This is a genomic window from Rhizobium sp. M10 (genome assembly GCF_002531955.1).
GTDB classification, from domain to species: domain Bacteria; phylum Pseudomonadota; class Alphaproteobacteria; order Rhizobiales; family Rhizobiaceae; genus Rhizobium; species Rhizobium etli_C.
Window position 1 is genome coordinate 677,808 of the sequence record NZ_NWTA01000002.1, and the last position, 45,266, is coordinate 723,073.

Genomic DNA, 45,266 nt, shown 5'->3' on the forward strand with positions numbered 1-45,266 from the left:
TGCCATGGCCGAGAGCTTCGTGCAGCGGCTCAACCGGCGGGCGCTCGACATGGACGGGACATGCACCGGCGAACATGGAATCGGGCAGGGAAAGATGGCCTTTCTGGAGCAGGAGCTGGGAGGGACGGTGGATCTGATGCGACAGGTGAAGCAGGCGCTCGATCCGGACGGCATCTTCAATCCCGGCAAGATTTTCCATCACGGCTGAAAACGGAATATTCTCATGAACTTGGGCCTTGCCCCCTGCATGAATAGCGCTAGTGTCGGCAATAGAATCCCGAATGGAGAATCCTTGCATTGGTAGGCCGGTTCCTCGTCTTTCTGGGGGGAGTGATCGTCGTAGCGCTGTTTGTGGCGCTGCTTGCGCCGCTGTTCATCGACTGGACGGATTTCCGCAAGAACTTCGAGGATCAGGCAAGCCGCATCATCGGCAAGAAAGTCACCGTCCACGGCACGGTCGATGCCCGCCTGTTGCCGTTTCCGTCGGTCACGCTGCATGACGTGCGTGTCGGCCAGGAGGCCGACGGCACGCCGATCGTCAAGGTCGAACAGTTTTCCATGGATGCGGAGCTTGCGCCTTTCCTGTCTGGCGAGGCGCTGATCTTCGACATGCGCGTCGTCAATCCGAAGGTGCGCCTCAGATTGCTCAAAGACGGCACCCTCGACTGGATGCGCGGCAGCCGCGCCGAAATACCGGCGAAAACGGTCGTCCTCGAAAATGTGCATGTCAGCGGCGGCGAGGTGGAATTCATCGACGACCAGTCGGGCCGGGGCCGCCGCATCACCGGCCTGAATGCGGAGATGTCGGCCAAGTCGCTCGCCGGCCCCTGGCGCATCGAGGGCGACGCGGCTCTCGACGGCGAACACGGGAATTTCTCGATCTCGAGCAGCCAGCCGGACGAGAAGGGCGTGCTGCGCATGCGCACGAAGCTTTCCCCTGATAAGCACCCGGTCAGCATCGATCTTGACGGCGAGCTGAAGCTCGTCGATCGCAAGCCGAATTACCAGGGCCAGCTTTCAGCGGCGATCGAAAACCGCAACAGCGCCAAATCGGCCAACAAGAACGAGCAGCCGCCGCGGGTCAAGGGCCGCTTCGAACTCACCAACGAACGCATCCGCATTCCCGAATACCGGATGGAGATCGGCCCGACGGACGATCCCTATGTCATAACAGGCGAGGCGACGCTCGACACCGGCAACGCGCCGGAATTCCTGCTGACGGCCGACGGGCAGCAGATCGACGTCAACCGCATCGGCAATGAAGGCGCGGCCGGCAAGACGACGCGGGATCCCGCGGTTTCGGCGCGCCAGCGATTGAATTCGCTGATCGATATCGTTGCGCAGGTGCCGATCCCGCAAGTGCCGGGCAAAGCGAGCGTCAAGCTGCCGGCAATCGTCGCCGGCGACACGACGCTGCGCGACGTGCAACTGGAGCTGGAGCCGGCCGGCACCGGCTGGATGATCGATAGCGCCATCGGCACGCTGCCGGGGCGCACACTGGTGGAAGGCAAGGGCAAGCTCCTGCTTCAGGGCGAGCCCTCGTTCAACGGCCAGATCGTGTTGGCCTCGAACCAGCCGACGGGGCTTGCCTCCTGGCTGGCGGGCTCGGTCGATCCGGCCATCCGGCAATTGCGGCAGGCGGGTTTTTCCGCCAATGTCAGCCTCACTCATGAATTGCAGCGGTTCGAAAATCTCGAAATCGCCGTCGGCTCGGCGACACTGAAGGGCAGGCTGGAGCGGCAGGCGATCTCCGGCCAGACGCCGACCCTATCGGTGGCGCTGAACGGCGACACGCTCGATCTTGACGCGTTGCAGGCGCTGGCCGGGCTCGCGACAGGCCAGGATAGCGGCGACAATGTCCTCGATCACAAGATCGCCGCCCAGCTCAAGGCCGACAAGTTCACCGCCTTCGGTGTCGAAGCCGAGAATGTCGAAACCACCTTCACGATCGCCGACGGGGCGCTTGCGGTCGACCGGCTGTCGGTCAAGAATCTCGCGGGCGCCGAGCTGACGGCGACGGGCCGGGCGGAAGGCTCGCTGCTCGACTACAAGGGTGCAGGTGAGATCACCTTCAAATCGGCCGATCCCGGCGGTTTCTTCACCATGCTGCGCGAGCATCTGCCGCACCACCCGGTGCTCGACCGGTTGGTGCGCAATGCCGGCTGGTACGGCAATACGGCATTGCGCGGCGCGCTGACGCTCGGCGGCGACGAAGGCGATGCGCTGACGGTGACATTGGCCGGTGTGGCGAACGGCAGCCGCGTCAATCTCGACTATCGCATGTCCGATCTGCTGGCGCTGACCGGCAATGGCACGACGAGCCTCGAGGCGACGCTCGAAAACGCCGTGCCGTCCATCCTCTTCGGCCAGGCCGGGCTCGACCCGCTGCCGGTCGATGTCGGCGCCAACGGCCGCCTGACGCTCAAGGTGAAGGCATCGGGCAATGATCCCGCCGATGCGGCGCTGACCTTTGCCACCGACCGGACTTCGTTTACCGCCAACGGCAAGGTCGATGTCCGGCCGGAGAGTTTCATGAACGGTCAGATTGCGCTTTCGCTCGATAGCGCCGATATCGACCCCTATCTCATCATGAACGGCATCGCCCTGCCGCAGACCGGAACGGGATTGCCGTTCAGCCTGCAGGTCAATGCCGCCGTCGACAGCGACAAGATCGCCTTGTCCGATATCAAGGGGCATGCGGCCGACAACGCATTTTCAGGGGCACTGAACTTCGATCGGAAGGCCGCGAAGACGACGGCAAGCGGCGCGCTGACGCTGTCCAAAGCCGATGCCGGCTGGCTTGGCGAGGCTGTGTTCGGCCAGATCGTCGATCCCGCCAACGGTGCGCTGACGAAGGCCCCGCTGGGCTTGCCCGTCTTCAAGGATCTCGACGTCAAGGTGAAACTTTCGGCCAAGGAATTCTGGCCCGGCCTGCCGGAAACGGCGGTGTCCGATTTTACCAGCAACGTCGCCTACAAGGGCGACGAACTGCAGCTCAACGACATGGCCGGCAACTGGGACGGTGGCAAGCTCTCCGGCAACCTGCTTTTTACCAATGCCGACGGCACCGGCTTCCTGCAGACGAAGCTTGCGCTTGCCGATTCCGATCTTGCCGGCGTCGTCTGGCTGCGTGACGGTGCGCCGATCGCCAATGGTAAGTTCGGCCTGTCGCTGTCGATGGAGGCCTCGGGCAAGACGGTCGGCGAAATCGCCAGCTCGCTCAACGGTTCGGGTGAATTGCGGCTCGGCGATACCAGCATACGCGGGCTGAACCTTGCCATCCTTCCGCCGCTGCTTGCCGCGACCGACACGATGCAGGAACAGATCAATGCCGGCAAGGTGCACCCGATCGTCGAGACGCTGCTCAGCAACGGCGAGGCGAAGCTGCCGCCGCTCGGCATTCCTTTCAACATTGCCGACGGGACGCTGAGGGTGCAGAATGTCACCGTCGCCAACGATCTGGCCCGCGTCACCGCTGATGCGCAGATTGCGTTGCCGGAAGAGCGGATCAGCGCGACGGTCGGGATCGGCCTCAATCCCGGTACGGAAACGCTTCCCGGCGCCGAGCCGGCGCTCAGGCTGAATTTTTCCGGCCTGCTGCCGTCCCCCGGCAAGACGATGGATGTGACCGATATCACCAGCTACCTGTCGCTGCGCGCCTTCGAGCGCGAACGGCGGCGCGTCGAACGGCTGCAGGCGATCGTGCTCGAAAAGCAGCGGCTGCGTCGTGAGGCCGCGCTCTATCGCTTCAATGACGCCGAGCGCGTCAGGGCCGCCGAGATCGAGCGGCAACGGCAGGCGGAGGAAGAGCGGCTGCGCACACTGGCGCAGGCAGCGGCGGCGCAGAAGGCGGCCGCCGAGGCGGAGGCCGCGCGCGCGGCCGAGGCCAGGGACAAGGCCGATGCGCAGGCGAGGGCGGCTGCGGAAGCGGCGCGGCGCAACGGGCAGGCGCAGCCCGGTCCACTCAATTTCGATCAGGTGCCGGGCGTTCAGGCGCAATGACGGCGCGCGGGATCTGATTGACCTGAGGCGCTGCAGGTCTTCGTGTTAGCGAAATCGCCTTTATATCTGCGTCACGGCTGGCGGCCACCGCCGGCCTTCACCCAGGAAAGCACATGGAGCCGCAGCGCGGAGGACAGGTTGCTGTCCGGCTGGCGGTGGTCGTCGATCTCGGAAATCAGGGCGGCCAGCGACATCGAGCGGCCTGCCGCGATGGTCTTCAGTTCGGCCCAGAATTCATCTTCCAGCGAAAAACTGGTGCGATGGCCATGCAGTGTTGCCGAGTGCTTGCGGATCATGAAGGACGTCACATCGCAATCGGCTTCGAAGGTCGATTCAAGCAAATCGGGCAAGTGGCTGATCGCAGATTCGTTTTCGGCTTCTCAAGCTTTGCGTGAAGCCTCATGCGCCGTCGTCATCCGTCTCGATCCTGCCGTCGCGGTGCGCCTTGTCGGCCTTCTCGTTCAGGCTGCGGGTGAGCTGCTTTTCGGCCTTGGTGCGCCCGAAGGAAATACGGTTCTGCTCGGCCTGTTTCTCTTTCTCGGAGCGGGCCTGCTTCTTGCGGAACTGGCGCAGATTAATGATTTCGGCGCTCATGCGGTGGCTGAAATCCCTTAAGAAAAAGGGAGGCTGGGCCTCCCTTTGAAATCACTGCTTCTTGCGGAAGGAGTCGAGCGAGACGACGGAACCCGGTTTCTTCTCTTCGCCGTCGGCCGGTTTTGCGCCGGCGGTTTCGTCAGGCTTTCCTGCAGCATCGACCGGATAGGCGGTGATCTCGCCGGACGGCAGCTCCTCGCCATCGGCGAGCGGCACGTCGAATTCGAGCTCGAAATTGACGGAGGGATCGTAGAAACCGCGGATCGCATTGAACGGAATGACCAGCTTTTCCGGAACGTCGGAGAAGGAAAGGCCGATTTCGAAATGCGTCTCGGTGATCTTCAGGTCCCAGAACTGGTGCTGGATGACGATGGTCATCTGCTCTGGATATTTCGACTTCAGGTGCTGGGAAATGCGCACGCCGGCCGCACCCGTCAGAAAGGTGATGAAGAAGTGATGGTCGCCGGGCAGACGGCCCGTCGTTGCGACTTCCGCCAAAACCTTGCGGATGACGCCGCGAAGTGCATCCTGCGCCAGAATGTCGTAGCGGATATGATCCTGCCCCATGCTTTTCCTGTCTTTCGTCGGTTCGGAAGTCTTTTCACAAGGTTATATGCCACGTCCGGGCGCCTTGGGAAAGACCGGAGCCGAGTCACGTTTTTTCGGAGCATACATGATTTCGTCAGCAGGGAGAAGGTGAAGGCTTCTGTTGCCAGGTGCCTTCGGACCCCGCCTAGAGGTGCGAACCACTAGGACTTTGATTGAAGTGTCACACCGCGATTAAGCAGCGAGACGAGCTTCCGCATAGTTGTCGTTTGCAACTACAATTTTAGCCCGATAACGGCGGTACAATGCCGAGCAAAAAGTCGATCTTTACACCCTTGTCGATCCTGTTTCGCCCCCATCAAAAGCCGGCCTTCCTTGCCGCCGGTTTTTGGTGGAGGCGCCGGGTACCGCCCCCGGGTCCAATAGGTTTATTACACCGCTCATTTATTGCCATAGCCGGCCCGAAAGCCGGCAGGGCTGATATAGTGATTTCCTTCGCCCAAGGAAAGGGCAAACGTCACAAAAGCTTTATCTCCGGCAGCAGAAAGAACGGGAAAATGCCCGCCGGCGATTGGTTTCCTGAAGGCGAAGGCTTAAATTGGAGAAAACGGAATCAGCGCGACATGCAGCAATATCTCGATCTCCTGAAGCATGTGATGGAAAAAGGCTCCGACCGGGGCGACCGCACCGGCACCGGCACCCGCTCGATCTTCGGCTACCAGATGCGCTTCGACCTCGAAGAAGGATTTCCCGTCCTCACCACGAAGAAGCTGCATCTGCGCTCGATCATCCACGAGCTTTTGTGGTTCCTGAAGGGCGAAACGAATATCCGCTATCTCAAGGAGAACGGCGTCTCGATCTGGGATGAGTGGGCCGACGAGAACGGCGACCTCGGGCCGGTCTATGGCGCCCAATGGCGCTCCTGGCCGGCACCGGATGGCGGCCATATCGACCAGATCGCCAATCTCGTCAAAGGCATCGTCAACAATCCGAATTCGCGCCGCCACATCGTCTCGGCCTGGAATCCGGCGGAAGTGGACAATATGGCGCTGCCGCCCTGCCATTGTCTGTTCCAATTTTATGTCGCCGACGGCAAGCTTTCCTGCCAGCTCTACCAGCGCTCCGCCGACATCTTCCTCGGTGTGCCGTTCAACATCGCCTCCTATGCGCTTTTGACGATGATGGTGGCTGAGGTGACCGGGCTAAAACCCGGCGATTTCGTCCACACGCTCGGCGACGCCCATCTCTACCACAACCATTTCGACCAGGCGAAGCTGCAGTTGACGCGCCGGCCGAAGCCGCTGCCCTTCATGCGCATCAATCCTGAGGTGAAGGACATTTTCGGCTTCACCTTCGATGATTTCGAGCTGATCGGCTACGAGGCCGATGCCAGCATCAAGGCGCCGATCGCCGTCTGATAAAACAGTCAGCGTTTTATTTTCCTATTAGCTACATTCGACTTGAATGCGGTCCCCACGTAATATAACCAGACTGCATAAGTGGGCTGCAACCAAAGATTGCATTCAATGAGAATCAAAAGAAAACGGGTAAAAATGCCGTCAGCAACATCGATTGTTGCTCGCAGTTATCCGGACAATGTCATTGGCATTGAGAACCGATTGCCATGGCACCTTCGCACTGATCTCCAGATTTTTAAGAAAAGGACCTCTGGCCATGCCATTATAATGGGTCGGAAGACCTTTGAGTCACTTGGAAATCGGCCGCTGCCAAATCGAACAAATATCATACTGTCGCGCTCTGAAATTCTTTCCAATTCACCCGATATTAGGTGGGCTAGAGACGTTGAGACAGCTTTGCTATTTGCCGATGTAAGTTCAATAACAGCTGGAAAACTTGAGTTTTTTGTTATTGGCGGCGAGCAGATCTACAAGATTTTTGAACGTTATATAAATCAGGTTTTTCTGACTGAAGTCTTCTGCGGCCATATTAATGGGGACGCTAAGTTTGAGACGAATTTTGAGAAGGACACGGTCGGCTCAAAATCCGAATGGAAGCGGGGCGCTGAAGATGATTATCCTAAGAGTGAACATGATCAATTTCCATTTCGCATAACCCGTTACGAGAGGCGAAAGCCTGAACATAGGTTTAAGTCTAAAGAAGAGTTTATGGGGCGGGAGCCAGATTTCGATAAATACTTTGAGTTGTATGAAAGGAAAGTTGCGGATTCCGACCGGGAGGGAGTGCAGTACGAGTTCTTCCCGGTAGATACCGACATCAAATCTTGAACGCCGTCGTGCCTGAAAACGAACTATTTTCCAATTAAATTGACCAAGTTTCTCACGCTACGTTGAAAGCCGGTGCGGCGATACCTATAACGGTCACCAACGCATCCGCCGGTCAGCCCCCACGGTCCAGGATGCGGGGAAGACTTTAACGAACAACGAGGTTTTGATGCCCTGGAGCAATCAGAATGGCGGCGGCGGCCCTTGGGGCGGCGGCGGTAACAATCAGGGACCATGGGGTCAGGGGCCGAACCGACCACGCGGCAGCGGCGGCAAGGGCGGACCGCCCGATCTGGAAGATATTATCCGGCGCGGCCAGGATCAGCTGCGCAACATCGTTCCCGGCGGTTTCAACGGCGGCGTGGCGGTGATCGTTTTGGCGATCGTCGCCGTCTTCTGGCTGATCCAGTGCGTCTACACCGTCCAGCCGGACGAACGCGGCGTCGAGCTGCGCTTCGGCAAGCCGCGGGAAACGGTGTCGATGCCGGGTCTGCATTTCCATTTCTGGCCGATGGATACGGTCGAGATCGTCAAGGTCACCGAGCAGCTGCTGAATGTCGGCGGCACGCAGGGCAGCAGCAACACGGCCGGCGGGCTGATGCTGTCGGGCGATCAGAACATCCTCAATGTCCGGTTCAACGTTCTCTATCAGATCAGCGATGCGCGCGCCTATCTCTTCAACGTCGAAAGCCCGGCGCAGACGCTGCAGCAGGTTTCCGAAAGCGCGATGCGCGAAGTGGTCGGCCGCCGTCCGGCGCAGGATGCGTTCCGCGACCGGCGCCTGGAGATCGCCAGCGAAGTCGCCAATATCATCCAGGATACGATGTCGCGTTACAGTTCCGGCATTTCGATCAACAAGGTGACGATCGAGGACGTGGCGCCGCCGCGTGAAGTGGCCGATGCCTTCCAGGAAGTGCAGCGCGCCGACCAGGACAAGCAGCGCCTGGTGGAAGAAGCCAATCAGTACGCCAACCAGAAGCTCGGTCAGGCACGCGGTGATGGTGCCCGCATCCGCGAAGATGCAGCCGCCTACAAGGACCGCGTCGTCAAGGAAGCGGAGGGCGAAGCGCAGCGCTTCATCGCCATCGACGAACAATATTCGAAGGCGCCCGACGTCACCCGCAAGCGGTTGTTCCTGGAAACGATGGAACAGGTGCTGAAGAATTCCAGGAAGGTCATCATCGAAGAGAAGCAGGGGGTCGTACCCTATCTGCCGCTCAACGAGATCTCCAGACCGTCGCAGCAGGGAGGTTGAGCCATGACTTCGAACAGGCTTCCCGTCATTCTCGTCATCCTCGCAGTCGTGCTGGTCGGGCTTTATTCATCGGTTTACGTGGTCAATGCCCGTGAACAGGCGATTGTCGTACGCTTCGGTGAGATCCAGTCGGTCAAGACCGAGCCCGGCATCTATTTCAAGCTGCCGTTCAGCTTCATGGACGCGGACCGCGTTCAGCTCGTCGAAAAGCAGAAGCTGCGTCTCGACCTCGACAATATCCAGGTGCAGGTCAAGGGCGGTGCGACCTTCGACGTCGACGCCTTCGTGATCTATTCGATCAACGATGCCCGCCGCTTCCGCGAGACCGTCTCCGGCGATCGCGATGCGGCCGAAGCGCGGCTGCGCACCCGCCTCGATTCGGCATTGCGCCGCGTCTACGGTCTGCGGGAATTCGATGCCGCACTTTCCGACGAGCGCGTGTCGATGATGCTCGAGGTGCGCGACGATCTGCGTCCGGATGCCGAGCTTCTCGGACTGAACATCGAGGACGTGCGCATCCGCCGCACCGATCTGACGGCCGATGTGGCGCCGAACACCTATAACCGCATGCGCTCCGAGCGTCTGGCCGAGGCCGAACTCCTGCGCGCCCAGGGCACGGAAGACGGCCTGCGCCGCCGGGCGATCGCCGACCGCCAGGTGGTCGAGATCACCGCGGATGCCCAGCGCGATGCGGAAATCCTGCGCGGTCAGGGCGATGCCGAACGCAACCGCGTGTTCGCCGACGCCTTTTCCAGGAACCCCGCCTTCTTCGAGTTCTATCGTTCGATGGCGGCCTATTCCTCGGCGCTTTCCTCGCAGGACACGACGCTGGTGCTGTCGCCGAATTCGGAATTCTTCCGTTATTTCGACAACGCCGCCGGCGCTATGCAGCCGCAGACAACGCCAGGAGCGCCGGCTGCCGCCGTTCCCGGCGCGGCTGCGCCCGCAGCCCCCGCCCAGCCGGCGAACTGACGCCGCGCGCGCTATCGCACAAATGGAAGGGCCGGCCCGCGCCGGCCCTTTTTTCATGCGCTGATTGAGACAATCGGGTTTTTGCGAGGAGGTGTCAGATTGCACGGGGATTTCGCGAAAAGGTGATTTCGCCCTCCATCATTCCGCCTTATGCTGATGCTCAATGTGCGCATTTACCGCTTATGAGGAAGCTTGATGGCCCCCACGATTGGCTCGCCCTTCAGACGAACGCTCGCGCTTATGGCCGGCGCCGCAATTCTGGCGCAAGCCGGCATGAGCGGGATTGCTTTTGCGCAAACCACGCCTGAAACAGCAGCACCCGGGGTTGCCGCGCCTGTTCCGGCTGCTCCCGCGCCGACGTCACCCGCGGCACCGCAGCAGGTCCCGCCCCTTCAGGGCGTCGTGCCGAACAGCGGACCGGCTTCCGTCGCCGATCTCGCCGAGGGGTTGCTCGATGCGGTCGTCAACATCTCGACCTCTCAGAATGTGAAGGATGACGAGGGGGTCGGTCCGGCGCCGCGCGCCCCCGACGGATCGCCATTCCAGGAATTCTTCAACGACTTCTTCAACAAGCAGCAGGGCGGCAAAGGCCCCAACCACAATGTCAGCTCGCTCGGCTCCGGCTTCGTCATCGACCCGACCGGTTATATCGTCACCAACAATCACGTGATCGAGGGCGCCGACGACATCGAAGTCAATTTCGCCAATGGCTCGAAGCTCAAGGCGAAGCTGATCGGCACGGACACGAAGACCGATCTTTCGGTGCTGAAGGTCGAGCCGAAGACACCGCTGAAGGCGGTAAAATTCGGCGATTCCAGCGAGATGCGCATCGGCGATTGGGTGATGGCGATCGGCAATCCGTTCGGCTTCGGCGGCTCGGTGACGGTCGGCATCATTTCCGGGCGTGGCCGCAACATCAATGCCGGCCCGTACGACAATTTCATCCAGACGGATGCGGCGATCAACAAGGGCAATTCCGGCGGCCCGCTCTTCAACATGAAGGGCGAGGTGATCGGCATCAACACGGCAATCATCTCGCCGAGCGGCGGCTCGATCGGTATCGGCTTCTCCGTGCCATCTGAACTGGCTTCCGGCGTTGTCGAGCAGTTGCGCGAATATGGCGAGACGCGGCGCGGCTGGCTCGGCGTGCGCATTCAACCGGTGACCGACGATATCGCCGACAGCCTCGGCCTCGACACGGCCAAGGGTGCACTGGTCGCCGGCGTCATCAAGGGCGGCCCCGTCGACGACGGCTCCATCAAGGCGGGCGACGTGATTCTGAAATTCGACGGCAAGACGGTCAATGAAATGCGCGATCTGCCGCGTGTCGTGGCGGAAAGCACGGTCGGCAAGGAAGTCGATGTCGTGGTGCTGCGCGACGGCAAGGAGCAGACCGTCAAGGTGAAGCTTGGCCGCCTCGAAGACAGCGATCAGGCGGCATCCGGCGGCGCGGCCCCTGATGGCTCGCAGGACGGCGTGATCACCCCTGATCCCGACGAGAACGACGACATGGACCAGCCGGATACCGGCGATCAGGTCCAGCCCGTCCCGGGCGCGCCGGCGCCGGACCAGCACCAGGGCCAGGGATCGCCGGATGCGGCAACACCCAAGAACGTGCTCGGATTGTCGCTGTCGCTGTTGAGCCCCGAGACACGCACGGCTTTCGGCATTGCCGAGAGCGTCGACGGCGTCGTGGTGACGGAGGTGGCGCCCGGTTCCGCCTCGGCCGAAAAGGGGCTGAAGCCAGGGGACGTGATCGTCGAGGTGGCGCAGGAATTCATGAAGTCGCCGGACGCAGTCGCGGCCAAGGTGAAATCGCTGAAACAGGAAGGCCGCCGCAACGCCCAGCTGATGATCGCATCGGCAAACGGTGATCTTCGGTTCGTGGCAGTGCCGATGGAGTAAAGGGTTAACGGCGGTGATGAACGAGCCGCCGAGGTCTCCCATTCTCCCTCATTCCTGTGCTCGTCACAGGAATCCAGCCACCGAGCGTCTGCGCGGTGAATGACTCCATACAACCTTGAAGAAAGTCTTCTGCGCCCAAGGACTTGGGCGCGCTGGATTCCTGTGACGAGCACAGGAATGAGGGGGAAGAGGGCGTGCCGTGTGGCACTCCCCTCTGTCTCCCGGGCATCTCCCCCACAAGGGGGAGATCGGATATGGCCTGCGCCTCCTACCTATCTGCCGTTTCACCGTGCTGGACCTTAATTGTTTGGGGAAGCCGGTGCACCCAGCCGATCTCCCCACCTGTGGGGGAGATGCCCGGCAGGGCAGAGGGGGCGGCCACGGCACACAGGTGAAGGCGCAGAGTGTGTGCCGTGTCGGCTTTAACCCATCACAAAATCCGTCTTCCGATAGCCCTGGATATAGAGCAGCGCGGTCAGGTCGGCGTGGTTGATGCGCATCTGCGCCTGGGCGGCGACCGTGGGTTTGGCGTGGAGGGCGACGCCGGAGCCGGCGAGCTGCAGCATGCCGAGATCGTTGGCGCCATCGCCGACGGCGATCGCCTCCTTCGGCGAAATGCCGAGACGTGCCGAAATTTCGTTCAACGCATCGACTTTGGCCTGCTTGCCGAGGATCGGTTCGGCGACGAAGCCGGAGAGGATGCCGCCATCGTCCAGCAAGGTGTTGGCGCGGTTCTCGTCGAAGCCGAGCGTGGCGGCGATGGGGCCTGTAAAGACGGTGAAGCCGCCGGAGACGAGGGCGGTGTAATGGCCTTTCGACTTCATGGTGGCGATCAGTTCCTGGCCGCCCGGGGTGAGCGTGATACGCCGGGCGATGACCTCGTCGACAACCGAGATCGGCAGGCCTTTCAGCAGAGCGACACGCTCACGCAACGCGGGCTCGAAGGCGATCTCGCCGTTCATGGCGCGGGCGGTGATGGCGGCGACCTTCTCCTTCAGGCCGACTTCGGCAGCGAGTTCGTCGATGCATTCCTGGCCGATCATCGTCGAATCCATGTCGGCGATCAGCAGCTTCTTGCGGCGGGTCTCCTGCTCCTGGATGACGAGGTCGATCGGCGCGCCAGCGATCACGGCGAGGATATTGGCCTCGGCCGCCTGCCCATCCGTACCGTCACGCAACGCGATGTCGCAGGCGACGCCGTCGGCCAGCCAGTAGAGACCGGAGGCCTCTACGGCCTCGGCCGCCTGTTCGGCGATAGCAGGGGTCAGGACAGGATTTGACGGATTGGCAACAAGCGTGGCAACGAGGGCCATGATGGAAAACCTTCTGAGCGTAGAGAACGCGATCCTGATAACCGGGCCGACCGCCAGCGGCAAGTCCGCGCTCGCCGTCGAATTGGCCAAGCGCTATGGCGGCGCGGTCGTCAATGCCGACAGCATGCAGGTCTACGACACCTTGCGGGTGCTGACCGCGCGCCCGTCGGAAGACGAGATGCAAGGGGTGCCGCATCATCTCTACGGCCACGTGCCGGCAGGGGCCGCCTATTCCACCGGCGCCTGGCTGCGCGACGTCTCGGCGCTGCTGCCGGCATTGAAAGCCGCCGGGCAACTGCCGGTCTTCGTCGGCGGCACCGGGCTCTATTTCAAGGCACTGACCGGTGGCCTTTCCGACATGCCCGCGATACCCGAGGCGCTTCGGGGGAAACTCAGGATGCGGCTGCTGGAGGAAGGGCCGGAGGGGCTCTATGCCGAACTTGACGCAATCGACCCTGCCATGTCGGCAAGCCTCAACCGCCAGGATGGGCAGCGCATCGTCCGGGCGCTGGAGGTGATCCAGGCGACGGGACGGTCGATCGCCGATTTTCAGGGGCGGTCCGGGCCAGTTCTGATCGACGCCGAGAAGGCACGAAAGATCGTCATGCTGCCGGACCGGGCGATACTGCATGCCCGCATCAACGGCCGTTTCGAAAAGATGCTGCAGCAGGGCGCTGAAGACGAGGTGAGGGCGCTGCTTGCCCTCGGCCTGCCCGCCGAGGCGCCTGTCATGAAGGCGATCGGGGTGTCGCAGATCGCGGCGATGCTGAAGGGGGAGATGAGGCGCGAGGAGGTGCTGGAGAAGGGGGCTGCGGCGACACGGCAATACGCCAAGCGGCAGATGACCTGGTTCCGCAATCAGATGGACGAGAGCTGGGAGCGGCTGGCCCTATAGTGCGCAAGTCCGGGCTTGCCCTTCAACTGCGGTTACGCGCTGCGCACCTGCAGCAGTTTGGCGAGTTCGCCCACCGCCGCCTGCAGTTGCTCCTGCGGAAAGCCGCCGAAACCCAGCATCAGGCCGGGGCGTCCCGGCTGCGCGCCATACATGGGGGAGATCGCCCGCACTGCGAGGCCGGCCGAAAGGGCGCGCGCCGCCAGCCGCACGTCGTCGGCTTCCTCAGGCAGCCATAGAAGGATGTGCATGCCCTGATCGCTCGGCTGAACATGACACCCTTTCGGCAGAACCCGCTCGAGCGCCGCGAGCAGAGCAGTGCGGCGTTCGGCATACAGACCCCGAATGCGCCTGATATGCGCCTCGAAATAGCCTTCCCTGATATAGGCGGCCAGAACGTGCTGTTCTGATATCGGCGAATGCCGGTCAAGAATGGCGCGTGCGCCGGCGAAGGCTTCTGCGAGGGGTGCTGGGGCGATGACGTAACCGAGACGCAACGACGGAAAGAGCACCTTGCTGAAAGTGCCGAGATAGATGACGCGCGACGGACGCAGCCCCTGCATGGAGGGAAAAGGGTGTCCGGCATAACGCAGTTCGCTGTCGTAGTCGTCCTCCACGATCCAGGCTCGGTTCTGGTCGGCCCAGGCGATCAGAGCGTTGCGCCGCGCCATGCTGAGCGGCATGCCGACCGGATATTGGTGTGAAGGCGTGACGAATGCGGCGCGCGCTTCCGGGCAGAGTTCGAGGCCGCGCTCCACATTCATCCCTTGTGCGTCGACCGGGATTCGATGCGTCCGAACGCCGAGATCGTCGAGCACTGCCGTCAGGCCGGGGTAAGCGGGATCCTCGGCCCATACCGGGTCGTCACGCGACAGAAGAACCCGGCCAGCCATGTAGAGGCCTTGCTGGGTGCCTGACGTAACGATGACCTGCTCGGGTTCGCAATGAACGGCCCGCGCGCGGCGGACGTGGTCGGCGATGGCGATGCGCAGCTCGAGCACACCCATCGGATCGTGGTAGCCCGAGGGTGCGGCCTGTCTTGAGGCGCGCATTCGATTGCCGACACGTCGCCAATTGTCGTCGGGCGCAATGCCGGACGCAGGCACCGCGATGGCGAAGGGAACGGGCGGGTGAGGGGTCAGCGCACGGGCGATCGATATCAGCCGGGCAGCTGGGGCAGGCAGGTCCATCGCCTCTGCGGACGCCGGCGCGGGCGGTGGCGGCGGAAGTGCCGGCGCCATGTCCGTCAGGGCGGCGGCAACACGGGTTCCCGCGCCCACTCTCGCCTCGAGATAACCTTCGGCGGTCAACTGGTCGAAGGCTTCGACGACGGTGCCGCGGGCGATCTTCAACGAGGCCGCAAGGCTGCGCGTCGAAGGAAGGCGCTCGCCAGGCCTCAGTTCGCCGCAGGCAATAGCGTGCCGCAGGGCCTGTGCAAGCCGGCGGCCGACATGGGCCGTTCTGTCGATCCCGTGGAGAGACGGAATTTCGATGGTGGCCCGCCGCTTCGACATTGCAAAATGGTCCATGAAGATTCTTGAAAATGGCGCTTCATGATGAACCAATTTCAGAAGAGAAGGAAGGCCTCAGCGATTTCTGGAAAGCGGACATGCAGGATCTTCTCGTCGTCTATATCGCCTATATCGTCGCAGCCGGAAGCCCGGGGCCAAGCAACATGGCGATCATGAATGTCGCGATGAGCCAGGGGCGCCGACCGGCCCTGGCGCTTGCCGCCGGCGTGATAACGATGTCGACATGCTGGGGACTGATTGCCGTCACCGGCATTTCGACCCTGCTGGTAGGCTATGCTCATGCCCTGTTATTCCTCAAGATCGCGGGCGGGCTTTACCTTCTCTGGCTCGCCTGGAGGGCGGCTCGCTCGGCCGCCGCCGCGGATGCGCCGGCAGGCGAGCCAGCCCGGCCGTCGACGGACTTCGGCGTACTCTACCGCCGTGGGATCCTGATGCATCTCGGAAACCCCAAAGCGGTTCTGGCCTGGGTCGCGATCATGTCGCTCGGCCTCAAACCGGGCGCTTCGCCCGAGATGGCGATGACGGCTTTCGGCGGCTGTGTGCTGCTCGGGATATCGATATTCGCCGGTTATGCCCTGCTGTTCTCGACAGCGCCGATGGTGCGCGGCTATGCCAGGGCGCGCCGCTGGATCGAGGCAGGCCTCGCCGTGTTCTTCGCGGGCGCCGGATCGCGCCTGCTGTTCTCAAACTGACGCTTTTGCAGGATCACATCATGTCTTCGGCTTCTCCCTTTCACGGCCTTTCGGCCTTTCCGGCAACGCCCGCGAATATCGATGGCCGTGTCGACACCGAAGCCCTCGGCCGCGTTCTGGAACGCTTGTGCGAGGCGGGTGTCGCCTCTGTCGGGCTTCTCGGCAGCACCGGGATCTATGCTTACCTCGCGCGCGAGGAGCGGTTGCGCGCCGTCAAGGCCGCGGCCGAATGCGTCGCCGGCCGTATTCCTCTCATTGTCGGGGCCGGGACTCTCAGAACGGACCACGCCGTGGGTCTTGCCAGGGATGCCGAGGCGGCCGGTGCGGATGCTCTTCTGCTGGCGCCGGTCTCCTATACGCCGCTGACGCAGGAAGAAGCCTATGAGCATTTCCTGGCGGTCGCGAAGGCAACGAAGCTGCCGGTCTGCATCTACAACAATCCCGGCACGACCCATTTCACCTTCAGCCGGGAGCTTCTCCAGCGCCTCTCCGAAATCGAAACGATCAGGGCGGTGAAGATGCCGCTGCCTGTTGACGGCGATTTGCCAGGGGAACTTGCGGCCTTGCGGGAGAAGACCGATCTCGCGATCGGTTACAGTGGCGATTGGGGCGCGGCCGATGCGCTGCTTTCCGGCGCAGACGCCTGGTACAGCGTCATCGGTGGTTTGCTGCCGCGCACGGCTCTCGGCCTGACCAAGGCCGCCATGGCCGGCGACGTCGATGGGGCACGCCGGCTCGATAAGCTCTTCGAGCCGCTATGGCAAACCTTCAAGGCATTCGGAAGCATCCGCGTGGTCTATATGCTGCTCGAACATCTCTCACTCGCCCGGGCGGAGCTTCCGCGACCGCTCCTGCCGCTGAAATCAGCGGATCGCCAGCGTGTGCTCGAGATCGTCGAGCCGCTGATCGCGCTGGAGGGCGGGCGGAAGACTTAATGCATGTCGCCCGGACGTGTGCAGCGGTTTCGGGACAACGACATACCTAAAAACAAAGAGCGAAAGCGCGTTGCGTGAATCAAATTTGATGCGACGCGCTTTAGTCCTTGTTGTAAAGGCTGCTCAACGGCTTTTTCAGAATGCTTTCGCGCAGCGACGAGCCGGGTTCCCGGCGGGTGATGGCCGGCTGGTCGGTCGGCGGTGCAGGTCGCGGAAAGATCGGTTCCTCGCGGCGCATCTCGCGGCGCAGCGCATCGAGCCGCGGATCGACGGATGAAGGTGCGGCCGGGTCCAGCCCCGGCGTCTGCGGCAGCAGTTCGCGCCGGTAGGATTCGAGGGGCGCCGAAACCGGCGGTGGCGAGGCCGGTGGAGGCGGTGCGTAGGGCTTGGCCTCGAGAACCTCGTCGGCGTCATTCTCCTCGTCGGAACGTGCCGTCGATGCGCCGAAGCTCTGCTGGAAATTCGAAATATCAGGCCCGACCGTCACCGCCCGCATGCGGGTGACGATCTTGCGCAGATCGACCGTATCCGGATCTTCCTCGCTATGCTTGCTGTTGGCGCTCGCAGCCTTCGGCAGCAGATTTTCGTCGACGCGGGAAAAGCGCATGCGCATCGGCACGCTGATCGCCTCGCCGAAGGCGATCGCCTCGCCGTTGCCGATCGAGGAGATGAAGCTCGTCGTCGAGATCGACGAGTTCGGGATCGCCGAGCGGATGATTTCCTGGTCGCGGTCATTGGCCAGGCGCATGGCAAACAGCGTCGAGCACTGCGACAGGATCGTCTGGTCGAGCTCGCCCGGCCGCTGGGTGATGATCCCAAGCGAGACGCCGTATTTTCGGCCTTCCTTGGCGATGCGGGCGATTGCCTGGCGCGTCGGCACGAAGCCGAGGCTGGGATCGGAGGGGATATAGCGGTGGGCTTCCTCGCAGACGACGAGCATGTGGATGGCGCCGTCACTCCAGAGTGCCACCTCGAAGGCCATGCGGCAGAGCACGGAGGCGACCGAATTGACCACTTCGGAAGGAATGCCGGCAAGCTGGAAGGTGCAGATCGGTCGGTTGTCGCCCGGAATGCGGAAGATCTGCGCGATGGTGTCGGTGATCGTGTCGCTGATCGTGTTGTTGGAAAACATGAAGTGATAGCGCGGATCGTTGATTGCGGCGATGAGGCGCATCTTCAGCGACCGCAGGCCGGGTTTTTCGGCGCGGCCCTCGAGGCGGCCGATGCGCTCGTCGATCAGCGCCAAGAGATCGGCCATGCGGTAGGGAACCGGCGTATCGGCGGTGATCGAGCTCTTTTCCGTCGTCCGGCGCACCAGCGAGTTGTCGCTGCCGCGGAAGGCGCGCTTTGCCTCCGGCATGATATCGCGCAGCATATCGAGTTCTTCGGGCACCGGCGGGCGGCCGCGAAAGACGACTTCGGCGAATTCCTCGAGCCGCATCAGCCAGAAAGGCAGGTCGAGCGTATCGGTATCGATGGTGACGGCGTGCTTGGGAAAGGCGGCGGCAAATTCATTGTGCGGGTCGAGGATCAGCACCCGCAGCTTCGGATCGGCCACGATCGCCTTGTGCAGCAGCAGCGATACGGCCGTCGACTTGCCGACGCCGGTCGAGCCGACGACGGCGAAATGCTTGGAGAGCATCGAGGGGATGTGGATCGCCGCATCGATGCTTTCATCCTGCGTCAGTTTTCCGATGACGGCGGTCGTGCCCGTTCCGGCATCGTAGATACGCATCAGGTCGGCGGCGCGGATGCGGTGGGCGATGGCGCCGAGATAGGGATAACGCGAGATGCCGGTCGAGAATTCCTCGCGGCCGTCCTCGTCGACGCGGACCTCGCCGAGCAGCTCGGTCTCGATCTTGAAATTATTGTCCTCGCCTTCGCCCCAGGCATGGCTGCCGGTGTTCATCTGATAGACGAGGGCGACGACGCGGTTGCGGCCGACGCTGATCGAGATCAGCCGGCCGACGGACCAGAGTTCGGTGAGATCAGTCCCGCCCTCAACGGCGACGGCGGCAATCGTCGCCCGCGAGCCGCTGCATGCAACGACGCGGCCGAGAAAGCGGTTTCCCGGCGCGAGGCCATCGCGGCGATCGTGCTCGCCTGCCTTGCCAGACATGCGCAAGTCGTTGTTGAGCAACGGGCTACTCCTACAGTAGCGTTAAAGGATAAAGTCGATCCTTTAATAAATCCTTCATCCTATCGATTTTCAGCGGCGCAGGCACGGGGCAGTTTTTTATTGCGGCATGCGTTGACGCTGCGAAATTTTCTGTCTATCACTTCCGACCATGAAAATCGCAACGGCTCTTATCGTGGTGGGAAAGCGCATGGGCAGGATGGTGTAACCATCCGGCGGTAGCCACCCATGCGCTAGATGACAGGCTCCTCCGGGGCCTTTTTTTATGCCCGAAATTCGGGCTTCCGGCCACAAACGCAATCCCAGCATCAAACGGAACAGACAGATGAGCACGGACAATCAGGCGGCAGGCAATCGGATGACGGGAGCGGAGATCGTTCTCAGGGCGCTGAAGGACAACGGCGTCGAACATATCTTCGGCTATCCCGGCGGCGCAGTCCTGCCGATCTACGACGAGATCTTCCAGCAAGAGGAGATCAAGCACATCCTCGTCCGCCACGAGCAGGGGGCCGGTCATGCGGCCGAAGGTTACGCCCGCTCTACCGGCAAGGTCGGCGTAATGCTCGTCACCTCGGGCCCGGGCGCCACCAATGCGGTCACGCCGCTGCAGGATGCGCTGATGGATTCGATCCCGCTCGTCTGTCTGACCGGTCAGGTTCCGACCCCGCTGATCGGCTCCGACGCCTTCCAGGAATGCGACACGGTCGGCATTACCCGGCCCTGCACCAAGCACAACTGGCTGGTCAAGGACGTCAACCAGCTCGCCGCCATCATTCATGAGGCCTTCCGCATCGCCCAGTCCGGCCGTCCAGGCCCCGTCGTCGTCGATATTCCGAAGGATGTGCAGTTTGCGACCGGCACCTATACGCCGCCCGCCGATTACCCGATCCAGAAGAGCTATCAGCCGAAGATCCAGGGCGACCTCAACCAGATCCATGCGGCGATCGAGCTGATGGCGAATGCGCGCCGGCCGATCATCTATTCCGGCGGCGGTGTCGTCAATTCCGGCCCTGAGGCCTCCAAGCTGCTGCGCGAGCTGGTCGAGCTCACCGATTTCCCGATCACCTCGACGCTGATGGGCCTCGGCGCCTATCCGGCCTCGGGCAAGAACTGGCTGAAGATGCTCGGCATGCACGGCTCCTACGAGGCCAACATGGCGATGCATGACTGCGACGTCATGGTCTGCATCGGCGCCCGCTTCGACGACCGCATCACCGGTCGCCTCAACGCCTTCTCGCCGAATTCGAAGAAGATCCATATCGACATCGATCCGTCCTCGATCAACAAGAATGTCCGCGTCGATATCGGCATCCGCGGCGATGTCGGCCATGTGCTGGAAGACATGGTCCGCCTGTGGCGGGCTCTGCCGAAGAAGCCGGAGAAGAATCGTCTCGAGGATTGGTGGAGCGACATCGCCCGCTGGCGGGCGCGCAACTCCTTCGCCTATACCAAGAGCAATGACGTGATCATGCCGCAATATGCGCTGGAGCGCCTCTATGCGCATACCAAGGACCGCGACACCTATATCACGACCGAGGTCGGCCAGCATCAGATGTGGGCGGCGCAGTTCTTCGGCTTCGAACAGCCGAACCGGTGGATGACCTCGGGCGGCCTCGGCACGATGGGCTACGGCCTGCCGGCGGCGCTCGGCGTCCAGATCGCCCATCCCGGCAGCCTCGTCATCGATATTGCCGGCGACGCCTCGATCCAGATGTGCATCCAGGAAATGTCGACGGCGATCCAGTATGATGCGCCGATCAAGATCTTCATCATGAACAACCAGTACATGGGCATGGTGCGCCAGTGGCAGCAGCTGCTGCACGGCAACCGCCTGTCGCACTCCTATACCGAGGCGATGCCTGATTTCGTCAAGCTGGCGGAAGCCTATGGCGCGGTCGGCCTGCGTTGCGACAAGCCGGATGAGCTCGACGACGCCATCGTCGAGATGATCGAGGTCAAGAAGCCGGTCATCTTCGATTGCCGCGTCGCCAATCTCGCCAACTGCTTCCCGATGATCCCCTCGGGCAAGGCCCATAATGAAATGCTGCTGCCCGACGAAGCCACGGATGAAGCGGTCGCCAACGCGATCGACGCCAAAGGCCGTCAGCTCGTATAACGATCAGGTAGGAACCCAGGACCATGAACGCACATCTTCAGCCCACGGGCTCTGCCTACTTCATCTCGCCGGAAACGACGGCGATCGAAAGCCATACGCTTTCGGTGCTCGTCGACAACGAGCCGGGCGTCCTTGCCCGCGTCATCGGCCTGTTCTCCGGCCGCGGCTACAATATCGAAAGCCTCACGGTTTCCGAGACCGAGCATCAGGCGCATCTTTCCCGCATCACCATCGTCACCCGCGGCACGCCGCATGTGCTGGAGCAGATCAAGGCGCAGCTCGATCGCATCGTGCCGGTCCATCGCGTCGTCGATCTGACGGTGCGCGCCCGCGAACTTGGCCAGGAACGGCCGATCGAGCGTGAAGTGGCTCTGGTCAAGGTGATCGGCGAGGGCGAGATGCGCGCCGAGACGCTTCGCCTTGCCGATGCCTTCCACGCCAAGGTGGTAGATGCGACGATCGATCACTTCATTCTGGAGATCACCGGCAAGTCCTCGAAGATCGACCAGTTCATCGCGATCATGAAACCGCTCGGCCTCATCGAAGTCTGCCGCACCGGCATCGCGGCGATGAATCGCGGCGCTCAGGGGATGTGAGGCAGAAGCTTCATCCCTTCCTCGGCGTCATCCTCGGCCTTGTGCCGAGGATCTGCTCACCTATCGAGCGGCGCAGATGCTCGGGACAAGCCCGAGCATGACGAAAGAGGAGTTGGCGGGCTTGTCAGTAATTCGGGCCGCTGGAGATCACAGCATCTCCAGCGGCTTTTTCTTTGCCGGCGGCGGGAAGGCGGCGTCGAGCGCCTGCCAGTCCTCGTCGGTGATCTCAAGCGAGACGCAGTCGCGGTTCTCCGCCACGCGTTCGGCATTCGACGTCTTCGGAATGACGATGACGCCGTCGCGTTCGAGCAGGAAGGCGAGCGCCAGCTGGGCGGGCGTTGCCTGATAGGCCTTGGCGATGTGGATGAGTTCGGGATGATGCAGGATATGCCCCTGCTCGATCGGCGAATAGGCCATGATGGGAATGCCGCGGCTCTGGCACCAGGGCAGGAGATCATATTCGATGCCGCGGCGGGAGAGATTGTAGAGCACTTGGTTGGCGGCGACATTGGCGCCGTCGGGTACTCTGAGCAGTTCCTCCATGTCGTCGGTGTCGAAGTTGGAGACGCCCCAGGCGCCGATCTTGCCCGACGCTTTCAGCATTTCGAAGGCTGCGACGGTCTCGGCCAGCGGATAGTTGCCGCGCCAGTGCAGGAGATAAAGATCGATCCGGTCGGTGCCGAGCCGTTCCAGGCTGTGCTCGCAGGCGTCGACCGTACCTTTCAGGCTGGCGTTCCAGGGATAGACCTTGCTGACGAGGAAGATCTCGTCGCGCCGTCCCCGGATCGCCTGGCCGACGATCTCCTCGGCGCCGCCGTCGCCATACATTTCCGCGGTGTCGATCAGCGTCATGCCGAGATCGATGCCCGCCCTGAGGCTTTCAATCTCCATCTTGGCATGGCCGGCATCCTCGCCCATGGCCCAGGTCCCCTGGCCGAGTGCCGGCACTTCCGTGCCGTTCGGGAATTTGACGGAGGGGATGGGGTCGTCCTGCATGATTTTTTCCATTTTTCAGGAGATTGCGCAGCGTTCTTATCTTTCAACTAATCCTGTCACCATGACAATGATGGAATGGCGTCAAGAGTTTAGGGCAGTTACGCTGACCTAAATAAGGCGGGCCTCGGAAAAGAGCCGGCTTCGGGAGATTGCATGCCGCTGGATACGTTTTTCGCCCTTGTTCTCTTCGCCTTCACGACGTCGATCACGCCGGGGCCGAACAACATGATGCTCTTTGCCTCGGGCGTGAATTTCGGCTTCCGCAGGACGATCCCGCATATGGTCGGCATCGGCGCCGGTTTCTTCTCGCTGCTGATCGGCGTCGGCCTCGGGCTCGGCTCGTTGCTGCACACGATGCCCCTGGTCTATACGGTGCTGAAGTTCGCCGGCGGCGCCTATCTTGTCTGGATCGCCTGGAAGATCGCCGCCTCGCGTTCGCTGAGCGAAGGCAGGAGCAGTGCGGCGCCGATGTCCTTCGTCTCGGCGGCGGCCTTCCAGTGGGTCAACCCGAAAGCTTGGGTGATGGCGGTTACGGCGATGGCGACCTACACCAATCCTGAACTCTATCTTGCCAGCGTGCTGATCGTCGGCCTGGCTTTCGCGGTGGTCAACGTGCCGAGCGTCTCGACCTGGGCGGGCTTCGGCTCGGCACTCAGGGAATGGCTTTCCGATCCCGTGCGGCTGAAGTGGTTCAACATCACCATGGCCGTGCTTCTGGTGGCGAGCCTCTGGCCGATGTTAAAATAGAGCAATCGCCGGTTTCGTCAGCATCAGCCAGAAAATGCCGATGACGGCTGAGAAGGCCGGAAAGCCGAAAGCGAACCAGACGCGGTAGAGGCTGAAATAGGCCGGCGGCAGCGCGTTTGTCGATGCCGCGGCAGCGCGGGCGAGATCACGCAGGCGGATCTGGATCCAGACGACCGGCAGCCAAAACAGGCCAGTGACGACGTAAAGCAGCAGCGACAGCGCAATCCAGCCTTCCGACAGGTCCCAGCCGATCATGCGGGCGAGGAGATAGCCGGTCACCGGCTGGAGAATCGCGGCGGTGGCGGTAAAGACTGTATCGGCGATCACGACGGTTCCGGCGACATGAGCGATCAGGGCGGGATCACGCGTGCGGTGCGCCATCACCATGAAAAAGGCGATGCCGGCGCCGGTGCCGAAGAGCACGGTCGCGCCGACGACATGGGCAAGCAGCAGCCATTCCTCGAGCATCAGCGTTCATCCAGGATGGCAAGCGCCGTCAGCGTCAGCAGGACCGACGGCAGCACCTTGACGAGGGGACCGAGCGGATCGAGCCAGAGCGCGGGTTCGAGCAGGCTGCCACCGGCGAGATAGGCCAACGAGACGGCGAGCATGCCGAGAAGGGCGCGTCTGGCGAGCGGGCGAACAAGCACGGCGGCGCCAAGCGCCACATCGATGATGCAGGTGGCAAGCGTCAGCGCCGTTGCCGCCGCTTCCGGCATGAAGGGCAGGAAGTGCGCCGAGGCCCTTTCCATCGAAAGCAGCGGGATCAGGCCGGAGAGCTGCCAGAAGGCCGACAGGCCCGATATGATGAGCGGCTTCAGCAGATAGAGCCGGGCAAACCAGAGATCCTGCACGCCGGAAGGGCTTGGCGGGGTTGTGGTGTGTGATAGAAGGAACGGAGACGGTTTCATGAGGATCCGTTAGGTTGCGCGAGACGTTGCCACGATTCCGCTTCTCCCCGGCGGGGAGAAGATGCCGGCAGGCAGATGAGGGGGATGAGCGGCAAAGCCGCGAATGCACGGAGCGCAGCGAAGAGCAACATAAAGGGCGTGCCGTGCGGCCCCCTCATCCGACCCTTCGGGCCACCGCCCGGGGTTGAGCCACGGGTCTCAACCCGTCCTTCGGACCCCCGCTGGGGAGAAGAGGAGGAGCGAACCGCGCGCATCGAGGAAACAGGGCGGCCGATCGCCGTTCCGGGAGGAGATTGCCTTGCACGACGATCACGACCATCACCACGATCATGCCCACGACAACCACTACTCCGACATGCAGGCCCGCGTGAAGGCGCTGGAAACGCTGCTGACGGAGAAGGGCCTGATCGATCCGCATGCCATCGATGCGATCGTCGAGACTTACGAAACCAAGGTCGGGCCGCGGAACGGCGCGCATGTTGTCGCGAAAGCCTGGAGCGATCCCGGTTTTGCCGACTGGCTGAGGCGCGATGCGACGGCGGCGATCGCGAGTCTCGGTTATACCGGCCGGCAGGGCGAGCATATGCGCGCCGTCTTCAATACGGCCGAGACCCATAACCTCGTCGTCTGCACGCTCTGCTCCTGTTATCCCTGGTCGGTGCTTGGCCTGCCGCCGGTCTGGTACAAGGGACCGGCCTATCGTTCGCGGGCGGTGATCGATCCGCGCGGCGTGCTCGCCGAATTCGGCCTGACCCTGCCGGAGGGCAAGAAGATCCGCGTCTGGGATTCGACGGCGGAGCTGCGTTATCTCGTGATCCCCGAGCGGCCGGAGGGCACGGAGGGCATGGATGAGGCAGCACTTGCCGGCCTCGTCAGCCGCGATGCGATGATCGGCACGGCGGTGGCCGGTAGCCCGGAGGCACTGTCATGAACGGACCGCACGATCTCGGCGGGCAGATGGGCTTCGGGCCTGTCGCGCCTGAGAAGGACGAGCCCTATTTCCATGCCGAATGGGAAAAGCGGGCGCTCGGCATCACGCTCTCCTGCGGGGCCTTCGGCGCCTGGACGATCGATGAAAGCCGGCATGCGCGCGAGAATATCCCGCCGGCCGATTACCTCGCGGCGAGCTATTACGAGATCTGGATCCGCGGCGTCGATACGCTGCTCACGCGACACGGCTTTGCGACGCGCGAGGAGTTGCTGTCCGGACACAAGCTGCAGGATGGCACGGCGCCGAAACGGGTGCTGAAGGCGGAGATGGTGCCCGCCGTGCTTGCCAAGGGCGGGCCTTGCGACAGGCCGGTGGATGGCGCGCCACGCTTTGCGGTCGGCGAGCGGGTGAAGACGAAGAATTTCAATCCGGCGACCCATACGCGATTGCCGCGCTATGCCCGCGCCAAGGCCGGCGTCGTCGAAGCGGTGCAGGGCTCCTTCGTCTTTCCCGATGATAATGCCCATGGCAAGGGCGAGAACCCGCAATGGCTCTATACCGTCGTTTTCGACGGTGGCGAGATCTGGGGCGAAGGCGCGGACCCGTCGCTGACGGTCTCGATCGACGCGTGGGAGAGCTATCTTGAGCGTGTGTGAAATAGCCTCCGAGCTCAGCCAATCGCCCGGGCTGCCCAAATCTGCGGAGGGCGCGCCGGTCTTTCCCGAACCCTGGGCGGCCGAGGCCTTCGCCATGACCGTGCATCTGCATGAGAAGGGGCTGTTTTCGTGGAGCGAATGGGCGGAAACGCTTTCGCGGCAATTGCATCAGCCCGGACGGGCTGAAGACGGCAGCGACTATTTCGACTGTTGGGTGGCGGCGCTTTCGGAGCTGCTGGTCAGCCGCGGCGTGGCCGACGCATCCGCCATCCTCGAGCTGCAGAAAAGCTGGCAGCGGGCGGCCGAGGCGACGCCGCACGGGCAGCCGATCGAGCTCGCCAACGATCCGCTGCGCTGATCCTCACGACGGGAACTGCCGGTAGCATTCCTCGGCCACACCGCGCAGGGTCTCGCGCGAGATTTCGCCGGTGACGGCATAACCAAGTTCGCCGTCGATCCAGTAGAAGGTTTCGAGTTTGCCCGATGAGGCGAAGCGGAAGCTCGTCGTGCGGTTTTCCTTGTTGCGGCCGACCATGACGGTCAGGCGCTCGCCGGCCTGGTTCTCATACATGAACATGGCGCCGGGCCTGCCGTCGACCGGCAGCAGGCGGCCGCCGACCAGCTTGAAGCCGAGCGGCTGCAGGTTCGGGATCTTCAAGTTCTGGATCGCCAGGCGCTTGCCGAGCCAGGTGGCGAGATGGGCCTCCTCGTCGGCGAAAACCTCGACCGGGTGGCGAACCTCGGCGGCATAGACGGTGAAGGCGGTCTCGGCCTGTTTCGGCAGGGTTTCGGAACCGGCTAGCTGCAGGTCCGGTCTCTCCAGAAGAGCCGGGCCATAGTGGCCGCTGACGGCACCGAGCGCGAAGACGACGAGCGCTGCGGCGGCGACTGCCCAGCGGTTCGGCACCGACGGGATGGCGTGCGGCGGCGCGACGAGCAGGGCATCGGTGTCCTTTGCCCTGTCGTAACCGGCAAAGAGCGAGCGGATGCCTGCGTTCTGCGCCTGCCATTCGGCGACCATCGCCGCCTCGTCGGGATTGTCGGCGAGATAGGCCTCAATGCGGGCGCGCGCCGTTTCGGGCAACTCGCCGTCGGCATAGGCGTGAAGATCGGCTTCGGTGACGATCGGGTTGGTCTCGTTCATTTCGGTCTCCGAAGCGTAATGATGTTATCGGCCTTCAGGTGTTCGGCGACGCGCCGGCGGGCGCGCGACAGGCGGGACATCACCGTGCCGATGGGGATATCGAGCGCGGCGGCGACCTCGCTATAGCTATATCCCTCGATGACGACGAGCATCAGCACGGCGCGGTGCTCCTCCGAAAGGCTGTTGAGCGCGTTATCGAGCCGAGTGCGTTCCAGCGGATCGGCCGGCGCTTCGGGTGCTGCCATATCTCCGGCGGCGTCGAGCTCGACCATGCCGTCGCGCGCCTTGCCGCGCCGGCCGTTGCGGTAAAGATTGGTCATGATGGTCAGGACCCAGCCGCGCAAGTTGAGGCCGCGCCATTGACCGCGGCGCGCCAGCACCTTCTCGACGCAATCCTGAAGCAGATCCTCGCCATCGGCATCCGAGCGCGTCAGGCTGCGCGAATAGCGCCTGAGCGAGGGAAGGAGGGCCAGGATCTGGCCCTCGAAACTTTCGGGTGCGGGTGTCTTCACGCCAGCTCTCTTGCCGTCACATCAGGGCTTGGCAAGGTCCCAGTTGCCGCCGACGCCGTCGCCGGTGATGTCGCCGGCCTTGGTGTCCTTGACCCAGTAGTAGAGCGGCATGCCGTCCTTGGCCCATTGCTTCGTGCCATCCTTGCGTTCGATGATCGAATATGCACCATCGGCCTTGGCATCGGAAGCGGCCATCAGCGGCGGCCAGTTCTTGGCGCAATCGTCGTAGCAGTTGGAAACGCCCTTGGCGTCCTTCTTGAAAGTATAGAGGGTCATGCCGTTTTCGCCGGCAAGAACCTTGCCCTTGGCAGTCTCGACTTCCTTGACGGGCGCGGCGGCGAAAGCAGCGGTCGCGGCAAAGGCGGCTGCCGCTGCGACGGACAGGAATTTCACGGACTTCATGGTGTTTCTCCTCGGGTTGGGCACGCGATTTCGCGCTACCTGAGATGAGACACGAGACGAGGCGGTTTTATTCCCGCGTGGAGAAGTTTTATGGCGGCGGATGGTCATTCGCACACAACACCCTGCTTTTACAGTTATTTACATCATGGCTATTTGCGGATAACATATATCCTTAATTCCGCTCGCAGAGCCAGCCATGATGAGTTGTTGAATGATCCTGAAAAGCCAGGTCGAGTGGGCGCTGCATTGCTGCGCTATTCTCGCGGGCCTGCCCGAGGGCAGGTATCTCTCCACCAAGGCGCTGGCCGAGCTTCATGGCCTGCCGAAGGAATATCTCTCCAAGGCGCTGCAGAGCCTTTCTCAGGCTTCCCTCGTCGAAACCACGCTTGGCCCGAGCGGCGGCTACAGGCTTGCGCGCGCGCCGTCGGAGGTCAATTTTCTCGAGATCGTCGAGGCGGTCGAGGGCAAGGCGCGCAGCTTCACCTGCACGAATATCCGGGAGAATAATCCGTGCCGGCCGGCAGGCTATTGCGACAGCAAGCCTTGCGCGGTCGCCCGCATCATGTGGGAAGCCGACGAGGCCTGGCGCGATACGCTGAGGCGCGTCCGACTTTCCGATCTCGTCGATACCCTGTCTGAGGAGGTGCCGCCCGACATCTGGCGAAGTACATTCGAATGGGTGCTGAAGCGGGCCGGCTGAGCGGCGTGCCGATCTCTAAGCCCTGAAGATGGTCCGGATGGTTTTCAGGATGGCGTGGGCGCTGCGGGCATGTTCCGGGGACTGGGCGGTGCCGTTGCGGAAGCGCTCGGCGCGGCCGGCAAGCTGTTCGGCGATTTCTTCGGCCAGCGTCGGGCGTTCGGCGAGCAACGGCGCGAAGGCCTCCTGGTCGATCTCATAGGTGATTACCGAGGTTAGAGCCTCCAGGGTGCAGACTTCCTGCATGCCGGCGAGCAGTCCGCTTTCCCCGAAAAAATCGCCAGGCGCTAGCCTTCCGCGTTCCTCGCCTGCATGCCGGGCGGCTATGATGCCGGCGCGCACCATCATCAGTGCGGGCAGCATTTCGCCCTCCTGCACGATCACATCGCCCTTACGGAACTCCCTGACAGTCGCGGTCTCGGCGAGCCTCTGCTTTTCATCTGATGTCAGCGTCGCAAAGACCGGAATGGCGTCGATCAGCGCAAGCGGCGTCACGCTGGGCGGCTGCGCGTTTTCCTCCGTCGGCAGGGTGGCGGTCAACACCGCTGCCGACGGCGGAATGGCCAGCAGCAGGCCGGCGGATTTGCAATGGCGGTAGACGAGATCGAGCACTTCGTTTCGCGCCGGCACGCGCTGGCTCGGGCTCGTCACCCGAAACTGCAGCTCGACTTCGAGCGAGGTGGCGTCCAGCCCCTTCAGGGCGACGACCGGCGGCGGCTCACGCACGATGGAGTTGCAGCTCGCGAGCGCCGTCAGCATGACCTGGCGGACCGATGCCGGCATGCGCGTCGGGGCGATGCGGATGGTGAGGATCAGCAGATGGGTCTCGTCCGGCCGGCTGATATTGGTCAGGCCGAGCTTGGCGAGAAAGCTGTTCGGCAGCACAACGATATTGTTGCCGGGGGTCAGGATGTGCGTCGCGCGCCAGTTGCTTTCGACGACGCGCCCCTCCGTGCCGTCGCTCAAAAGGATCCAGTCGCCGATGACATAGGGCCGGCCGAGGGTCAGGGCGATGCCGGAGAAGACGTCGGCGAGCGTGTTCTGCAGCGCGAGACCGAGAATGATGGCAACGACGCCTGACGTGGCGACGAGGGTTCCGATCGGCACGCCGAAGACGAAGGCTAGGATCGAAAGCACCATGCCGATATAGACGACGCCAATGACGAGATCCTGGAGCAGACGGGCCTCGCGCGGGCTGCCTTCCAGCACCAGATAGAGCCTGATGAAACCGATGACGGCCCATGCCAGGTGAACCCACCAGAGCGATTTGGCGAGAATGACGAGCAGGGCCTGAGGGTCCTGCGTCTCATATCCCTGAAACCGATGAGGTTCGATGCCGCTGCCGATGAGGATCAGCGTCATCACGCCGAAGAACAGGATCTGCACCACCAGCCGGGTCGTCGGCCGCTGGCTGGAGAGGAAATACCAGACGACGATGCCGGCGAAGCCGACTGTAATGAGAGAATTCAGTGGCTTGCCGAAGAGCGCGTCGTAGATCATCTCTCTGTCTCCGGGAGGGCGGGCGGCACATGATTGAGCATGTCGGCTGTCCGCGCAAGCATCGGTCCCGCGCGGACAGGCTTGGAGGTTGCCTACTTCTTGAGGGGGTAGGTCAGTTCTTTCTGGTCGGTGTCGACGACGAAGACGGCGAGCAGGCGGGCCGGCTGCGTCTCGCTGCCATTGGCGCTGACGCCATGGCGGTCGCCCGGCATTTCCGAGAAGCTCTCGCCGGCCTGATAGGTCTTGACCGGACCGTCATTGACCTGGCTGCGGATCGATCCTTCCAGCACGGTGGCGTAGATGAAGGCCGAGTCCGGATGGGTGTGGCCTTCGGAGAAGCCGCCGGGGCCGTATTCGACCAGCACGCCCTTGATGCTCTTGCCCGGCACGTTCGGCAGTTCGTGCTCATAGACGAGCGTCACCTTGGCGGACTTGCTGCTGTCATGGGCGGAAGCGCCGGTGGCTGCCAGAAAGGCGAGGGCGGCGGCGAGGAATGATGACCTGATCATGGGAATCTCCTTGTTGGCAGGGGAAGGAGGCCGATCACTTCGGCCGGGCGGATGTGGCGAACCACTGCTCGAAGGTGATCGAGCCGAGGCGCGGGTCGTCGTCGGAAACGAGGGACTGGTCGTTCAGCCTGGCGCCGAAATATTTCGCCTCGGCGTCGGCCTCGACAATCCGCGGGTCGTTCATCGCCTTGAGATACCGGGCGACGAGCTCGCTGAGCCGGACCCGTTCCGGGCCGGATATTTCGATCGTCCTGTTGGCTGGGGCGGAGAGCGCCACGTCGGCCATGGCGTCGGCGACATCGTCGGAAGCGATCGGCTGCACATAGGCGGGCGACAGGCGAACCGTCTGGCCGACCGTGCCCGACTGGGCGATGCCGCTCAGGAATTCCATGAACTGCGTCGAATGCACGATCGTATAGGGAATGCCCGATGCCCTGATCAGTTGTTCCTGGGCGAGCTTGCCGCGGAAATAGCCGCTGTCCTGCAGCCGCTCGGTGCCGACGACGGAAAGCGCGATATGGTGCTTCACGCCGGCGGTCCTTTCGGCGGCGAGCAGATTGCGCCCCGAGGTCTGGAAGAATTCGAGCACGGCCTTGTCCTCGAAGGAGGGCGAATTGGCAAGATCGAGCACGGCTTCGGCACCGGCGAGTGATTCGGCCAGTCCTTCTCCGGTGATCGTATTGACGCCGGAGTTCGGTGAGGCGGCGATCACCTCATGCCCGCGCTTGCGCAGGCGTTCGACAGTCTTTGAACCGATGAGGCCGGTTCCGCCGATGACGACGATTTTCATAACAGATCTCCATTCGCTGCCGCGGTGCGGCAGCGTCAAAGCTGAATCTTCTCAATGAATTGCGTGAACTAGTTCAGGCCAGCCTTATCAAGGCCGTAGGCCTTGTCGGCCGAGCCGGGCACGGTCTTGAAGCCGACATTGACGCGGTTCCAGGCATTGATGGCCATGACGACGAAGGTGAGGTCGGAGATTTCCTTCTCGGAAAGCTGGCCGCGCACCCGCTCGTAGATTTCATCAGATACGCCGCCTTCGGGAAGCTTCGTCAGCGCCTCGGTCCAGGCAAGGGCCGCGCGCTCGCGGGGAACGAACAGGTTCGACTCCCGCCAGATGGCGACGTGGTGAAGCCGCAGCTCCGTCTCGCCATGGATCTTTGCCTGCTTTACATGCATGTCGAGGCAGAAGCCGCATCCGTTGATCTGTGAGGCGCGGATCTCGATAAGGGCCTGAAGCTTCTCATCGATGACGCTGCTTCTCAGCGCCATGCTGAATTCCATGAATTTCTTGAAAAGTTCGGGGGACTGCTGGGCGTAATTCAATCGCTGGGTCATGTCGTTTCTCCTCAATTAAGGACATTTAATATCCTTATGGATAAAAGATATCCTTAATTGCTGGACTGTAAAGCCATTCTCGCCTAGTTTGCCTGCATAAAGCCTATGCGCAAAAGTATGAGGGGGCAGGGATGGATATCGTTTCGGCATTGCGGACCTTCCAACGCGTCGCGGAGACCGGTTCGTTCTCAGCGGCGGCGCATGATCTCGATGTCACGCAGCCGGCGGTTTCGCGGCAGGTTGCGTCCCTCGAAAGCCATTTCAACACCCGCCTCCTGCATCGTACGACGAGCGGCCTGTCGCTGACGGCGGAAGGGGAGCGCATGCTGCCGATGGCGCTCCGAATTCTCGAGGCGGTCGAGGAGCTTGGTGATGCGGCAGGCTCGAACGGCGCCACGGCCTCGGGAAAGGTCAGGCTCAGCGTGCCCGCGCCGCTCGGCCTCTATTTAAGTGAAAGGCTCGGCGATCTTCTTGCCGTCCACCCGAAGCTTTCGGTCGAACTCATCTTCCGGGAGCAGAGCTCCGATATGATCGAGGAGCGCCTCGACCTGGAGGTGCGGCTCGGTTCGGTCGCCGACAGCAGCCTCGTCTGTCGCCGGATCGGCTGGACGACGGCATTCCTCGTCGCGTCGCCCGCTTATCTCGCGCGCAAGGCGGCCCCGCGCGCGCCAAAGGACATCAGAGACCATGAATGCCTGTGCTACGATAGGGCAGGCGACACCTGCACATGGTCCTTCTCGAACGGGTCGGAAGACATATCGGTCAGGATCACGCCGCGGCTGACCGCCTGCAACGCGATTGCCATTCATAGGGCGGCGCTCGCCGGCGCCGGCCTGGCGGTGCTTTCCCACATCATCGCCGTGCCCGACATCGCCGCCGGCCGGCTGATTCCCGTAATGGAGGATTTTCAGCCGAGCCGCCTGCCGATCACCGTCGTCTATCCCTCGAGACGGAACATGCCGCTGCGCGTCAAGACAGTTCTGGACTTTCTGACCGATGTCATCGGCCAGGACCTGTCGATGTGTGTGAGCGGGGCGGACCGCCAACGGAACGGATGATCGTTCGGACCGGTGATTTGCCGTTTTCCGCCTTGCCTAACGCCGGCGAATCCTGCCAAGTCCTACGATCATGCAATTTGCGCCGCAACAAGACGAAGCCCTCAAGGCTGTTTCGAAATGGCTGAATGAAGGGCGCTCGCCGCTCTTTCGCCTGTTCGGCTATGCCGGGACGGGCAAGACGACGCTTGCCAGGCATTTCGCCGAAAATGTCGACGGCGATGTGCTGTTTGCCGCCTTCACCGGCAAGGCCGCGCAGGTGCTGCGCTCGCGCGGCGCCTCCAATGCCAGGACGATCCATTCGCTGATCTACCGGCCGCGCGGCGAGGAGGCGGTGGAGGACGAGGAAACCGGCAAGACCTCGATCGCGCCGATGTTTTCGATCAACCGGCAGAGCCCGGTCGCGAAAGCCGCACTGATCATCGTCGACGAATGCTCGATGGTGGACGAGGCGCTCGGCAAGGATCTAATGAGCTTCGGCACGCCGATTCTGGTGCTCGGCGATCCCGGCCAGCTGCCGCCGGTGTCGGGTGGCGGTTACTTCACCAATCAGGAACCGGATTACCTCCTCACCGATATTCACCGCCAGGCGCGCGACAATCCGATCATCAAGCTCGCCATGCAGGTGCGCGAGGGCAACGAGGTGATGTATGGCGATTACGGAACGGCGAAGGTTATTTCGAAGAGCGAGGTGACGCAGCAGCTGGTGCTCGATGCCGACCAGGTGCTCGTCGGCACCAACCGGACGCGGCGGCGCTACAACCAGCGCCTGCGGGAGTTGAAGGGTTTTAACGCCGATTATCCGCAGACCGGCGACAAGCTCGTCTGCCTGAGGAACGATCCGGCCAAGGGCCTGCTCAACGGCTCGCTGTGGCAGGTGATGACCTCGTCGAAGGAAACGACGAAACCCGGCATCAATCTGCTCGTCCGCCCCGAGGACGACGACATGGATCGCGGGGCGGCCAAGATCAAGCTTCTGAAACAGGCCTTCGAGGATGTCGAAGGCGAGATTCCCTGGAACACCCGCAAGCGCTACGACGAGTTCGACTACGGCTATGCGCTGACCGTTCACAAGGCGCAGGGCTCGCAATGGAACGACGTCGTGCTCTTCGACGAGAGCTGGGCCTTTCGCGATACGCGCGAACGCTGGCTCTATACCGCGATCACGCGCGCGGCCGAGACCCTGACAATCGTGCGCTGAACCCGGTTTTGGCGGGGAGGGGGACGGTGGCGGCCGTCGGGCTTGATGCGGGTCAGGCTTGCACGATGCCGAGCAGGACGGCCTTGGCGATGGCTTGGAAGCGGTTGTTGGCGCGGAACTTCAAAATGATTCCGGCTTCGAGATCCCTCGTCTCGTCGTGTTTCAGGTCGAGTGCCCGGGCGATGCGCTGCGTGGAGTAGCCTTCCGCCATCAGTTCCAGGCAACGCCTTTCCTGCGGGGTCAGACTGGAGTTATCCTGATTGTCGTTGAGCGGCTGTGTTTCGATGCCGCCATCGTAATCGAGAAGATCGCCGACCTGCTGGAGCTGGCGGTGCAGCGTCGACATCTCCGCCGTCAGCTCGCGCTTGCGCACCTGCAGGGCTTCGCGGAACATTGCCTCGGCCCCTTCCTGCGAATCGGCTTTGCGAAGCTCGTCCATCAATTCCTGGATCACGGCAATCGGCATGCCCGTCTCGCGGCAGACGGTGATGACAGCCATGCGCATGACGTCGTCCTGGCCGTAGACCCGCATCAGGCCGATGCGATTGGCCGAAATCAATCCCTTCTCTTCGTAGAAATGCAGCGTCCTGTGCGTAACGCCGAATGCGTTGGCCATATCGGCAATCGGTACCGGACCTTCCGGTAGATCCGGCGGCAGCGCGGCCGAAGGCAGGAACCGGTATTTCGACCGGGCCTCCGAAGCGAAACCGGCGGCAGCAAACAGGCGTTTGGAACCGTCTGGCATGAACCCTCCTAGGGCATCTTGTTGCACCTCATGCGGATTTGCCAGTTGCTTCCCGGGCGCGGCGAGTGGGGTTTCCTCTAGGCGGTCTTATCGATGGGAAAGAAGCAATACGCGGCTTACGTTTACGCGACACAATGTCCACGTTATGCGTGAACGATCTTTTTTATAAGTGCTAAAAATAATCTCTTTTAAATGGGATAGCAACGCGACGGCATTTCGCGCGGGGTTTGCGTGCCGCTGCGCGGAAAAACATGCGCTGCCCTGTAGCGGCGGGCTGTCGTCTCGAAAGGCGACGCGAAATACTGTTTGCGGTACGCACGCGGCCGCTGCCGGGCGGAAATGCTAGGGCTTTCATCAGCAATAGGCATCGCATCCATCTGCGAATCTCGTTGGCCATCGCGCAACACTTGGCTTAAAAGCAGGGCCTCTCGTTTCGTGACCGATGGATGCCCGCCATGCCCGCCAAGCTCTCCGTGAACCTCAACGCCGTCGCCATGCTTCGCAACCGGCGCGACCTGCCGTGGCCGAGCGTCGAAGCCCTCGGCCGAATCGCCCTTGCCTCCGGCGCCAGCGGGCTGACGGTGCATCCGCGTCCCGACCAGCGCCACATCCGCTTTTCCGACCTGCCGGTCATCCGCAACCTGATCGACGACGAATTTCCCGCGGCCGAGTTCAACATCGAGGGTTATCCGACCGAAGAGTTCCTCGAACTCTGCGCCGACGCTGCGCCCGAGCAGGTGACGCTGGTGCCCGACGATCCCGCGCAGGCGACCTCCGATCACGGCTGGGATTTTCGCAAGCACGAGGCGTTCCTCACCGATGTCGTCGCGCGGCTGAAGACGATGGGATGCCGGGTCTCGCTGTTTGCCGACGGCGACGGGGATGCGGAAGCGGTAAAGCTGGCGAAAGCAACGGGCGCCGACCGGATCGAACTCTATACCGGCCCTTATGGCGGCTGCTACGACGCGCCGGAACGAGCAGCGCCGATCCTTGAAGCGCTCGGCAAGACAGCGGATGCAGCGCTCGCCATCGGGCTAGCCGTCAATGCCGGTCACGATCTGACGGTCGCGAACCTGCCGGCATTGGTTAAGCGCATTCCAGCGCTTGCCGAAGTCTCGATCGGCCATGGGTTGACCGCCGATGCGCTGGAATATGGCATGGCCGAGACAGTGCGCCGCTTCTGCCGGGCTTGCGGGCAGGTGATTTGAGGAAGACGTTTCTCTCTGCGCTTGACGGTGGAGGGAGGCCCGGCGTTGCCGTGAGGGATATAGCGCGTTTTAAGTCTCCTGCACCCAAGGACTTGGGCGCGCTGGATTCCTGTGACATCCCTTGGGCGAAGCCCTGAGGCGCACAGGAATGAGGTGGAGAGGTCGTGCTTCCCCACAACCGCTGTGTCAATGGCGACGGGAATTCCGGCGAAGGCGCTCAATTTACCCTCCGCATTCCTGTGCGCCTCAGGGCTTCGCCCAAGGGATGTCACAGGAACCAGCCACGGCGCGTCCGCGCCGTGAATGACTCATCCCGCAGGCCAGAGGGGTGACGCCAGTCGCCACCCCAATCTTATCAGTGCCCGCCAGCTCCGGCCGTCGTCAACGCCGCCTTATGCGCCACGAAGAAATCCTTCAGCGGCTGCGGCTGTTTGCCGGTCAGTTTGGTGAAATCGCCGGTGACGATGTCGAAGTTGCCGGCGCGGATGTTGGCGTCGGCGGAGACCAGCATGTCGGCGATGAAGCCGGGGAGGCCGGCGCCGCGCATGCCTTGGCCGAGCTGTTCGTCATTGACCTCGACCACTTCGAGCGGCTTGCCTGATGCTTCGGAGATGATGGCGGAGATCTGCCGGTTGGCGAGCGACACCGCGCCGGTCAGCGTGTAGGTGGCGCTTTCCGCGGTGCCGGAGGCAAGGGCTGCGGCGATCGCCAGCGCGCAATCGTCGCGCGAGATGTTCGCGACCTTGCCGTTGCCCGTGGCGCTGTACCATTTGCCGCCCTGCAGGTTGTGCGGCATGCTGTGCATGTAATTGTCGTGATACCAGGCGTTGCGGAAGATCGTGTAGGCGATGCCGCTTGCCTTGATGGCGGTTTCGGTGCCGAGATGGTCGGGTGCGAAGGTGACGAGCGAATTGTCGGGCGCCGGCATCGAGGTGTAGGCGATGTGCTTGACGCCCGCCTTGACGGCAGCGGCGACGGCGGCCTTGTGCTGGGCGAGGCGCTTGCCGGGGGTGTCGAGCGCATCGGTGCTGATGATCAGCAGCCGGTCGATGCCGGCGAAGGCCTGTTCCAGGCCGGCCGCGTCATCGAAATCGGCCTTGCGGCTGAGAACGCCCTTGTTGGCGAGTTCGGCGAGCTTTTCCGGATTGCGGGTGGCAGCGACGATCGCGCCGGGGGCGACCCTATAGGTCTCGAGGAGATGGTGGATGACGCGCTGGCCGAGCTGTCCGGCAGCACCGGTGACCAGGATGGTTTCGCTCATGAAGTCGTTTCCTTCTGCGTTGGTCGTTGGTCTCAAAAAGAGACTAACTCTAGAATAGGAATTGACTTCACCGTGTAAAGGAGGCAGCTTTTCGGCTGTAAGTTACCAAAAGGGAACCAGCAGATGAGCGGCGCAGTCCTCAGTCTGAAGAACAGGATGCCGGGGGCGCGGCGCGAGATCGATCTCGCCGGCCTCGATTTTTCCAATTGTCCGGTCCGAGACATGATGCAGCAGATCGGCGGCAAGTGGTCGACGCTGCTGCTCGAAGTGCTGGCGGCCGAGCCACGCCGCTTCGGTGAACTCAGGCGGATGCTTCCCGATATTTCGCAACGCATGCTGACGCAGACACTGCGCGATCTGCAGAGGGACGGTTATATCGCCCGCGAGGTCTTCCCGACCAAGCCGCCGAGCGTCGAATATTCGATGACCGATCTCGGCCGCTCGCTCTACCAGCCGCTGTCGCAGCTTTTGAACTGGGCCGAGGCAAATCATGATTTCGTCCGTGCCGCCCGGGCGCGTTTCGATGGTGCCGACAGTTAGACGTGCTTCCCGCGCCGTTCCGTGAGGAACAGCAGGAAGGCGAGCGCCGGGAAGGCGAAGCCGATCCAGGCGGTCATCGTCCAGCCGCCGGTCGCATAGGCCCAACCGCCGAGCGCCGAGCCGAGCGCGCCGCCGGCGAAGAAGGTGGCCATGAAGAGGCCGTTCAGCCGGCCGCGATGTTCCGGGTTCAGCCCATAGATGGCGCGTTGGCCGCAGACGAGGTTGGTCGTCACCCCGAAATCGAGCATGATCGCCGCGACGGTCAGCAGGATCAGCGCGGTGAGCGAGCCGTCGGCGGCGAAATGGCTGATCAGGAAGGAGGCCATGCCGAGCAGCATGGCGATTGTCGAGGCGATCTTCGTCATGCCGCGATCGGCAAGCCGGCCGGCGATCGGCGAGGCGACGGCGCCGGCCGCCCCCGCAAGCGCGAAGAGGGCGATGCCGTTCTGTGTCAGGCCGAAGGCCGGGCTTGCAAGCAGCAGCGGCGTCGTCGTCCAGAACAAGCTGAAGGCGCCGAACATGCCGGCCTGGTAGAGGGCGCGGCGCTGCAGCACCCGCGAGGTCAGCGCCAGATGCGCCATGGAGGCAAGCAGTTCACCATAGCCGAGCTTCGTCTTCGGCACACGGACCGGCAGGTTGGCGCGCAGGACGACGGCAAGCACGAGCATCAGCGCCGCGGTGACGTAATAGACCATGTGCCAGGACGACGCCTCGGCGACGAAGCTTGCGAAGGGGCGGGCCAGCATGATGCCGCAGAGCAGGCCGCTCATGACATTGCCGACGACCTGGCCGCGCGTCGCATCCGGCGCCATGTTGGCGGCGAAAGGCACGAGCACCTGGACGGCGACCGAGGCAAGACCGATCGACAGCGAGGCGGTGAGGAACATGGCCGGCGTCGAAGACAGCGCGGCCCCGATCAGGGCGAGAGCGGAGACGGCAATCAGCAGCAGCACCAGACGGCGGTTTTCGGTGAGGTCGCCAAGCGGCACGATCAGCAGCAGGCCGAGGCCGTAGCCTATCTGCGTCAGCGTGACGATCAGGCCGGTCGCGGCCGGCGTGAAGCCGAGATCGGCGCTGATCGGCCCGGCCAGCGGCTGGCCATAATAGAGATTGGCTGCCACCAGACCGCAGGCGGCGGCGAAAAGAAAGGTGAGCCAGGGGGATAGCGCTCGTGGAATGGCATTATCCGGCGTAGTGGCTGAAATGCTCATCAGAAACTCCGGTATTGAAAGGATTAGTCGCAAATCGTCTTGCCGCCGGCCACCCGTTTCCTGCCGCGGCCCAAGGGTGCCAACTCCGGGGGAATGTCATGTCACCAGTTTCATCGCGGCTTCGGCGGCGGCCGCCATTTCTTCGCCGCTGCGGCCCGTCTTGCCGATGACGCGCATGCCCTTGGTGAGGCAGAGCAGCGCCAGCGATGTGGCGGAAACATCGAGATCCCAAGAAATCGAGCCGTCGGACTGACCGAGGCGGATCAGGTCGGCCAAAAGCGTCTCGTCGGTCATGAAGGCGGTGGCGACGCGTTCGGCCGCCTCCTCGTCGAAGAGAGCGAGGTCGCCGGCGCTGCCGACGACGAGGCAGCCCTGCCTGCCGATTTCACCATGGGACGAGCCGGCAAAGAAGGTGATCAGCGCATGGAGCTTGTCGCGGCCGCGCTCGGCGCCGGCGAGCCTGGCGTCGAGCAGGCCGCGGCGCACGGCGCGATAACGGTCGAAGGCGGCGAGGAAGATGCCGCGCTTATCGCCGAACGCCTTGTAGACGCTGCCGGCGGCAAGCCCCATGGCTTCGGTAAGCTCGCTGATCGAGGCGGCGTGGTAGCCGCGTTCGGAAAAAACGCGCAGGGCGGCATCGAGTGCAGCCTCCGCGTCGAATTCCCGCGGGCGTCCGCGGCTTCGGGTCTTCTCGTGAAGGTGCGTTGCGTTCATGTCCAGCTAATTAGGAAATGATCGTTTCCAAATCAAGCGAAACTTTGCGACGCAGCAAATTCAGAGGGTGAGAACCCAGCTCTGGCCGTTGGCTTCCGGGCCGAACATGCGATGTCTCTCCTCGGAGACAAGCCGGAAGCCGGCCTTGATATAGATGGCGCGGGCGGTCTCCAGCATGTCGTTGGTCCAGAGCGAAAGCTCGCGGTAGCCCTTCTGCCTGCAGAAGCGGATGCATTCGTCGACCAGCAGCTTGCCGAGCCCGAGGCCGCGGGCTGATTTGTCGACATAGAGCAACCGCAGCTTGGCGATGCCATCGCCGCCATTGGTGACGAGGACCGAGCCGACATTGACGCCGCCGCGTTCGGCGATCCAGCAATACTCCATGGCGGGGTCGAAGTTGGCGAGAAATTTGCCGGCGACCTCGGCGACCAGCGCCTCGAAACGCAGGTCCCAGCCATATTCCTCGGTGTAAAAGCGGCTCTGGCTATGAACGATCCAGCCGATATCGCCGGCGCGGTGGGCGCGGATGACGGCGGGGGCGGGCTTGGCGGCCGGGTCGAGCAGGGCGCGGATTCTGTTCATGGCGGAGACGACCGCCTGCGGCTCGCCGGTCGCAAGAGTGTCGAAACGGGCGGCGATCTGCGCATTGGCGCGCCGGCCGAGTTCCTCGAATTGCGCATGTCCCCGCTCGGTGACAGTGATGATCTGGCTCCGCAAATCGGCCGGATCGGGGTTGGTTTCGATCAGTCCCTCGGCGCGGAAACGCTTGAGGATGCGGCTGAGATAGGCCGGATCGAGATGCAGGTCGCGGGCAAGTGCGGTGGCGCTGACGCCCTCATGCGAGCCGATCTCGAAGAGAATGCGGGCATCCGTCAGCGTGTAGTGTGAGTCGAGATATGCCTTGTTCAGCAGGCCGAGGAAATTCGTATAGAAGCGGTTGAAATCGCGGGCGGTTTCGATGAGGGCGGTATCGGACATGGTGATCTCCAGAGGGAGACCTCGCCAGATTGTTGACAAGCCCGCTCCTCGCTCGCCGTCATCCTCGGCCTTGTGCCGAGGATCTGCTGCCCTATCGAACGGAGGCAGATGCTCGGGACGAGCCCGAGCATGACGGAAGGAGGGGTGGCCGACGTACCAACAAACTGACAAAAGATCTCCGCATGAAGACATTTGTCATGCATTTAGTTGACTGAGTCAACTAAATAATAGATGCCTCACGCAGCCTCTTCCGCCTCCGCATCCTCCGTGCCAAGGGCGAAATCGACTGCCGCCCTTGCGTGAATTGCGGTGGTGTCGAAGCCCGGCAGCGGCAGGCGGTCGGGATCGAGGATCAGGCAGATCTCGGTGCAGCCGAGGATGATGCTGTCGGCGCCGTGCTCCACGGCGCGGTCGATGATATCGATCAGCTTCTCGCGCGAACTGTCGCGCACCTTGCCGGCGCAGAGTTCGTTGAAGATGATGTCGTGCACGGTGGTGCGGTCGGCGGCGTCGGGCACCATGATGTCGAGGCCAAGGCTTTTCATCCGCTCGGCGTAGAAGCCGTGCTCCATCGTGTAGCGGGTCGCAAGCAGCAGCGGCCGCTTGTGGCCGGCGGCATGCAGCGATTTCGCCGTCTCGTCGATGATATGGATCAGCGGTACGGAGATTTTTGCCGCGACCTTATCGGCGATCAGATGCATGGTGTTGGTGCAGATCAAGATGCAGCCGGCGCCGCCAGCCTGCAGGCGCTCGGCCACCTCGCCGAGACGGCGGGCCGCTCCAGCCCAGTCGCCGGCCTTCTGAAGCGCGACGATCTCCTCGAAATTGACCGAATGCAGAATGAGTTCGGCCGAGGCGAGGCCGCCGCGGCGCGCGCGCACCATCTCGTTGACCAAGCGGTAGTAAACCGCCGAACTCTCGAAACTCATGCCGCCGATCAGGCCGATCGTTTCCATCTCTTCGTGCTCCCATGCTTCAGTTTCGAAAATGATGCCGCAATGGTCGCGCGGCTTGTTTGCATTGTTTGTCCTTTATCAGGAAAACGTGCTATTATTTTGCATCGATTGGCCAAGTCGCGCAAATTGAGAGCGCAGGGTTCATTTCACACAATGCTTGATGATCGTGACAGACGCATTCTCGACATGCTGCAGAAAAATGCCGGCATATCCGTGACCGATCTTGCCGAGCGCGTGGCGCTGTCGGTCTCGGCCTGCTCGCGGCGCATTCAGCGGCTGGAAGAAAGCGGCCATATCGCCCGGCGTATCATCGTGCTCGACCGCGAACGCATGGGCGTGCCGACGACGGTCTTCGCCCTCGTCAAGACGGCCCACCATTCGGACGAATGGACGGAAGCCTTCCGCCGGATCATCAGCGACATCCCCGAGATCGTCGAGGCGCACCGCCTGACCGGAAACCACGATTACATCCTGAAGATCGTGCTGCCACGCGTCGAGCATTACGACGTGATTTATAAGCAGATTGTGCGCAAGCTGGAACTCTTCGACGTTTCAGCGTCGATCTCGATGGAAGAATTGAAACATGGAATGGCGATACCCGTGGGCTACGCGCGGTAAGCCGGTGTTTCGAGGGCTATGCAACAGCGATATTCATAGCTATTTCCTGCCAGGAGAAAAACTGCTCTGGTCCGGGCGTCCCGCACAGCATAAGGCAAGTCTATAATATCCCGGAAAAAGCACGGCTCGATTGCCTGGCGAAGTGATAGCGCCAGCGTCACCGATGGCAATTATTTGCCCCGATACGGAACAATTTTCGACATATTGCGTTCACCTTTGGTTCAAGAGGGGGAAGATGTGTCCTCCTCCTGAGGAGTAGAGGAGGACAGTCATGAGAAAGCTAACTGTCGCCGCGTTATGCTTGATCATCGGTAGCTCCGGCGTCACCCCGGCCCAGGCATTTCCGGCTATCAATCCACCCCGAATCGAAGCTCAGCAGCAGATAGAGCATGTGCGATGGCGCGGCCACCGCCATCATCGTCATGGAGCGGATTTGGGCTGGGCTTTGGGTGGTCTAGCCGTCGGCACGATCATCGGCAGCGCATTGGCACAGCCTCGCTATGGCTCCTATTACGGTTCGCCCTACGGCTATTATGGCTCGCCGTACCGCTACTACGGTTCGCCATACCGCTATTATGGTCCGCCCTACCGTTATTATGGCCGCTATTATAGCCCGCCCTACCGCACCTATGCATCGCCTGCCTATTACGGAAGGGGAAACCACGAGGCCTGGTGCTATGCGCGCTATCGTTCGTACAGGGCTTACGACAATACCTTCCAGCCCTATTACGGACCCCGTCGCCAGTGCATCGGTCCCTATTGATCGGCAGGTTACGCGTCTGCGCCATGTCTATGTGAACCCAACCGCAACCCGGTCTGGGCAGCGATAATTCCGCGTGACTTCCACTCCACAGGTTTCGCTCGGTCCAATTGGACGAGAAGCCAATAATCCTGCGTCGCCTCGACTGCCGGCGGCGCAGGGCAGGCATGCCGAAACGGTGGTTGCAACATTCGCTGCAAAAGCCACATTGGCCTTCAGCGAAATGGCGCAAAAGGGGCAGGTCATGAGCGATCATCATGTCGTCGTTGTCGGTGGCGGCTTCGGCGGGCTGCAGCTGGTCAACGGGTTGAAGGGCGCAGGCGTGAAGATCACGCTCGTCGACCGGCGCAATCATCATCTCTTCCAGCCGCTGCTCTATCAGGTGGCGACGACCATTCTCTCCACTTCGGAGATCGCCTGGCCGATCCGCCGCCTCTATGCCGACCGGCCCGACGTGACGGTGCTGCTCGGCGAGGTCACCGGTGTCGATAGCGGCACCAAGACCGTGTCGTTACGCAACGGCATGACTCTCGGTTATGACACGCTGGTGTTGGCGACCGGGGCGACGCATGCCTATTTCGGCCGTGACGAATGGGAGCCGGTAGCGCCGGGTCTGAAGACGCTTGAGGATGCAACGACGATCCGCCGCCGCGTGCTGCTCGCTTTCGAGAAGGCGGAGATGGAGGCCGATCCCGCCGTGCGCGACGCGCTTCTGACCTTCACCATTGTCGGCGCCGGGCCGACCGGGGTCGAGCTCGCCGGGATCATCGCCGAGCTCGCGCATTTCACGCTGCCGAAGGAGTTCCGCAATATCGATACGCGCAAGACCCGTGTGGTGCTCGTCGAGGCCGGCCCGCGGGTGCTGCCGACCTTCGCCGAAGAGCTTTCGGCCTATGCGCAAAAGGCGCTGGAGAAACTGGGGGTCGAGGTGCTTCTCGGCAAGCCGGTCACCGAGTGCAGCGCCGACGGTGTCCGAATAGGCGAGACTTTCACGCCCAGCCGCACGATCGTCTGGGCGGCCGGCGTCACCGCCTCACCGGCGGCGCGGTGGCTCGATATTCCGGCCGACCGTGCAGGGCGCGCCATCGTCGAGAAGGATTTGAGCGCGCCGGGCCTGCCTGATGTCTTCATTATCGGTGATACGGCCTCTGTCATGCGAGAGGATGGCAAGCCCGTGCCTGGCATAGCGCCCGCCGCCAAGCAGCAGGGTGGCTATGTGGCAAAAGTCATCCGCGCCCGCCTGTCCGGCAAACCGGCGCCTGCGCCTTTCAAATATTGGCATCAGGGGAGCCTGGCAACGATCGGCCAGAGTGCGGCGATCATCGATTTCGGCCGGATCAAGCTCAAGGGCTGGATCGCCTGGTGGATCTGGGGCATCGCCCATATCTACTTCCTGATCGGCACCCGCTCGCGCTTTGCCGTCGCCTGGAACTGGCTGTGGATCTATCTGAGCGGCCAGCACAGCGCCCGGCTGATCACGCAGCGGGAGACGATGCGGGAGGAGGGGTAGGCATTCTGCGCTGCCTCTCCGGCCTCATCCTGAGAGCCTGTGAATGTTTGGTGGCGGAGGCGATTTTATTGTGATTCTGTTGGGTCGTTGATTTGCTTGGGGGATGATGGTGGGCGACGACCTGTTCGAAGGATTGGCGGCACATGGAGCGCGGCGAAGTGCTCAGGTGGGGCGCGGTGCGGCGCGCATGCGCGAGCCGGTGCGCGATCAGATCGAGTTGCGTGCCGTGGATATCGACAGCTTGATCGGTCAGGATCACGCGGTGCGCGTCATTTGGAGCTATGTCGAGGGACTGGATCTGAGTGCGCTCGAAGATCGGATCAAGGCGCGTGAGCACCGGCCGGGCCATCCACCGATTTCGCCACGACTTTTGCTGGCGCTGTGGCTCTATGCCAGCAGCGACGGCGTCGGCAGCGCGCGGGCGCTGGAACGGCTG

General features: G+C 62.6%; 45 protein-coding genes, 1 other RNA gene and 2 pseudogenes (1 of these 48 only partly in view). 25 read left to right on the top strand and 23 right to left on the bottom strand.

Annotated elements, in window-relative coordinates:
- A protein-coding gene (locus CO671_RS05045; RefSeq protein ID WP_097604990.1) for an FAD-linked oxidase C-terminal domain-containing protein crosses the window boundary here: on the top strand, positions 1 to 208 show its 3' portion. It extends 1,205 nt beyond the left edge of the window; only the last 208 of its 1,413 coding nucleotides appear in the window; its start codon lies off the left edge, out of view; its stop codon occupies positions 206 to 208.
- An 89-nt stretch (positions 209 to 297) separates the two neighbouring features.
- Positions 298 to 4,002 (top strand): AsmA-like C-terminal region-containing protein, encoded by a 3,705-nt coding sequence (locus tag CO671_RS05050; RefSeq protein WP_097604993.1) that lies wholly within the window; start codon positions 298 to 300, stop codon positions 4,000 to 4,002.
- A gap of 71 nt (positions 4,003 to 4,073) precedes the next feature.
- Here CO671_RS05050 and CO671_RS05055 read toward each other — a convergent pair whose 3' ends face one another.
- From CO671_RS05055 to ssrA, 4 genes are all read right to left on the bottom strand, one after another.
- The gene (locus CO671_RS05055; protein WP_097605080.1) at positions 4,074 to 4,298 is read right to left on the bottom strand and encodes a ribbon-helix-helix domain-containing protein; all 225 of its coding nucleotides are present in this window, start codon (positions 4,296 to 4,298) and stop codon (positions 4,074 to 4,076) included.
- A gap of 103 nt (positions 4,299 to 4,401) precedes the next feature.
- A complete protein-coding gene (locus CO671_RS05060) occupies positions 4,402 to 4,596 on the bottom strand; it encodes a DUF4169 family protein (protein ID WP_011426047.1) in 195 nt (64 codons plus the stop codon).
- Positions 4,597 to 4,647: 51 nt separating this feature from the next.
- Positions 4,648 to 5,163, bottom strand: a complete 516-nt coding sequence (locus CO671_RS05065; RefSeq protein ID WP_009996660.1) for an SspB family protein — start codon at positions 5,161 to 5,163, stop codon at positions 4,648 to 4,650.
- Between the two features lie 128 nt (positions 5,164 to 5,291).
- Positions 5,292 to 5,654, bottom strand: a transfer-messenger RNA (tmRNA) gene (gene ssrA, locus CO671_RS05070).
- Positions 5,655 to 5,765: 111 nt separating this feature from the next.
- Between ssrA and CO671_RS05075 the strand changes: the two genes are divergently transcribed.
- The 5 genes from CO671_RS05075 (at position 5,766) to CO671_RS05095 (ending at position 11,517) form a co-directional block, all read left to right on the top strand.
- Positions 5,766 to 6,560, top strand: a complete 795-nt coding sequence (locus CO671_RS05075) for a thymidylate synthase (protein ID WP_097604995.1) — start codon at positions 5,766 to 5,768, stop codon at positions 6,558 to 6,560.
- A 108-nt stretch (positions 6,561 to 6,668) separates the two neighbouring features.
- The gene (locus tag CO671_RS05080) at positions 6,669 to 7,388 is read left to right on the top strand and encodes a dihydrofolate reductase (protein WP_097604998.1); all 720 of its coding nucleotides are present in this window, start codon (positions 6,669 to 6,671) and stop codon (positions 7,386 to 7,388) included.
- Between the two features lie 166 nt (positions 7,389 to 7,554).
- Positions 7,555 to 8,640: an FtsH protease activity modulator HflK gene (gene hflK / locus CO671_RS05085; RefSeq protein WP_097605000.1), complete on the top strand. Its 1,086-nt coding sequence runs from the start codon at positions 7,555 to 7,557 to the stop codon at positions 8,638 to 8,640.
- Positions 8,641 to 8,643: 3 nt separating this feature from the next.
- The gene (locus CO671_RS05090; protein WP_097605003.1) at positions 8,644 to 9,612 is read left to right on the top strand and encodes a protease modulator HflC; all 969 of its coding nucleotides are present in this window, start codon (positions 8,644 to 8,646) and stop codon (positions 9,610 to 9,612) included.
- Positions 9,613 to 9,807: 195 nt separating this feature from the next.
- Positions 9,808 to 11,517: a Do family serine endopeptidase gene (locus CO671_RS05095; protein ID WP_097605007.1), complete on the top strand. Its 1,710-nt coding sequence runs from the start codon at positions 9,808 to 9,810 to the stop codon at positions 11,515 to 11,517.
- 422 nt (positions 11,518 to 11,939) lie between these two features.
- On the opposite strand, the gene serB is transcribed toward CO671_RS05095, so the two are convergent.
- Complete coding sequence (gene serB, locus CO671_RS05105) at positions 11,940 to 12,830, bottom strand: phosphoserine phosphatase SerB (RefSeq protein WP_097605009.1); 891 nt, start codon at positions 12,828 to 12,830, stop codon at positions 11,940 to 11,942.
- Here serB and miaA point away from each other — a divergent pair.
- A complete protein-coding gene (gene miaA, locus CO671_RS05110) occupies positions 12,829 to 13,725 on the top strand; it encodes a tRNA (adenosine(37)-N6)-dimethylallyltransferase MiaA (RefSeq protein WP_170964925.1) in 897 nt (298 codons plus the stop codon). The two genes, serB and miaA, sit on opposite strands and share 2 nt — an antisense overlap.
- Positions 13,726 to 13,757: 32 nt before the next feature.
- Here miaA and CO671_RS05115 read toward each other — a convergent pair whose 3' ends face one another.
- Entirely contained in the window at positions 13,758 to 15,236 is a 1,479-nt protein-coding gene (locus CO671_RS05115; RefSeq protein WP_210201908.1) for a PLP-dependent aminotransferase family protein, read from the bottom strand.
- A 95-nt stretch (positions 15,237 to 15,331) separates the two neighbouring features.
- Between CO671_RS05115 and CO671_RS05120 the strand changes: the two genes are divergently transcribed.
- Positions 15,332 to 15,946 carry a LysE family translocator gene (locus tag CO671_RS05120; protein ID WP_097605081.1) on the top strand — a complete coding sequence of 205 codons (615 nt, stop codon included), beginning with the start codon at positions 15,332 to 15,334 and terminating at the stop codon, positions 15,944 to 15,946.
- A 20-nt stretch (positions 15,947 to 15,966) separates the two neighbouring features.
- Positions 15,967 to 16,881 (top strand): dihydrodipicolinate synthase family protein, encoded by a 915-nt coding sequence (locus tag CO671_RS05125; RefSeq protein ID WP_097605016.1) that lies wholly within the window; start codon positions 15,967 to 15,969, stop codon positions 16,879 to 16,881.
- A gap of 100 nt (positions 16,882 to 16,981) precedes the next feature.
- Here CO671_RS05125 and CO671_RS05130 read toward each other — a convergent pair whose 3' ends face one another.
- On the bottom strand, positions 16,982 to 19,021 hold the full coding sequence (locus tag CO671_RS05130; protein WP_097605017.1) for an ATP-binding protein: 2,040 nt from the start codon (positions 19,019 to 19,021) through the stop codon (positions 16,982 to 16,984).
- 322 nt (positions 19,022 to 19,343) lie between these two features.
- Here CO671_RS05130 and CO671_RS05135 point away from each other — a divergent pair, with 322 nt between their 5' ends.
- Both CO671_RS05135 and ilvN read left to right on the top strand, forming a co-directional pair.
- A complete protein-coding gene (locus CO671_RS05135) occupies positions 19,344 to 21,134 on the top strand; it encodes an acetolactate synthase 3 large subunit (protein ID WP_097605018.1) in 1,791 nt (596 codons plus the stop codon).
- Between the two features lie 23 nt (positions 21,135 to 21,157).
- Positions 21,158 to 21,730: an acetolactate synthase small subunit gene (ilvN, locus tag CO671_RS05140; protein ID WP_010034065.1), complete on the top strand. Its 573-nt coding sequence runs from the start codon at positions 21,158 to 21,160 to the stop codon at positions 21,728 to 21,730.
- A 147-nt stretch (positions 21,731 to 21,877) separates the two neighbouring features.
- On the opposite strand, the gene CO671_RS05145 is transcribed toward ilvN, so the two are convergent.
- A complete protein-coding gene (locus CO671_RS05145) occupies positions 21,878 to 22,726 on the bottom strand; it encodes an aldo/keto reductase (RefSeq protein ID WP_097605082.1) in 849 nt (282 codons plus the stop codon).
- Between the two features lie 153 nt (positions 22,727 to 22,879).
- Between CO671_RS05145 and CO671_RS05150 the strand changes: the two genes are divergently transcribed.
- Complete coding sequence (locus CO671_RS05150) at positions 22,880 to 23,473, top strand: LysE family translocator (protein ID WP_097605019.1); 594 nt, start codon at positions 22,880 to 22,882, stop codon at positions 23,471 to 23,473.
- On the opposite strand, the gene CO671_RS05155 is transcribed toward CO671_RS05150, so the two are convergent.
- Positions 23,465 to 23,941 (bottom strand): DUF2269 domain-containing protein, encoded by a 477-nt coding sequence (locus CO671_RS05155; protein ID WP_097605020.1) that lies wholly within the window; start codon positions 23,939 to 23,941, stop codon positions 23,465 to 23,467. The genes CO671_RS05150 and CO671_RS05155 overlap by 9 nt on opposite strands.
- Positions 23,941 to 24,339, bottom strand: a pseudogene (locus CO671_RS05160) (DoxX-like family protein); the annotation flags it as partial. The gene CO671_RS05155 and the pseudogene CO671_RS05160, both read right to left, overlap by 1 nt.
- Before the next feature lie 343 nt (positions 24,340 to 24,682).
- On the opposite strand from CO671_RS05160, the gene nthA reads away from it, so the two are divergent.
- From nthA to CO671_RS05175, 3 genes are read left to right on the top strand one after another with little or no spacing between them, the layout of a single operon-like run.
- The gene (gene nthA, locus CO671_RS05165; protein WP_010028340.1) at positions 24,683 to 25,315 is read left to right on the top strand and encodes a nitrile hydratase subunit alpha; all 633 of its coding nucleotides are present in this window, start codon (positions 24,683 to 24,685) and stop codon (positions 25,313 to 25,315) included.
- Positions 25,312 to 25,971, top strand: a complete 660-nt coding sequence (nthB, locus tag CO671_RS05170; protein WP_097605021.1) for a nitrile hydratase subunit beta — start codon at positions 25,312 to 25,314, stop codon at positions 25,969 to 25,971. Before nthA ends, nthB begins: the two co-directional genes overlap by 4 nt.
- Positions 25,958 to 26,329 (top strand): nitrile hydratase accessory protein, encoded by a 372-nt coding sequence (locus CO671_RS05175; RefSeq protein ID WP_097605022.1) that lies wholly within the window; start codon positions 25,958 to 25,960, stop codon positions 26,327 to 26,329. The genes nthB and CO671_RS05175 overlap by 14 nt, the downstream gene beginning before the upstream one ends.
- A 3-nt stretch (positions 26,330 to 26,332) precedes the next feature.
- Here CO671_RS05175 and CO671_RS05180 read toward each other — a convergent pair whose 3' ends face one another.
- From CO671_RS05180 to CO671_RS05190, 3 genes are read right to left on the bottom strand one after another with little or no spacing between them, the layout of a single operon-like run.
- Positions 26,333 to 27,115, bottom strand: coding sequence for an anti-sigma factor (locus CO671_RS05180; RefSeq protein ID WP_097605023.1), 783 nt, complete (start codon positions 27,113 to 27,115; stop codon positions 26,333 to 26,335).
- Entirely contained in the window at positions 27,112 to 27,627 is a 516-nt protein-coding gene (locus CO671_RS05185; RefSeq protein WP_097605024.1) for an RNA polymerase sigma factor, read from the bottom strand. The genes CO671_RS05180 and CO671_RS05185 overlap by 4 nt, the downstream gene beginning before the upstream one ends.
- Positions 27,628 to 27,648: 21 nt before the next feature.
- A complete protein-coding gene (locus CO671_RS05190; RefSeq protein WP_009996856.1) occupies positions 27,649 to 28,029 on the bottom strand; it encodes a hypothetical protein in 381 nt (126 codons plus the stop codon).
- 211 nt (positions 28,030 to 28,240) lie between these two features.
- On the opposite strand from CO671_RS05190, the gene CO671_RS05195 reads away from it, so the two are divergent.
- Positions 28,241 to 28,729 carry an Rrf2 family transcriptional regulator gene (locus CO671_RS05195; RefSeq protein ID WP_097605025.1) on the top strand — a complete coding sequence of 163 codons (489 nt, stop codon included), beginning with the start codon at positions 28,241 to 28,243 and terminating at the stop codon, positions 28,727 to 28,729.
- A 15-nt stretch (positions 28,730 to 28,744) separates the two neighbouring features.
- Here CO671_RS05195 and CO671_RS05200 read toward each other — a convergent pair whose 3' ends face one another.
- From CO671_RS05200 to CO671_RS05215, 4 genes are all read right to left on the bottom strand, one after another.
- Complete coding sequence (locus CO671_RS05200; RefSeq protein ID WP_097605026.1) at positions 28,745 to 30,226, bottom strand: cyclic nucleotide-binding domain-containing protein; 1,482 nt, start codon at positions 30,224 to 30,226, stop codon at positions 28,745 to 28,747.
- Between the two features lie 92 nt (positions 30,227 to 30,318).
- Positions 30,319 to 30,735, bottom strand: coding sequence for a cupin domain-containing protein (locus CO671_RS05205; RefSeq protein WP_097605027.1), 417 nt, complete (start codon positions 30,733 to 30,735; stop codon positions 30,319 to 30,321).
- A gap of 34 nt (positions 30,736 to 30,769) precedes the next feature.
- Positions 30,770 to 31,525 carry an SDR family oxidoreductase gene (locus CO671_RS05210; protein ID WP_097605028.1) on the bottom strand — a complete coding sequence of 252 codons (756 nt, stop codon included), beginning with the start codon at positions 31,523 to 31,525 and terminating at the stop codon, positions 30,770 to 30,772.
- A 68-nt stretch (positions 31,526 to 31,593) separates the two neighbouring features.
- Positions 31,594 to 32,073, bottom strand: a complete 480-nt coding sequence (locus tag CO671_RS05215) for a carboxymuconolactone decarboxylase family protein (protein WP_097605029.1) — start codon at positions 32,071 to 32,073, stop codon at positions 31,594 to 31,596.
- A 131-nt stretch (positions 32,074 to 32,204) separates the two neighbouring features.
- Here CO671_RS05215 and CO671_RS05220 point away from each other — a divergent pair, with 131 nt between their 5' ends.
- Entirely contained in the window at positions 32,205 to 33,131 is a 927-nt protein-coding gene (locus tag CO671_RS05220) for a LysR family transcriptional regulator (RefSeq protein WP_097605030.1), read from the top strand.
- A gap of 70 nt (positions 33,132 to 33,201) precedes the next feature.
- Complete coding sequence (locus CO671_RS05225; RefSeq protein ID WP_097578864.1) at positions 33,202 to 34,329, top strand: ATP-dependent RecD-like DNA helicase; 1,128 nt, start codon at positions 33,202 to 33,204, stop codon at positions 34,327 to 34,329.
- Between the two features lie 52 nt (positions 34,330 to 34,381).
- Here CO671_RS05225 and CO671_RS05230 read toward each other — a convergent pair whose 3' ends face one another.
- Complete coding sequence (locus CO671_RS05230; protein WP_097605031.1) at positions 34,382 to 35,074, bottom strand: MerR family transcriptional regulator; 693 nt, start codon at positions 35,072 to 35,074, stop codon at positions 34,382 to 34,384.
- Between the two features lie 455 nt (positions 35,075 to 35,529).
- On the opposite strand from CO671_RS05230, the gene CO671_RS05235 reads away from it, so the two are divergent.
- Entirely contained in the window at positions 35,530 to 36,282 is a 753-nt protein-coding gene (locus CO671_RS05235) for a pyridoxine 5'-phosphate synthase (protein ID WP_097605032.1), read from the top strand.
- 355 nt (positions 36,283 to 36,637) lie between these two features.
- On the opposite strand, the gene CO671_RS05240 is transcribed toward CO671_RS05235, so the two are convergent.
- On the bottom strand, positions 36,638 to 37,543 hold the full coding sequence (locus CO671_RS05240) for an SDR family oxidoreductase (protein ID WP_097605033.1): 906 nt from the start codon (positions 37,541 to 37,543) through the stop codon (positions 36,638 to 36,640).
- A 123-nt stretch (positions 37,544 to 37,666) separates the two neighbouring features.
- Here CO671_RS05240 and CO671_RS05245 point away from each other — a divergent pair, with 123 nt between their 5' ends.
- The gene (locus CO671_RS05245) at positions 37,667 to 38,083 is read left to right on the top strand and encodes a helix-turn-helix domain-containing protein (protein WP_097605034.1); all 417 of its coding nucleotides are present in this window, start codon (positions 37,667 to 37,669) and stop codon (positions 38,081 to 38,083) included.
- Here the strand turns inward: CO671_RS05245 and CO671_RS05250 are convergent.
- The 4 genes from CO671_RS05250 to CO671_RS05265 all read right to left on the bottom strand — a co-directional run bounded on the left by CO671_RS05250 (position 38,080) and on the right by CO671_RS05265 (position 41,942).
- Positions 38,080 to 39,294 carry an MFS transporter gene (locus CO671_RS05250; protein ID WP_097605035.1) on the bottom strand — a complete coding sequence of 405 codons (1,215 nt, stop codon included), beginning with the start codon at positions 39,292 to 39,294 and terminating at the stop codon, positions 38,080 to 38,082. The genes CO671_RS05245 and CO671_RS05250 overlap by 4 nt on opposite strands.
- Positions 39,295 to 39,390: 96 nt before the next feature.
- The gene (locus tag CO671_RS05255) at positions 39,391 to 40,008 is read right to left on the bottom strand and encodes a TetR/AcrR family transcriptional regulator (protein WP_097605036.1); all 618 of its coding nucleotides are present in this window, start codon (positions 40,006 to 40,008) and stop codon (positions 39,391 to 39,393) included.
- A gap of 60 nt (positions 40,009 to 40,068) precedes the next feature.
- Positions 40,069 to 40,986 (bottom strand): helix-turn-helix domain-containing GNAT family N-acetyltransferase, encoded by a 918-nt coding sequence (locus CO671_RS05260; protein WP_097605037.1) that lies wholly within the window; start codon positions 40,984 to 40,986, stop codon positions 40,069 to 40,071.
- A gap of 236 nt (positions 40,987 to 41,222) precedes the next feature.
- Positions 41,223 to 41,942 carry an aspartate/glutamate racemase family protein gene (locus tag CO671_RS05265; protein ID WP_097605038.1) on the bottom strand — a complete coding sequence of 240 codons (720 nt, stop codon included), beginning with the start codon at positions 41,940 to 41,942 and terminating at the stop codon, positions 41,223 to 41,225.
- Between the two features lie 153 nt (positions 41,943 to 42,095).
- Here CO671_RS05265 and CO671_RS05270 point away from each other — a divergent pair, with 153 nt between their 5' ends.
- From CO671_RS05270 to CO671_RS05285, 4 genes and pseudogenes are all read left to right on the top strand, one after another.
- Positions 42,096 to 42,560, top strand: coding sequence for an Lrp/AsnC family transcriptional regulator (locus tag CO671_RS05270; RefSeq protein WP_097579000.1), 465 nt, complete (start codon positions 42,096 to 42,098; stop codon positions 42,558 to 42,560).
- Between the two features lie 271 nt (positions 42,561 to 42,831).
- The gene (locus CO671_RS05275) at positions 42,832 to 43,323 is read left to right on the top strand and encodes a BA14K family protein (protein WP_097605039.1); all 492 of its coding nucleotides are present in this window, start codon (positions 42,832 to 42,834) and stop codon (positions 43,321 to 43,323) included.
- Positions 43,324 to 43,564: 241 nt separating this feature from the next.
- On the top strand, positions 43,565 to 44,830 hold the full coding sequence (locus CO671_RS05280; RefSeq protein WP_097605083.1) for an NAD(P)/FAD-dependent oxidoreductase: 1,266 nt from the start codon (positions 43,565 to 43,567) through the stop codon (positions 44,828 to 44,830).
- A gap of 103 nt (positions 44,831 to 44,933) precedes the next feature.
- Positions 44,934 to 45,266 (top strand): annotated as a pseudogene (locus CO671_RS05285) (IS5/IS1182 family transposase); the annotation flags it as partial.

Bases quoted from the DNA above. Each gene is read 5' to 3' on its own strand.
- serB (WP_097605009.1), bottom strand. From the start codon at position 12,830: ATGGCCCTCGTTGCCACGCTTGTTGCCAATCCGTCAAATCCTGTCCTG.
- CO671_RS05250 (WP_097605035.1), bottom strand. From the start codon at position 39,294: ATGAGCATTTCAGCCACTACGCCGGATAATGCCATTCCACGAGCGCTA.
- ilvN (WP_010034065.1), top strand. From the start codon at position 21,158: ATGAACGCACATCTTCAGCCCACGGGCTCTGCCTACTTCATCTCGCCG.
- CO671_RS05205 (WP_097605027.1), bottom strand. From the start codon at position 30,735: ATGATCAGGTCATCATTCCTCGCCGCCGCCCTCGCCTTTCTGGCAGCC.
- CO671_RS05240 (WP_097605033.1), bottom strand. From the start codon at position 37,543: ATGAGCGAAACCATCCTGGTCACCGGTGCTGCCGGACAGCTCGGCCAG.
- CO671_RS05220 (WP_097605030.1), top strand. From the start codon at position 32,205: ATGGATATCGTTTCGGCATTGCGGACCTTCCAACGCGTCGCGGAGACC.
- CO671_RS05235 (WP_097605032.1), top strand. From the start codon at position 35,530: ATGCCCGCCAAGCTCTCCGTGAACCTCAACGCCGTCGCCATGCTTCGC.
- CO671_RS05225 (WP_097578864.1), top strand. From the start codon at position 33,202: ATGCAATTTGCGCCGCAACAAGACGAAGCCCTCAAGGCTGTTTCGAAA.
- CO671_RS05065 (WP_009996660.1), bottom strand. From the start codon at position 5,163: ATGGGGCAGGATCATATCCGCTACGACATTCTGGCGCAGGATGCACTT.
- CO671_RS05155 (WP_097605020.1), bottom strand. From the start codon at position 23,941: ATGCTCGAGGAATGGCTGCTGCTTGCCCATGTCGTCGGCGCGACCGTG.
- CO671_RS05075 (WP_097604995.1), top strand. From the start codon at position 5,766: ATGCAGCAATATCTCGATCTCCTGAAGCATGTGATGGAAAAAGGCTCC.
- CO671_RS05115 (WP_210201908.1), bottom strand. From the start codon at position 15,236: ATGTCGAAGCGGCGGGCCACCATCGAAATTCCGTCTCTCCACGGGATC.
- CO671_RS05150 (WP_097605019.1), top strand. From the start codon at position 22,880: ATGCCGCTGGATACGTTTTTCGCCCTTGTTCTCTTCGCCTTCACGACG.
- CO671_RS05120 (WP_097605081.1), top strand. From the start codon at position 15,332: ATGCAGGATCTTCTCGTCGTCTATATCGCCTATATCGTCGCAGCCGGA.
- CO671_RS05180 (WP_097605023.1), bottom strand. From the start codon at position 27,115: ATGAACGAGACCAACCCGATCGTCACCGAAGCCGATCTTCACGCCTAT.
- CO671_RS05255 (WP_097605036.1), bottom strand. From the start codon at position 40,008: ATGAACGCAACGCACCTTCACGAGAAGACCCGAAGCCGCGGACGCCCG.
- CO671_RS05260 (WP_097605037.1), bottom strand. From the start codon at position 40,986: ATGTCCGATACCGCCCTCATCGAAACCGCCCGCGATTTCAACCGCTTC.
- CO671_RS05210 (WP_097605028.1), bottom strand. From the start codon at position 31,525: ATGAAAATCGTCGTCATCGGCGGAACCGGCCTCATCGGTTCAAAGACT.
- CO671_RS05135 (WP_097605018.1), top strand. From the start codon at position 19,344: ATGAGCACGGACAATCAGGCGGCAGGCAATCGGATGACGGGAGCGGAG.
- CO671_RS05230 (WP_097605031.1), bottom strand. From the start codon at position 35,074: ATGCCAGACGGTTCCAAACGCCTGTTTGCTGCCGCCGGTTTCGCTTCG.
- CO671_RS05060 (WP_011426047.1), bottom strand. From the start codon at position 4,596: ATGAGCGCCGAAATCATTAATCTGCGCCAGTTCCGCAAGAAGCAGGCC.
- hflK (WP_097605000.1), top strand. From the start codon at position 7,555: ATGCCCTGGAGCAATCAGAATGGCGGCGGCGGCCCTTGGGGCGGCGGC.
- miaA (WP_170964925.1), top strand. From the start codon at position 12,829: ATGATGGAAAACCTTCTGAGCGTAGAGAACGCGATCCTGATAACCGGG.
- nthB (WP_097605021.1), top strand. From the start codon at position 25,312: ATGAACGGACCGCACGATCTCGGCGGGCAGATGGGCTTCGGGCCTGTC.
- CO671_RS05245 (WP_097605034.1), top strand. From the start codon at position 37,667: ATGAGCGGCGCAGTCCTCAGTCTGAAGAACAGGATGCCGGGGGCGCGG.
- CO671_RS05090 (WP_097605003.1), top strand. From the start codon at position 8,644: ATGACTTCGAACAGGCTTCCCGTCATTCTCGTCATCCTCGCAGTCGTG.
- CO671_RS05275 (WP_097605039.1), top strand. From the start codon at position 42,832: ATGAGAAAGCTAACTGTCGCCGCGTTATGCTTGATCATCGGTAGCTCC.
- CO671_RS05055 (WP_097605080.1), bottom strand. From the start codon at position 4,298: ATGATCCGCAAGCACTCGGCAACACTGCATGGCCATCGCACCAGTTTT.
- CO671_RS05270 (WP_097579000.1), top strand. From the start codon at position 42,096: ATGCTTGATGATCGTGACAGACGCATTCTCGACATGCTGCAGAAAAAT.
- CO671_RS05265 (WP_097605038.1), bottom strand. From the start codon at position 41,942: ATGGAAACGATCGGCCTGATCGGCGGCATGAGTTTCGAGAGTTCGGCG.
- CO671_RS05280 (WP_097605083.1), top strand. From the start codon at position 43,565: ATGAGCGATCATCATGTCGTCGTTGTCGGTGGCGGCTTCGGCGGGCTG.
- CO671_RS05215 (WP_097605029.1), bottom strand. From the start codon at position 32,073: ATGACCCAGCGATTGAATTACGCCCAGCAGTCCCCCGAACTTTTCAAG.
- CO671_RS05125 (WP_097605016.1), top strand. From the start codon at position 15,967: ATGTCTTCGGCTTCTCCCTTTCACGGCCTTTCGGCCTTTCCGGCAACG.
- CO671_RS05190 (WP_009996856.1), bottom strand. From the start codon at position 28,029: ATGAAGTCCGTGAAATTCCTGTCCGTCGCAGCGGCAGCCGCCTTTGCC.
- CO671_RS05195 (WP_097605025.1), top strand. From the start codon at position 28,241: ATGATCCTGAAAAGCCAGGTCGAGTGGGCGCTGCATTGCTGCGCTATT.
- CO671_RS05145 (WP_097605082.1), bottom strand. From the start codon at position 22,726: ATGCAGGACGACCCCATCCCCTCCGTCAAATTCCCGAACGGCACGGAA.
- CO671_RS05095 (WP_097605007.1), top strand. From the start codon at position 9,808: ATGGCCCCCACGATTGGCTCGCCCTTCAGACGAACGCTCGCGCTTATG.
- CO671_RS05200 (WP_097605026.1), bottom strand. From the start codon at position 30,226: ATGATCTACGACGCGCTCTTCGGCAAGCCACTGAATTCTCTCATTACA.
- CO671_RS05080 (WP_097604998.1), top strand. From the start codon at position 6,669: ATGAGAATCAAAAGAAAACGGGTAAAAATGCCGTCAGCAACATCGATT.